Raw genomic sequence first — 57671 nt, 5'->3', positions numbered from 1 at the left:
CAGTGACAACGGTCACGCTTATGGCCGAATTTCCTACTTGGAAGGTGTTAAACGTTCAAGTAATATTGCGTTTGTTAATCTGGGCTATAACATGCTTGGCGGTGAACGTTTGCGTCATTACATAGACCAATTCGGTTTTGGTAAAAAGACGGGCATTGATCTGCCGAGTGAATCAGCTTCACCAATCAAGCCGCTGGTTTATAAATCGGAAATTGCCACAGCCGCCTATGGTCATGGTCTTGTACAGGTAACGCCAATCCAGCAGGTAGCAGCTATTTCGGCCATTGCCAACGGTGGGAAACTCATGGAGCCGCACTTGGTGAAGGAGATTATCAATCCAAATGACGGTTCATCCGAAGTGATCAAGCCTAAAGTCGTTCGTCAGGTCATTTCCAAGGAATCTTCCAAACTGGTGAGCGGGTACCTGGAGCAGGTTGTTGCAGATCAGACGATTGGTACAGGACGTAATGCTTACATTGAAGGGTATCGTGTGGCTGGTAAAACCGGTACGGCCAGAAAAGTCGTCAACGGGGATTACAGTAAATCCAAAGACGTCGTTTCGTTTATCGGTTTTGCACCCGTAAATAATCCTAAAATTGCGATCCTGGTAGTGATTGACCAGCCGGACGGTGCCAATATTGGCGGAGGGACAGCCGCCGCACCGGTATTCAAAAAGATTGCCAGTCAAGCTCTTCAATATATGGGAGTCCCGAAAGATACGGTGAAGACCACTGACAAAAAGTCTAAAACAACTCCAGTCGTTCAAGCCAAAGCTCCTGATCTGTCAGGTAAGACAGCGAAACAGGCCAGAAGCCAGCTTTTGAACGCAGGGATTGCCTATGAAACGCTCGGTCAGGGTGAAAGTGTTATTCGTCAGTACCCTGTAGCGGGTGCGTCCATGAATCCGGGTCAGCGAATCTATCTGCTGACCGAAGAGAGTAGCAAGATGAAAATCCCTGATCTGACAGGTGAATCTCTCCGGGATGCACTTGAAGTTCTTTCTCTTATGAAAGTGGGCGTAACCGTTAAAGGCGAAGGGTATGTCGTGAAGCAAACGGAGCAGGTGTCAGGTGAACAGAGAACGGTTCAGCTTAGCTTGCAGACAGCCAAAGCGGCGGTAACCGGTATAGCAGATGAAGCTCCTGAGTCTTCTGATCCAACGTCAGAAGATAAGGCTAACAACCAAGTGGAATCTGATGAAGCGGTGAACACGGAAGGAGCGGGCAAAACAAGTACGACAACTACACCTTCAAATGAGACCGAATCGTCTGCCGAGACATCGGATGAGGCTTCGCTTCCATAGGGATCACTGACAGCTTGTTCTAACCCCCGGTTGTCCTGAATATTCATGAATGGAACACAATCATGATTTTGGGACGAGTGGGGGGATCTTTTCGTGAAGGGATCAAGCGTAAGTCTGCGGCGCAGACTGCTGTGGAGTTTAATGATTTTAGTGTTGTTATTTTCTGCCCTGGTGATCAGGCTTGCTTATGTACAACTTGGGGAAGGCCCGGAATTGTCGGCGAAAGCGGAAGAATCCTGGCGGCGCAACATCCCTTATTCAGCCAAACGGGGAGAAATTCTGGATCGGAATGGAACTTCTCTGGCCTATAACGTGACAACTCCGACCATTATGGCGATTCCTGCTCAGGTGAAAGAAGCGGAAACAACAGCAAGAGCGCTTGCTCCTTTGCTGGGGATGACCGAAGAGAAAGTGCTGGCAACCATCAAGAAGAGAGAATTAATTGTCCGACTACAACCCGGTGGCCGCAAAATTACGATGGAGAAGGCTCAGCACATCCGTGATTTGAAGCTTCCGGGTATCGTTGTTGCCGAGGATAATAAACGCTTTTATCCTTATGACGATCTGGCGGCTCATATTCTTGGATTTACGGGCATTGATAATCAGGGGCTGACGGGCGTCGAAAAAAAATATGATGACAAGCTGAACGGTTTGAATGGCAGTGTGTCCTACTTGTCCGATGCGGCCGGAAGGCTTATGCCGGGCTCATCTGAGAAGTATGTGGAACCGAAGGATGGTCTGAACCTGAAACTGACTATTGATAAATCGATACAGTCCATCATGGAACGAGAGCTGGATCAGGCCATGGTCAAATTCCAGGCCAACTCGGCGCTTGCCATTGCCATGAATCCCAAAACGGGCGAAATTCTTGGCATGGCCAGCAGACCGGGCTATGAACCGGCGGATTATCAGCAATATCCTTCCGAAGTATACAACCGGAACTTACCGATCTGGATGACTTACGAACCGGGTTCAACGTTTAAGATCATTACGCTCGCAGCGGCACTGGAAGAGAAAAAGGTCAATCTGACCCAGGATCAGTTCTATGATCCCGGATTTGTTGAAGTCGGGGGCGCTCGCTTGCGCTGCTGGAAAAAGGGCGGCCATGGAAGTCAGACCTTCCTGCAGGTCGTGGAAAACTCCTGCAACCCCGGGTTTGTTGCTTTAGGGCAGAAGCTTGGCAAAGAATCGTTATTTTCTTACATTAAAGACTTTGGATTCGGCACGAAAACAGGCATTGACCTGAGTGGTGAGGCCAGCGGTATTCTGTTCAAACTGTCACGTGTAGGTCCTGTAGAACTTGCAACCACTGCTTTTGGTCAAGGGGTTTCCGTTACACCGATTCAACAAGTAGCTGCTGTGTCAGCAGCCATTAATGGTGGCAAACTATACAAGCCCTATGTTACTAAGGCATGGGTTCATCCGGTAACGGGAGAAGTGATGGAAGAAGCCAAGCCGGAACTGGTTCGACAAGTGATCTCGGAAGCTACGTCCAAGCAAGTGCGTGAAGCTCTGGAAAGTGTAGTTGCCAAAGGAACGGGACGTCCCGCGTTCATCGATGGATATCGGGTTGGCGGCAAAACGGGTACAGCCCAGAAGGTCATTAATGGACGTTATTCTTCTACCGAGCATATCGTATCTTTTATCGGTTTTGCTCCAGCTGACGATCCACAGATTGTTGTGTATACTGCGGTGGATAATCCGAAAGGGATTCAGTTTGGTGGCGTGGTTGCGGCTCCGATTGTGCAGAACATCCTTGAGGATTCGTTGCATTACATGAATGTTCCTGTTCGTAAGGATCAGGTAGCCAAAGAATACAAGTATGGAGAGACCAAAATCGTGACGGTTCCCGATCTGACAGGAGCTACGGTCGAAGACTTGTATGAGGATCTGAATATGAATTTTATGCTGGCCAAATCCGGCAGTGGCAAATATGTTATTAACCAGGCGCCAAAGCCAGGAGCACGGGTGGATCAGGGATCTACCATACGGATCTATATGAGCGATGTGCTGAATGATATTCATGATCATACCAAGGAGGAAGGACAAGAGCCCTGACGGGCTCTTGATCCCCACACCGCAACAAAATTCACTAACTTGCGTTTCATTAATGGGCTGTATTGACGATAGTATGAATACAGACAGATATCGAAGTCGAAGTAAACTTGGAAAAGTGAGGTTATTCATGTGCTTTTAAAACAACTTTTATCAACGCTGACAACCGCCCGTGTTATTGGCGAACCAAATACAGAATGCCAAAACCTACAGACAGATTCTCGCCAGGTACAACCGGGAGATCTGTTTATCTGTCTTCCGGGACATACGGTCGACGGACATGATTTTGCGGAGAAGGCCGTAAACGCTGGAGCTGTTGCTCTGGTAGTGGAACGTGAGCTGGATCTGCCTGTTCCGCAACTGTTGGTCAAAGACAGCCGTTTTGCAATGGCTGTATTGGCAAATTCCTTTTTTGACTCGCCAAGCCGCAAGATGAATATGATTGGTGTAACGGGAACCAACGGGAAAACAACGACAACCTACTTGATTGAAAAAATCATGAGTGATTTTGGTCAGAAAACGGGTTTGATCGGGACCATTCAAATGCGTTATGACGGTCGCACATACCCAATGTCAGGGACAACGCCGGAAGCGCTCGACTTGCAGCGCAGTCTGCATGATATGGTTCAAGCAGGTACGAACTGCTGTGTTATGGAAGTATCCTCCCACGCTCTGGAGCAAGGTCGTGTTAAGGGAACGGAATTCCGGACTGCCGTGTTTACCAATCTGACGCAGGATCATCTGGATTACCATCATTCCATGGAAGAATATCGTGCAGCCAAAGGATTGTTCTTTGCAAGGCTGGGTAACGGTTATACGGAGGATGCTTCGAAGCGCAAATTTGCTGTGATCAACGCAGATGATCCTGCAGCAGCATATTTTATATCTGTTACAGCGGCCGAAGTGATTACATACGGCATGGAAGACCATGCAGATGTTCGCGCATCCCAAATATCCATTACATCTCAAGGTACTTCTTTCCATGTGGACACCTTCCGTGGCAGCACGGATATTCGTCTACGGATGGTCGGCAAATTCAATGTGTACAACGCAATGGCTGCCATTGCTGCTGCTTTGGTTGAGAATGTTCCGTTGGAAGAGATCAAACGCAGCCTGGAGACGGTGCCTGGTGTAGATGGACGTGTAGAGGCTGTGGATGAAGGACAGCCGTTTGCTGTTATTGTTGATTATGCACACACTCCGGATGGCCTGGAGAACGTACTGCGGACAGTGAAAGAATTTGCTGAGGGACGTGTAATCTGTGTATTTGGGTGCGGTGGTGACCGAGATCGTACGAAACGCCCGTTAATGGGCAAAATTGCAGCGAAATATAGCGACATTGTATTGGTTACTTCCGATAATCCGCGTACAGAAGATCCTGATTTGATTCTTAAAGACATTGAACAGGGACTGATTGAAGATGGCATTCAAGCGGATCGTTATACCATGATTGTGGATCGGCGCCAGGCGATTCATGAAGCTATTGAAATGGCAAGCCCTGCCGATGTAGTATTGATTGCGGGCAAGGGCCACGAGACATATCAAATCATCGGTACAACCAAAACGGACTTTGACGACCGGATCATAGCGAAAGAAGCGATAAGGGGCAAATCCAATTGATAAAAAAAACATTGGCACAAATCGCCGAGATGTGTGGAGGAACACTAACTGACGTTGCCGCTTATGGAGATGTGTCTGTTGAAGGTGTATTTACAGATTCACGTAAGCCCACCCAGGGAAGTCTCTTTATCCCGCTGGTTGGCGAAAGGTTTGACGGACATGAATTTGTGCAAACCTGTGTAGAGAAGGGTGCTGCCGGGACCCTATGGCAAAGGGACCATGGGACTGAACCACGAGGTGCTGTCATTGTGGTAGAGGATACCCTTGTTGCATTGCAGGAGCTCGCTTCATCCTATTTGCGGGAAAGCGATGCATCAGTCGTGGGTATTACGGGCAGCAATGGCAAAACAACAACGAAAGACATTGTGGATGCCATTCTGTCTACCACGTTCAAAGTGCACAAAACCCAAGGCAACTTTAATAACCATATTGGCCTGCCACTCACCGTACTAAGCATGGAGCCCGATACCGAAATTGTGATTCTTGAAATGGGCATGAGCGGCCGGGGGGAGATCGAAGAATTGTCTGTGATCGCCCAGCCGGATGTCGCGATCATCACGAACATTGGGGAGTCTCATCTGCTTCAACTGGGGTCCCGATTGGAGATTGCCCGTGCCAAGGCTGAAATCGCTGCTGGCATGAAACCAGGCAGTTTACTGATCTACAACGGAGACGAGCCTTTGCTCGCGCAAGTATTGGCAGAGCCGGCCACAAAGCAGCCTGAAGGCCTTCGGCGTTATACTTTTGGCTTGCAGGCAGATAACGATGATTATCCTACGGGACTCATGAATGTGCAAAACGGGGTTGCTTTTACGACCAAGCAGTTGGGAGAAGCTGCTCTTACATTGCCATTGCTGGGGACTCATAATGTGGTTAACTGTCTTGCTGCGCTAGCGGTTGCACGTCATTATGGAGTGGAATCCGAGCAAATTGCAGCAGGGCTGTCCGGATTGAAATTGACAGGCATGCGCATTGAAGTTCTTCAGGGTGTGAGTGGTCTGACCCTGCTCAACGATGCATACAATGCAAGCCCGACCTCCATGAAGGCCGCAGTGAATGTTCTAGAAAGCCTTAAAGGATATCGTAATAAAGTAGCTGTACTTGGCGATATGCTCGAACTGGGACCTCAGGAGCAAGAGCTTCATCGTGGCATCGGGGAGTACATTACACCTGACAAAATGGATATGGTGCTGGCATATGGCCCTTTGTCATCAAGTATTGCTGAAGGGGCGAGACAGAACATGCCTGCGGAAGCCGTACATGCGTTTGAGAGCAAAGAAGAATTGACCCGTTTTCTGCTGGAGAGGCTCCATCCCAGAGACGTTGTCTTGTTCAAGGCCTCACGGGGCATGAAGCTGGAGGACGTGGTCGAAGCGCTAAAAATAGCTCCATTACAGAATTGAGTAGACTAGAGGGGTGAACCCATGGATTTTCAGGTATTACTGTTAACAATCGGTGTTTCATTTATTTTGGCGGTGATTGCCGCACCGCTCTTGATTCCGTTGCTGCGTCGAATGAAATTCGGGCAGCAGGTTCGGGAAGATGGTCCACAGAGCCATTTGAAAAAAAGCGGTACACCCACAATGGGCGGAGTAGTCATTTTACTCGCGTTCGCATTGGCCTTTTTGAAATTTTCAGCGGTCAAAAATACGGACTTCTACGTCCTGCTCGTAGCTACACTTGGCTTCGGTCTGATTGGCTTCCTGGATGATTACATCAAGATTGTATTCAAACGTTCGTTGGGACTTACAGCCAGACAAAAGTTGTTCGGTCAGTTATTGTTCAGTGCGGTGATGTGTTACTTGCTGATCCAAAATGGACATAGTACGGCTATATCGGTTCCAGGTACATCTTTATCCTTCGACTGGACGGGATGGTTCTACTATCCATTCGTTGTGTTCATGATGCTTGCCATTACGAATGCAGTCAACTTCACGGACGGTCTGGATGGCTTGCTGTCCGGGGTGAGCGCCATTGCATTTGGCGCATTTGCCATTGTGGCCATGCAAGCAACATCCATGCCAGCAGCAGTATGTGCAGCAGCAATGATCGGTGCGGTGCTTGGTTTCCTCGTATACAATGCACACCCTGCCAAAGTATTTATGGGAGATACAGGGTCCCTGGGAATTGGCGGTGCGATTGGTGCAGTCGCTATTGTGACGAAGACAGAACTTCTTTTTGTTATTATTGGCGGCATTTTCGTTATCGAGATTCTGTCCGTTATTATTCAAGTGGTATCATTTAAAACACGTGGCAAACGCATATTCAAAATGAGCCCGATTCATCACCACTTTGAACTGAGCGGCTGGTCGGAATGGCGAGTTGTCATTACTTTTTGGGCGGTAGGAGCCATATTGGCCGCTCTTGGACTTTATCTCAACAAGGGGTTGTAAACAATGAACCATCCTGAATCATATCGTGGACAAAAAGTGGTTGTACTTGGACTCGCGAAGAGTGGTGTGCAGGTTGCCAAAGTATTGGATCGTGCCGGCGCCAAGGTTACAGTTAATGATAAAAAAGAGAGAGAACAGTGTCCCGAAGCATCCGAATTGGAGGCTTTGGGAATTTCTGTTGTGTGCGGAGGTCATCCCGACGACTTGATTCAAAGTGATGTGAAGCTTGTGGTCAAAAATCCGGGCATTCCGTATCAGGCACCTCCTGTGCAGCAGGCGCTTGCATTAGGCATCGAAGTAGTGACCGAAGTGGAGGTAGCTTATCATCTATGCGCTGCCCCTATGATCGGAATTACGGGTTCCAATGGGAAAACGACTACAACAACGTGGGTAGGCAACATGTTGGAGGTTGCCGGTTTGAAACCTATTGTTGCCGGTAATATTGGAACGCCATTGAGTGAGGCAGCAGAGCAGGCTTCTGCGGATAACTGGATGGTGGTGGAGCTTAGCAGTTTCCAACTCAAAGGAACAGCCGATTTCCGGCCGCGTATTGCCAGTTTGTTAAACGTAGCGGAGACTCATTTGGACTATCATGGAGACATGGATGATTATGTGACTTCCAAAGCCAAATTATTTTCCAACCAGCAGCCGGAGGATGTAGCTATCCTGAACTGGGATGATCCGGTATGCCGCGGACTGGTTCCTTATATCAAAGCAAAACTGCTCCCATTCTCGCTGACAGAGAAGCTTGAAGCAGGGGTATATGCTGATCCTCCATACGTGGACGGGGAAGAGGATGATGTGAAGCGCCAGGTGATCTATGCAGACGGTCAGGGCAACCATCACGTCATTATTGATGTGGAAGACATCGGAATCCCGGGACGATTCAATGTGGGAAATGCATTGGCAGCAGTAGCTATTGCTGTGTCCGCTGGAGCCGATCCATCTGTGCTTGCTGCGCCTCTGGCTGACTTCAAGGGGGTTGAACACCGTCTTGAGTTTGTACTTGAACATAACGGAGCCAACTATTACAACAATTCCAAAGCGACCAACTCCAAGGCAACCGTAATGGCGCTGAACTCATTCAAGGAACCGGTCGTGCTCATTGCCGGAGGACTGGATCGTGGTTCAGACATGATGGAATTGCTGCCACTGTTCCAGGAGCGTGTAAAAGCTGTAGTTGCTCTTGGTGAGACACGCACCAAAATTGCCAAGGTCGCAGAACTGGCGGGATTAAAGCAAATTAAGGTCGTCGATAATGAGGAGGACGCTGCCCAAACGTTAACCGCTGCCGTGCAGGAAGCTTCGCAGCTTGCAGCTCCGGGTGATGTCGTCTTGTTGTCACCGGCATGTGCAAGTTGGGACATGTTTGCTTCCTATGAAGAGCGAGGACGCATTTTTAAAGAGGCGGCGCATAACTTGTAAGTAGGGGGGTGGAAAAGCCCCTACTTCCATGCAAGGGGTGGCCTCCTGATGAAACAGTCGCGACCGGCGCCGGATATCTGGCTCCTGATTTGTATTCTGGCATTGCTTGCCATCGGCATTATTATGGTCTATAGTGCGGGCTCGGTGCTGGCTTTCCATGACTATGGTGATTCATTTTATTTTGTCAAAAGACAGCTGTTGTTCGCCGGACTTGGGCTTGCTGCCATGTTTGTTACCGCAAATGTGGACTACCGGGTCTGGAGAAAATATGCCAAACCTATACTGATTGCCTGTTTTATCATGCTGATTGCGGTGCTGATTCCCGGCATCGGAGTAGTTCGTGGGGGGGCGCGAAGTTGGTTGGGCATTGGCTCGTTCGGCATACAGCCTTCGGAATTCATGAAATTGGGCATGATCCTGTTTCTTGCTCACTGGTTAAGCAAAGAACCTGGTAAAATCAAAACGTTCACCACGGGGCTTTTGCCACCGCTTGGATTGATTGGTTTGGCCTTTGGTATTATTATGCTTCAGCCCGACTTGGGGACAGGCACCGTAATGCTGGGTGCATCCATGCTTATTATTTTTACAGCAGGAGCACGGATGAAACATCTCTTGCTGCTCGCCCTTGGCGGGGTAGCAGGGTTTGCCGCGTTGATTGCAGCAGCTCCTTACCGATTGCAGCGAATAACGGCTTTTTTGGACCCGTGGTCTGATCCACTTGGTGCCGGATATCAGATTATTCAATCGTTATATGCGATCGGCCCCGGAGGACTTGCGGGCTTGGGGCTGGGGATGAGCCGACAAAAATACAGCTACGTTCCCGAGCCGCAAACGGATTTTATTTTCTCCATTTTGGCAGAAGAGCTTGGCTTCATTGGTGGAATGATTGTATTATTGCTGTTCCTGGTACTGGTTTGGAGAGGGATGCGCGTAGCGATGACAGTACCGGATGCTTTTGGAAGTCTGCTGGGTGTCGGGATTGTGGGTATGGTGGCTGTACAGGTCATCATTAACATTGGTGTCGTTATTGGGCTTATGCCCGTTACGGGGATCACCCTTCCCCTTATTAGTTATGGCGGATCCTCTCTGACATTGATGTTGACAGCGCTAGGTATATTATTAAACTTATCCCGTTATGCGAGGTGAATCTACGATGCGAGTCGTTCTAAGCGGCGGCGGTACAGGTGGTCATATCTACCCGGCCGTTGCTATAGCAAGACAATGTGAGGCGGAGAATCCCGACTCGACATTTCTATATATTGGTGGTACCCGGGGGTTGGAAAGCAAACTGGTGCCACAGGAAAATATTCCGTTTCAATCGATTGATATTACAGGTTTTCGCCGGAAGTTATCCATAGACAACCTGAAGACGGTCATGAGATTTCTTCAAGGTGTTCGCAAATCCAAAAAAATGCTCAAGGAATTCAAACCCGATGTCGTTATAGGTACCGGTGGTTATGTGTGTGGACCTGTCGTGTATGCGGCAGCCAAACTCGGTATTCCAAGTGTCATTCATGAGCAGAATGCCATTCCCGGATTAACGAACAAGTTCCTGACCCGGTATGTGGATACGGTAGCTGTTAGTTTTGAGGGATCGGAAAAAGCATTTTCTGGAGCTAAACGGGTCGTGTATACCGGGAATCCAAGAGCTACCACGGTTGCTCAGGCCAGCCGTGATCGTGGCTTTGCGACGCTGGGTGTACCGATGAACAGCAGAGTTGTTCTTGTGGTTGGCGGCAGCCGTGGTGCGAAAGCTATTAACAAGGCCATGGTGGACATGGCACCGATGCTGGAACAGCTTGATGATGTGCATGTGGTTTACGTCACAGGCGATTCGTATTTTGATGAAACACGTGAAGCCATTCGCAGTTCACTTGGCACCATGCCGAATCATCTGCATGTGCTGCCCTACGTACACAATATGCCAGAGGTTCTTGCTTGTACGTCACTGATTGTGAATCGTGCAGGGGCTTCATTCCTTGCCGAGATTACATCTCTTGGCATTCCGTCCATCCTGATTCCTTCACCGAACGTGACGAATAATCATCAGGAGGCGAATGCCCGCACGCTTGAGGGTGGCGGTGCATCACTCACCATGCTGGAGAAGGATCTCACAGGGCAGGCGTTATATGAAGCGGTTGCTGGAATTATGAAAGATGAACCGGCACGCAGAAGGATGGCTGAAGCCTCCCGAAAACTGGGTAAACCTGATGCAGCCGAAGTGCTTGTGAGCGAGATTCGGCGTCTTGCTGCAGGGCGGTAAAGTGCGTTTTGGGCGTTTGTCACACACGCGGCGGGACTGACATAAGATACCGTATAAATTGTGACAATCGTTCCATGGGAGCGCAGCACGGTCTGCAGAAACGAAAACAGCAGCCTGCTCATCGGTTTTGAAGTAAAGGAGGATATAAATATGCAGCAGTGGATATCGCTATTATCCCAGAACAATGTCGGCAAAGTTCTTGAAAACGAGCCGCTAGCCAAATACACCACATGGAAGATCGGCGGTCCTGCAGATGCGCTGATTATACCGGAAAACAAGGAGCAAATGGTCAATCTCATCCAATTGCTGCACGAGCATCAGATTCCATGGATGCAGCTTGGACGGGGTTCCAACATGCTGGTGTCTGACAAGGGGATACGCGGAGTTGTCGTGAAACCGGGAGAAGGCTTTGATTATGCCGAGTTTCATGAGGAAGGCGTAACGGCCGGAGCGGCACATTCCATTGTCAAACTCAGTGTGGTTGCTGCCAAAAAAGAGTGGACCGGTTTGGAATTCGGCAGCGGCATCCCCGGAACGGTCGGCGGAGCCGTATACATGAACGCTGGTGCCCATGGATCGGATGTGTCACGGATATTTCAATCCGCTGAGATTGTCTTGGAGACAGGAGAATTGGTACGTTACAGCAAGGAGGACATGGAATTTGCGTATCGCCACTCTGTTCTGCACGAGCGGAGAGGCATCGTGCTGGAGGCTACGTTTGCACTCCAGCAAGGGGAACGCAAGGTCATTTCGGAAACGATGGCGGCTTACAAAGATCGCAGGCGACGTACACAGCCACTACAGATGGCGTGTGCAGGTAGCGTATTCCGAAATCCACCCGGTGATCATGCTGCCCGACTGATAGAAGCAGCTGGGCTTAAAGGTATGACTCAGGGAGGCGCACAGGTATCCACCATGCATGCCAATTTCATTGTCAATACAGGGCAGGCGACAGCAGAGGACGTTATCACCCTAATGCAGCAGATACAGAGCACTATATCATCTCAAAACGGTATAAACCTGATACCGGAAGTCTTTGTAGTGGGTGAGCGGTAAACCCCGGAGGTGATACATTGGACAAATTGGTGATTGAAGGCGGGAAACCCCTCTCAGGATCCATACGCATCCATGGAGCAAAAAATGCCGCTTTACCGATCATGGCCGCAAGTTTGTTGGCAGATGGAGAAGTTACGCTGCACAACGTACCACACTTGTTGGACATTGAAGTGATGCTGTATATCCTGGAACGGCTTGGATGCACGTGTCGGCATGAACAAGGAACAGTGACGATAGATACGTCGTCCATTCGGTCATATGATGTGCCTGAGGATCTGATGAAACAGATGCGTTCTTCCATTTTTTTGATGGGTCCATTGCTGGCTAAGTTTGGGCAAGTATCCGTGTACCAGCCAGGTGGCTGTGCCATAGGAGAACGTAAAATTGATCTTCACCTCCGGGGCCTGGAAGTGCTCGGAGCTTCAATCGAAGAGCAGGATCAGCAGATCATCTGTCGCGGGCGCAAGCTGGTGGGGACAGACATTCATCTGGACTTCCCCAGTGTAGGTGCCACTGAGAATATTATGATGGCAGCTGTCACGGCTGAGGGTACAACAACGATATATAATGCAGCGAGAGAACCTGAAATACAGGATCTGCAACATTTTCTGAATGCTATGGGTGCACGAATTATTGGTGCCGGTACGGATACGATTACGATTAACGGGGTGGAGAAACTCAAACCTTGTTCTTACGAGATTATACCTGATCGAATCGTTGCAGGAACGGTGATGATTGCAGCCGCAGCAACAAGAGGGAATGTAACGCTTACACACTGTAATCCGGCCCATCTTACTTCACTTATACATGTGTTGAAGCGTACTGGTGTTCAAATCACAGTCTGCAATGATATAATGACGGTGAGCTGTATGAGTCGTCCAAAATCAGTAGACCGCATTGTGACTTCTCCGTATCCTTCATTTCCCACAGATCTGCAGTCACAAATCATGGTGCTGCTCAGTCTGGCGGACGGGTTCAGTGTGATGAAGGAGACGGTATTTGAGGGCCGGTTTAAACATGTGGATGAGTTGAATGTCATGGGTGCCGATATTTCGGTGGACCTGAATGCAGCGTTTATCCGTGGTGTTCCCCGATTGTACGGGGCTACAGTGGAAGCAACCGATCTGCGTGCAGGTGCAGCCTTAGTCATTGCTGGCCTTGCTGCTCAGGGCAAGACGGTTGTGGAGCAAGTGCATCATATTGACAGAGGGTACGATCGCATCGAGAAGCTTTTTCAGAGTCTTGGAGCTTCCGTGGAGCGACAGTCCCCCGTTTCGAAACAGCTGGATTTTGCCAATTAACGTCCTTTGAGTCCCCTTCTTAAAGGGAAGGGGGCCAGAGGCTTTGTGGAGCGCGACCTATGCCTAAAAGCCAAATTCCGGTTCTGAAGAAGAATCGGCCCAAACGAAACACAAGCCGTAAAATTGTTTTTATTCTCTTACTACTCTTTATTGTATTACTTGCTGTACTTTTTTTTCGTTCTTCGATGAGCCGGATTTCGGCAATTGAGATTACGGGTAATGTATATACTACGACTTCGGAATTGCTAGAGAAGAGCGGCCTGAAAGAAGGCGAACAGTTTTTTGGGACAAGCTCAGCTGATGTGATTGGGCGGCTGAAAACGATCAAGGCGGTATCGTCTGTAACGGTGGATAAACAATTCCCCGGCATTATTCATATCAAGGTCCAGGAATATCCAACGGTAGCGTATGAACTCGCTTCAGACGGTACGCTAAAAGCCATACTGGCAAGCGGGACGAGCCTTACGGTTCCTGCCACGATCGGAGTTGCCGTAGAGAAACCGATTTTGACCCAGTGGAAAGCAAATGATCCGCTTAAGACCAAACTGAGTGAAACATTGGCGAAGATCCCGAATGAACTGACGACGGATATTTCGGAGATTATTCCGAATCCTACGCCTTCATTTCCGGATCAGATCCGGATGTATACCAAGTCACAGTTTGAAGTCATTACAACCGTCTCTCTATTATCCGATAAGGTTGAATATCTTAATCAAGTCATTGAGACTGAGCGGCCAGGGAAGATTACGATGCTGGAGGCCGATACGTACGTGCCTTTCGTTCCGGACAACCCAGAAGAAGATGCTGAGCCAGGAGCTACACCCTGATTTTTACCCTCATTGGTTAAACTGTATTGCAAAACCAGGCGGGAGCGGGGTTTAGCCCCTGTGCACCACTGAAAGTTATTCTTTCTGAGATGAAGAAAAAATGATACACTTGAACTTATGGCACCTGAGTTGCCTCCTTCTTTTTTCTTCAAGGTTTTATGTCTCGCAACCAGATCTTGGCACCCAAAAAAATTGTAGAAAAAAGAGGGAAAGCCTAAAGTGTGTTGAATATGTTTTAAGAGTATTTAAACCCGAACGTATTTTACTATTGGAGTCAGGAGGTGCCACAGACTTGAGCAACAATGACATCATTGTTAGTTTGGACATCGGTACATCCAAAATTCGCGCTATTATTGGGGAAATGAATAATGGAACCTTTAATATTATTGGAGTTGGATCTGCCGACTCGGAGGGAATTCGCAAAGGTGTAATCGTAGATATCGATCAAACGGTGCAATCGATCCGCAATGCAGTGGATCATGCAGAACGTATGGTTGGTATTCAAATATCCGAAGTATATGTTGGAATCTCAGGAAATCATATCGGACTGATGAGCAGTCACGGCGTCGTGGCAGTGTCTAACGAGGATCGTGAAATCGGAGAAGAAGACATGGAGCGGGTGTTGAAAGCAGCCGAAGTGATTGCGGTTCCGCCGGAACGGGAAATTATTGATGTTGTAGCCAAGCAGTATGTTGTAGATGGCTTGGAGGGCATACAGGACCCCCGTGGGATGATTGGAGTTCGTTTGGAAGTTGAGGCAACGATCATTACGGGTGCAAAAACCGCGATACATAATCTTTTGCGCTGCGTGGAAAAAGCGGGTCTGAAAGTAAGTGATCTGGTACTCATGTCACTTGGAGCAGGCCAGCTCGCATTGTCGAAGGATGAAAAAACGATGGGTTCCGTGCTTGTTGACATTGGAGCAGGGGCGACAACCATTGCCATCTTCGAAGAAGACAGTCTCGTTGCAACTTCAACGCTGCCAATCGGCGGAGAGTTCGTCACCAATGACATCGCTTATGGTCTTCGCACTTTGACAGATCAAGCCGAAAAGGTGAAATTGAAATATGGCTGCGCATGGCTGGATGATGCTGCTGCAGACGTCATGTTCAAAGTAACCCGGATTGGCAGCAATGTTGACAAGGAGTTTTCTCAAGAGGATCTGGCGGCTATTATCGAACCAAGGGTTCAGGAAATATTCCAGATGATTTCTCAAGAAGTGAAACGTCTTGGTTACAATGAGCTTCCTGGAGGTTATATACTAACTGGAGGTACGGTCTCAATGCCGGGTGTTTTGCAGGTAGCTCAGCATGAGCTTGCTGCTTCGGTACGCGTTGCTGTGCCGGATTATATTGGTGTGCGTGACCCGGGATACACAAGCGGAGTCGGTATTTTGCACAGTGTAATCCGCAGTTTACGTATTCGTCCCTCGACCAACAGCAGCGGTGGAAGTAACAACAATAATAATAACAACAAAAAACCGACCAACCGCCCTAAGCCGAATACGGCTCAGGAATCGGAGCAAAAACCGGGTCTGTTCGAACGGCTGAAAAATATGTTCAGCGAATTTATATAACAGGTTGAATCCATTTCATACATTTCTTGAAGCCGTCTGAATGCGCTTGTTCTAAAATAAACGCTTTCGTTCGTAGATATATGAAATTGATTCGGTTCAATCAACAATTGGACGGGCCATCCATGCACATTGAGGGGGAGATGGAATAATATGTTGGAATTTGATTTCGAGATGGAGAGCTTGGCTCAAATTAAAGTCATCGGTGTAGGCGGCGGCGGAAGCAATGCGGTTAACCGAATGATTGAAAATGGTGTACAAGGTGTAGAATTCATTACGGCAAATACGGATGCGCAGGCATTGCACTTGGCGAAATCCGAACATAAATTGCAGATTGGCGATAAGTTGACACGGGGCCTCGGTGCCGGTGCCAACCCTGAAGTGGGTAAAAAAGCCGCCGAAGAATCCCGTGATCTGATGATGAACACCTTGAAGGGTGCCGACATGGTTTTTGTAACTGCCGGAATGGGCGGGGGGACAGGAACAGGGGCGGCTCCAGTCATCGCTGAGATCGCCAAAGAATGTGGTGCTCTTACAGTAGGTGTAGTGACCCGACCATTTACGTTTGAAGGACCGAAACGTTCTAGACATGCCGAGCAAGGCATTGAAGCGCTTAAGGAAAAAGTAGATACGTTGATTGTGATTCCGAATGATCGTTTGCTTGAAATTGTTGACAAAAAAACACCGATGCTTGAAGCGTTCCTTCAAGTGGACAACGTTCTCCGTCAAGCCGTTCAGGGTATTTCTGACCTAATCAAAGTCCCGGGCTTGATCAACCTTGACTTCGCAGACGTCAAAACGATTATGACAGAACGTGGATCGGCCCTGATGGGGATCGGTGAAGCGACTGGGGAAAACCGTGCCGCTGAAGCTGCACGCAAGGCTATCATGAGCCCATTGCTTGAAACTTCGATTGAAGGTGCACGTGGTGTCATCATGAACATTACGGGCGGAATCAATCTTTCCCTGTATGAAGTAAATGAAGCAGCAGAGATTGTCACTGCGGCTTCCGATCCGGAAGTGAACATGATCTTTGGTGCGATTATTGACGAAAACCTGAAAGAGGAGATCAAAGTTACGGTGATCGCAACGGGATTTGAAGACAAACCTGTTTCCCCACCACCAGGACGTAAACCAGCTCCAGCAAGTGAGCCTGCGGATAACCGTTCACCAAATCTGCGTCCATTCGGAAATCAGCCGAGCAATGATCAGCTGGATATTCCGACATTTTTGCGCAATCGTTCCCGTAACAATAACAACGATTAATACTTCAATAGATCTCAATGAAGACCCGATGCTCCTTATGGAGCAATCGGGTCTTTTTTTATTTTGCTTATCATCATATCATACCGTAACTGAACAAATTCTGAACAACAGGCCTGAGTAATTCCGACAAAAAAAGTTGAAACGGTCCCCCCATGATTAGACAGACTTTGAAAAGTGCGCTCCGTATACTTGTGAATATGCTCATGAATATCGGGATAACGTTATTTCGATATGTTGCGCGCAGGCAGGTGAAGAGTGTGGTTGTTTATGTGGATCTTATTTTTTTGACGAACCTGTGTATTGACGGTGCACTCATCGGGTTGACGGCCTGGATGCGCAAAACGAAGCTGGTTTGGTGGAGATGGTTACTGTCAGCGATCGTGGGTGCATTGTATGTTGTCATGATGTTTGTGCCGGAGTTTGATTTTATGTTCACCTTTTTGATCAAGTTTGGATTGTCTCTGGTGATGCTGGTTATTGCATTTGGGTTTAAAGGTCTTCAGGCATTTATGAGGACTTTGGGTACCTTCTATGTGATCAATTTTGTCGCCGCAGGGGGAATTTTGGGTGTGCATTACATGCTCCAGAGCTCTGGGGAACTGTTCAACGGCATTTGGTTTACGGCATCGGGTGGAATGTCATTTGATCTGAAAATCGCTTTCTGGTTCACGTTTATCGTATTTTTTGCCATGCTTTTTTTATTCAAAACCGTGCAGAGCTCGAAACAAAAAACAGACCGAATGACAACGTACTTGGGTAAAGTGGAGGTTTGCATCGAAGAGGTCAACATTTCTTGTACAGGCCTTCTGGATACAGGAAATCAATTAACGGATCCCCTTTCGCGCATGCCTGTCATGGTAATGGAGGTATCGTTGTGGCAAGACATGCTGCCTGCCGCATGGAAGGGCAGGTTGAAGGATGAGGCGCCGGACAACCTTATCATGGAGCTGGATCAGGAGGATTTTCACTGGCAGGATCGTTTAAGGCTTGTGCCCTATCGAGGCATCAACAACAAAGGAACTGCGTTTATGCTGGCGATTAAGCCGGACCGGGTGAAGGTTACGATGGATGAGATGTGTTATGAGACAACAAAGGTACTAATAGGGTTGGACGGGGGCGTACTGTCATCCGATGGAAAATACCAGGCCGTGATTCACCCTGAGCTTGTGCAAGACGCTGCTTCTGCGCAGTCTACGGCTATCTCTGCGGGAGCAACAGAAAAGCCGCTGAATGTGGTATAGGAGGAACGTACATGCTTGTAAAATGGAAACTGGTGGCACAGCTGCAGTACTATCGTTTATTATTTCTGCTTGGTTTGAAAAGTGAAGAGATCTATTATATCGGAGGCAGTGAGGCGCTGCCGCCCCCATTAACACGTGAAGAAGAAGAATTTTTGTTGCAAAAGCTGTCTTCAGGGGATTCGGCGATTCGTGCCATGCTCATTGAACGTAACCTGCGACTCGTGGTATACATTGCACGTAAATTTGAAAATACCGGAATTAATATCGAAGACCTGGTCTCCATTGGAGCCATCGGACTGATCAAAGCCGTTAACACCTTTGACCCGGAAAAGAAAATTAAGCTGGCAACTTATGCTTCGCGTTGTATTGAAAATGAAATATTGATGTATCTGAGACGCAACAGCAAAATTCGTACAGAAGTTTCTTTTGATGAACCACTCAACATTGATTGGGATGGAAATGAACTATTACTATCGGATGTACTTGGTACAGAGAACGATACAATCTATCGGAATATTGAAGAACAGGTAGACCGGAAGCTTTTGCATAAAGCGTTGGAAAAATTAACCGAGCGGGAGCGAATGATTATGGAGCTTCGCTTTGGCTTGACGGATGGGGAAGAAAAGACGCAAAAGGATGTCGCCGATCTGCTTGGAATCTCCCAATCCTATATCTCTCGTCTCGAAAAAAGAATCATTAAAAGACTCCGCAAGGAGTTCAATAAGATGGTCTGAACAAGAGCATTTTCCATAATGGGTATTAATGGCAAGGATGCCAAGTGCGAATAAAAAAGCCTGCCCCGGAGATAATGTACATTAATGTTTCTCCTTGGGAGGTAAATCACGATGACCCGAAACAAAGTCGAGATTTGTGGCGTGGACACCGCAAAATTGCCTGTCCTCACCAACACAGAAATGCGGGAATTGTTTCATTCCCTTCAGCAACACCATGATCGCTCAGCAAGAGAGAAATTAGTGAATGGCAACCTGCGTCTTGTACTCAGTGTCATTCAGCGCTTTAACAATCGGGGGGAGTTTGTCGATGATCTGTTCCAGGTTGGATGTATCGGCCTGATGAAAGCCATTGATAATTTTGATTTATCCCAGAATGTCAAATTTTCAACCTACGCGGTGCCGATGATTATCGGTGAAATCCGTCGATACCTGCGCGATAATAACCCGATTCGGGTATCTCGCTCTTTGCGGGACATTGCTTATAAAGCACTTCAGGTGCGTGACAGCCTGACGAATAAAAATTCCCGTGAACCGACGATATTCGAAATTTCCGAGGTACTGAATGTGCCGAAGGAAGATGTGGTTTTTGCATTGGATGCCATTCAGGACCCGGTTTCGCTCTTTGAACCGATCTATCATGATGGCGGAGATCCGATTTATGTAATGGATCAGATCAGTGATGACAAAAACAAGGATGTGTCGTGGATTGAGGAGATTGCTTTGCGTGAAGCGATGCATCGTCTTGGTCAGCGGGAAAAAATGATTCTGTCGATGCGGTTTTTCGAAGGGAAAACTCAGATGGAAGTGGCTGATGAAATTGGCATTTCCCAGGCTCAGGTATCCCGTCTGGAGAAATCAGCGATACAACAAATGCAGAAACATGTGAAGTCGTAGCATGATGTAAACCAAGAGGACGACCAAAGGGAGAGAAATATTCCTTGGTCGTCTTTTGTTTTTTCGATTCGAGATGAGGGGGATTGTTCTTTGCCTTTGAAAAACAGGACATTTTTCGCGTCTTGAACATATATTGTATAGAAGCGTAGAACGGGCAGAAGCGGATGAAGGCAGGGGGGCGGAACCGAGTGAAAGTAAACACAGGTGAATCGGCAGCACGAGGTATGAAAATTTCAGATTTTCAGACGAAAGATGTGATTAACATTACAGACGGCAAGCGTCTGGGACAGATCAGTGATTTGGAGCTGGATCTGAAGCAGGGGCGGATTGAAGCGATTGTTGTACCAGGCTACAGTCGTTTTATGGGGCTGTTTGGAGGGGGAACGGATCTGATCATTCCCTGGCGGAACATTGTGAAGATCGGCTCGGATGTGATATTGGTTAAAATGGATGAAATCAAGGAGAGTACCTATGATGAACGAGATCGTGAAGCGCGTATGTATGATGAACAACATAACAGTCGCGCAGACCGTGTGGAACGTATTGAGCGGTTAGACCGCAGTCAGCGCCGGACGATATAACCGAGACAGAACAGGGTTCATTTGGTACACTGGAAGTTGTGAGGTGAGATAATGGAGCCATTTATGTTGGATCAGGAAATAAGCGAACGGTCAGGTAACCAGAATTCCAATTTGGGTCCTGACCCATTGTTATTATATGTGGAGCCATGGAGACAACGGTTTGAGCACATGAAAGCCGGTTTCACGACAAGGCAGGGAGGGGTTGGAAGCACGCCTTATGCCAGTCTCAACTGTGCCTATCACGTGGGTGATGATCCGGCAGATGTATTTAAAAATCGTAAACTTGTGGCTGAAAAGCTGGGTTTTTCCTTGGAATCATGGACTTGTGGTGAACAGGTGCATGGCAAACATGTCGCTGTAATTGCAACGGAAGACAGAGGAAGAGGATTGTTGGATCGACAGTCTGCTTTGCAGGATACGGATGGATTGGTCACGAACGTCCCGGGTGTACTGCTGACTTCTTTTTATGCAGATTGTGTACCCCTATATTTCTATGATCCCGTACAACAAGCGGTGGGGCTTGCTCATGCCGGATGGAAAGGTACGGTTGCTGGTATAGCGGAGTCGATGGTCGAAACGTTGGAGCGGGAATATGGAAGCCGCAGACAGGATATCCATGCTGCAATTGGTCCCTCAATTGGGGATTGCTGTTATGAAGTGGATGAGGCGGTTATGCAGCATGTGCGGGTTTGGCTGGATCATTCCTCGGGTAATGATGAATACAAGAACTCTGCATCAAATCAAGTATATCGGCCAGCCGGAAATGGCAAAACGATGTTAAACTTGAAAGAATGCAATCGACACATTATGATGAAAGCAGGAATATTGCCGGATCATATCGAATGTACAACTTGGTGTACAAGCTGCAATCCCGGGCTGTTTTTCTCATATCGTAAAGAAAATGGCATAACCGGGAGAATGGCGAGCTGGATTGGGCTGGAAGAGAGGTGACCCTCTGTGTCTTTGGAGGAGCGTATACAACAGGTAAATCAGAAGATCGAAGCCGCATGTCAGCGCAGTGGACGTCAACGTGAGGATGTAAATGTGATTGCGGTCACGAAATATGTCTCACTTGAAACGACGGGATCTGTGCTGGACTGCGGTCTTGAGCATATTGGAGAAAATCGCTGGCAGGATGCACAGGCCAAATGGGAAGCATTCGGTGGGCAGGGTATCTGGCATTTTATCGGTCATTTACAGACGAATAAGGTGAAGGACGTCATCGGTAAATTTCGTTACATTCATTCACTGGATCGTTTGTCACTGGCGAAGGAATTGGATAAAAAGGCCGCTTCTCTTGGCATACAGGTGCAAACGCTTATGCAGGTAAATATTTCAGGTGAAGAGAGCAAATATGGCTTGCAGCCTGAACAGGTGAGTTCTTTTTTAAATGAAATCCGTTCGTTCAACAACCTGAAGGTTATCGGCTTGATGACCATGGCACCTCATGAGGAAAATCCGGAGCTAACCCGTCCCGTATTTCGCGGTCTGCGTGAGCTTAGAGACCATTTGAATGGACAAGCGTTGACAGCAGAGCCATTGACTGAGCTGTCGATGGGCATGTCCAATGATTTTGAAGTGGCGATTGAAGAAGGGGCAACCTGGGTTCGACTGGGATCGATTCTCGTAGGAAAAGAGGAGGGTTCACGATGGGCGTAATGAATAAATTTATGAATTTCCTCGGGCTTCAGGAAGAGGAAGAGATTGTGGAACGTGAGCGGCTCGCGGCACAAGAGGAAAATGAATCTGACCAGCAGGAAGCTGAAACCTCAAGTCTCGATAAACGTAGAAACCAAAGGGGGAATAATGTGGTGAGCATTCATTCCCAGAAAAATGTTAAAGTTGTCCTTTATGAACCGCGTTCGTATGACGAAGCTCAGGAGATTGCTGACCATCTGCGCTCCCATCGTACGGTTGTGGTTAACCTGCAGCGGGTGCGTCAGGATCAGGCACTGCGCGTTATTGATTTCTTGAGTGGCACAGTGTATGCACTGGGCGGCGGTATTTCAAAAATTGGCGGTAACATTTTTCTCTGTACGCCAGATACGGTTGAAATTCAGGGAGCAATTACGGAAATACTGGCTGACAGCGAGCAAGATTATAACAGAATGAGGTGAGCCGCTTTTGCAACAGATTGAAGTTGTGTTGTATACGCTATACCAGATTTATTTTTACATGGTCATTGTCTACATATTGATGTCATGGCTTCCCAACGCACGGGAGAGCTTCATCGGTGAATGGCTGGGCAAGTTAGTGGAACCTTATCTGAGTCCTTTCCGTCGATTTATTCCGCCTTTGTTCGGTATGTTGGATATTTCCCCGATTGTGGCGTTGATTGTTCTTCAACTCGCGCTTAATGGGCTGATCTCCATACTCCGGTATTTGGTATATTAGGGTAGGGTGAACATAGATGAGCGGTGAAATTTACGAGCATTTTAGTCACGACGAGCGGGATTTCGTGGATAAAGCCTCAGACTGGATTGAACGTGCGGGCAAGCTTCATGACATGAAGCTAACTGACTTTCTTGATCCGAGACAGGTCTTTATTTTACAAACACTTGTGAACCGTCGAGATGATGTACAGATCCGTCTAGATGGCGGTTATGAAGCCGCTGAACGCAAACGTGCGCTGATTGCACCGGATTATCGATATCTGGATGATGAAGATATGGGTATGCAGGTGATGAGCATTACATCTGACGATCAGAAGATCAAGGAGCTGGAGCATGGGGACTATATGGGTGCCCTGCTCGGGCTTGGCATGAAACGTGGCAAGATCGGTGATATTCAAGTGCTGGAGGACGGGTGCCATACTGTGGTGGCGTCGGAAACCGGCGCTTTTTTATCGCTTCAACTGAATCAGGTGCATCGGGTACATGTATTTACGGAGCTACTGGAATTGGACCAAATGAAATGGTCCGATAGCAAACTGGAGATCATGGACATCACAGTCGCTTCCCTTCGTCTGGATGGAATCTGTGCAGATGTGTATCGGCTTAGTCGCAGTAAGGTGTTGGTTCCGATTAAGGCTGGTCGTTGTCGTGTGAACTGGAAAGTGGAGGAAGATCCGTCCAAATCGCTGAAAGCCGGGGATGTGGTATCCATTCAGGGTTTTGGTCGATTCAAGGTACTGGAACAGGATGGGTTGACCAAAAAGGGACGCTGCCGCGTGAAAATCGGCAAATTTGCCTAAGTGTGTTGCAGGAAAACCTGCTTTCTTGTCGAAATGTTTAAGATAAAGGTGCAAAAAACATTCGGTGTTTCCGATATACATTGAAGTGTTAAGGTTGATATGACTGCCAAGGATCAGAGTCTGATCCTGCATTCCGTATTAGTTGCCAGGATTGGGCATCACACATACGGCCCCTTGGGTGGAACCCATATGCTGCAAACCTTCTCGGTACGGGAAGGAACTTTTACAGGAGGTGGACAGCATGCCATTAACGCCGCTGGACATACACAACAAGGAATTTTCCCGACGCTTACGCGGGTATGACGAGGATGAAGTCAATGAATTCCTGGATCAAGTCATCAAAGATTACGAAGGCGTCATTCGCGAGAACAAAGAGCTGAGCAATCAGCTGCTGTCCGTTCAGGAGAAGCTTGATCATTTTGCAACGATTGAAGAGACGCTCAGCAAAACCATTATTATCGCGCAGGAAGCTGCCGATGATGTGAAGAGCAATGCCAAAAAAGAGGCACAGTTGATCGTGAAGGAAGCGGAGAAAAATGCGGACCGGATCGTAAATGAGTCTTTGTCTAAATCACGTAAAATTGCTTTGGAAGTGGAAGAACTGAAAAAGCAGGCATCCATCTATCGTGCCCGTTTCCGTACACTTGTGGAAGCGCAGCTTGAACTGTTGTCGCAGGACGGCTGGGAAGCGCTGGAGAGCCGGGAGCAGGAAGTCCGTGATCGTGAGCGGGAAATGAAAGAAATTTATTAGTTTATCCGCCCGGTTGACTTTTGCCTGTAAAGAGGCTATAACTATATTCATAATGAATAGTGATTCCATGACGGGTTCAGTACGTTATGATCTCATCCCTCAGAGAGTTGGCGATCTGGTGCAAGCCAATGGATGAGTTATAGCCGAATATCTCCCCGGAGAAGTGACGCTGAAGCGGTGAACAAATTGCCGTGTGTAAGCGAAACCGTAAGCCAAACGTTATATTGGCACCCTGCGGTAGTTTAGCGGGGCATAAGTGCTGTTGATGACAGAACATACCCAGCTTGTATTGGATGTGGTTTGTGATGAACAGAATTAGGGTGGTAACGCGAGCACAGCCTCGTCCCTTTCCAGGGATGAGGCTTTTTTGTGTCCAAAAAGAAGCGAACGTGCATGAGGCCCGAAGGGTCCTCAAGGAGAGAGCCACCCCCGCCGGAGGAGCGAAGCGTCCGGCAGCGGGTTTTCCCCAAGGCGAACGCCCATGAGGCCCGAAGGTGCCTCAAGGAGAGAGCCACCCCGCTGGAGGAGCGAAGCGTCCGGCAACCGGGGTTTCGCCAAGGCGAGCGTCCATGAGGCCCGAAGGTGCCTCAAGGAGAGAGCCACCCCCGCCGGAGGAGCGAAGCGTCCGGCAACCGGGGTTTCGCCAGGGCGAGCGTCCATGAGGCCCGAAGGGTCCTCAAGGAGAGAGCCGCTCGCCGGAGGAGCGAAGCGTCCGGCAACTCCCTTCTCGCAGTGAGGCCATGCGGCGTTCCCGAAGGGGACAGTCGCAAAAGGGCCGACTCCAACATACACACAGCCTCACCGAAGCCGCCGCAGTTCCCGCCAAAGACAACACATTCCGGGTGTCCAGAGGGCGGAGCGCCTATGGGGTCCCCCTTGGCAAGGGGGATTTAGGGGGATTGAAACGCTTTTTGTGGACGGTCCACAATTTAACACAGCTGAAAGGAAGAGATGATCATCATGCAACGAGTAGACGTCAAAGAAAAAGCACGTGCCAGAGAACTACGCGTGTTAAACAAATGGAAAACCGAGAATACATTCAAAAGATCCATCGAAAACCGGGAAGGCAAGCCGAACTTCGTATTTTACGAGGGACCGCCTACAGCCAACGGTAAACCGCATATCGGTCACGTACTGGGACGGGTAATCAAGGATTTCGTGGGACGGTATAACACGATGAAGGGATACCGCGTCGTTCGAAAAGCAGGATGGGATACACACGGTCTGCCTGTAGAGCTGGGTGTTCAGAAAAAGCTGGGCATCTCCCACAAGTGGGAAATCGAAGATTACGGTGTGGAGAAATTCATTAACGAATGTAAAGCGAGCGTGTTCGAATACGAACAGCAATGGCGCGATCTGACAGAAGGTATCGGCTACTGGACAGATATGGATAACCCATACATCACACTCGACAACAACTACATCGAAAGTGTGTGGAATATCCTGGCAACAATTCATGAAAAAGGCCTGCTGTATCGGGGTCACCGTGTGAGTCCTTACTGTCCGTCTTGTCAGACTACACTCAGTTCCCATGAAGTTGCACAAGGGTACAAAGACGTCAAAGACCTCAGTGCTACAGCCAAATTCAAGCTGGATGACAGCGGCGAATTTGTGCTTGCCTGGACGACGACGCCTTGGACATTGCCTTCACATGTTGCGCTTGCCGTGAATCCGGATATGGACTACTCCCGCGTTCGTCAGGACAACGAAGTGTATATCATGGCGACCAATCTGGTTGAGAAAGTTATGAAAGACGCCAAAGGTGAGTATGAAATCATCGGTGCCCTGAAAGGTTCTGACCTGGTTGGCAAAACGTATGATCCTCCGTTCAACTACGTGCAGGCTGAGAAAGCAAACATCATCCTGGGCGCAGGCTTTGTAACCGATGCAAGCGGGACAGGGATTGTACACATGGCACCTGCACATGGTGAGGATGACTATCGTGTATGTCGTGAGAATGGCATCAGCTTTGTGAACATGGTGGACCTGGAAGGCAAGTTTGTCCCACAGGTAACTGATTTTGCCGGACGTTTTGTGAAGGATTGCGATATTGATATCGTCAGATACCTGTCGGAAAAAGGACGTTTGTTCAGCAAAGAAAAATATGAGCACAGCTATCCGTTCTGCTGGCGTTGTGATACACCACTTCTGTACTATGCAATGGACAGCTGGTTTATCCAAACAACAGCAATCAAGGATCAGCTGATCGCCAATAACAGTGAGGTAGAATGGTATCCAGGTCACGTTCGTGACGGGCGTTTCGGAAAGTTCCTTGAAGATCTCGTGGACTGGAATATCAGCCGTGACCGTTATTGGGGAACGCCACTGAACATCTGGGTATGTGAAGAGACGGGCGAACAATTCGCTCCTCATAGTATCGCTGAGCTGCGTGCTCGTGCGATTGGCGACGTGCCTGAGAATCTGGAGCTGCATAAACCATATGTAGATGATGTCAGAGTCATGAGCTCTTGTGGCAACTATGAAATGAAACGTACACCGGAAGTGATCGATGTCTGGTTCGACAGCGGCTCCATGCCGTTTGCCCAACAGCACTATCCATTTGAAAATAAAGAAACATTTGAACAGCAATATCCGGCTGACATGATCTGTGAAGGGATTGACCAGACACGTGGCTGGTTCTACAGCTTGCTGGCGGTATCTACGCTTCTCACAGGCAAAGCGCCTTATAAAGCAGTGATGGCAACAGGCCACGTTCTTGATGAGAACGGCCAGAAGATGTCCAAATCGAAAGGTAACGTTATCGATCCATGGGAAGTCATTGAAGAATATGGTACAGATGCATTCCGCTGGGCATTGTTGTCTGACAGCGCACCATGGAACAGCAAACGTTTCTCCAAGGGCATTGTGGCCGAAGCAAAATCCAAAATGGTGGATACGCTGGTCAACACCCATGCATTCATGACGCTGTATGCTACCATTGATGGATTTGATCCACAGGAGCATCCGTTCAAACGGTCTGCACACAAGCTGGATCGCTGGATTCTGTCGAGACTGAACAGCCTGATCCTCGTAGTGGAAAAAGCGCTGGCGGTTAATGACTACCTGAACTCTTCCAAAGCGATTGAAGCATTTGTGGATGAGCTCAGCAACTGGTACATCCGTCGTTCCCGTGACCGTTTCTGGGGCAGCGGATTGACAGAAGACAAACTGGACGCATATCGTACACTTACCGAAGTACTGGTGACTACAGCCAAGCTGGTGGCTCCGTTCACACCGATGCTTGCAGAAGACATCTATCTGAACCTGACTACTGGCGAGAGTGTACACATGGATGACTATCCCGTTGCCAATGAATCCCTGATTGATCTGGATCTGGAGCAGGATATGGAGACAGCACGCAGAGTTGTTGAGCTTGCCCGTAACGTTCGTAACGAAACAGGAATCAAAACACGGCAGCCATTGTCCGAGTTAATCGTTTCCCTGGATAAAGGCTTCGATCTGGCGAGTTATGAAGAGATCATCAAGGATGAGATCAATGTCAAAGGTATCCGTACCGAGCATAATGATGCGGAATTCGTTGATTTTACATTGAAGCTGAACCTGAAAGTAGCGGGTAAAAAATACGGTAAAAATGTAGGCTTCCTGCAAAACTTTTTCAAGGGAATGTCTGCGGATGAGACACGTAAAGTGGTGACAGAAGGCGTCCTGAACGTCGTATCTCCGGAAGGCGAAGAGCTGCAAGTGACGGATGAAGAACTGCTGGTAGAGAAACAAGCCAAATCCGGTTTTGCATCGGCATCTGGTTATGGTCTGACAGTGGCTCTCAATACTGAAATCACGAAAGAGCTTGAACAGGAAGGCTGGGTCCGTGAAGTCATTCGTGCAGTACAAGACACGCGGAAGAAGCTCGATCTCCCGATTGAGAAAAGAGTACGTTTAACCTTGGATGTGGACCCGTCTCTCCAAGAAGCGATTCAATCCTTTGATGACGTGCTGCGTGATAATGTTCTCGTAACCGAAGTAACCTTCGGTACGAACGAATCAATGGAGCGCATTGAAGCTGGAGGTAAAACTTTCGGCGTATACATCGAGGGATAATAGAGTATTTCATACGTAAAGCGTTCCTTTGGGAATGAGCAGTTGTCCCAGACTTAACGGAGACAGAGTAACTCCATTTCAAATAGGACAGAATATAGAGACAGATATGCCAACGAGCCTCAGATGCAGGAGATGAATCCTGTATCTTGGCTCGTTTGGTTTTTCTGCAAATGGGCAATGATTTCTATTGTGTAGACACTCTATATACATCAAAGGAACTGAGTAAATTTATGAACGAACAAGATACCCAATCGCCATCTAGTCCAGAATCCACGCATTCCAAGAATGCGGAGGACAAGATTGAAGAACTTCACAAGCTCACTAACCGGATCGCCAATGAACTCGAACGTTCACGAATCGCACAGTATACAGAATTGTTGAACCGGCCGTGGAAGCTGATCGGACTTAATTTGTTGTCTGGTGCAGCAAGGGGCGTGGGGATTGCCATCGGTTTCACTTTTTTTGCAGCAACGATCATTTACGTGTTACAAGTGCTTGGCGCGCTTAATCTGCCCATTGTGGGTGATTACATCGCAGATATTGTGCGGATTGTGCAACGACAACTGGAGTTGAACACGTATTAGTTGCCCCGTGCGCTTAATACGAATCGTCTGGTTCCATATCCGGTTCTAACAGACCATCGCCTTCACGGTTCTCCAGGTACTGTCGATATTGCCGATTGCGTACGATGGACACATCGTGACCATAAATGTCGGTTGCGACAAAGCTCTCATACGCTTCAACGCACCCTTCCACTTCATCTGTGGCTTCAATCGCCATGACGTCATAACTGTCGATGTCCCGTCCCTCTGCCATGGCCGGCGTGTTGGAGGTGCCCCAGCTTTCAACGATCTGCCATGCATCTTCGCCGTCGAAGCCGTTCTGGTCATCACGTTCATCCAGGCTAGTGCGGCCAAAGGCTGGAGCGAGAAATTCTTCCTCGATTGGGCGATTTTCGGAGACAACGGTTTCCGGTTGATGTTTTTTGCAGTATTTGGTGTATGGAACAGCTTGCATGCGCTCATAGGGGATAGGCTGTTGACATACGGCACAAGCCCCATAATGGCCTTCTTCAATGGAATGCAGGGCAGAATCAATGCGCTCCAGTTGAAATTCATCATGCTCCAGCAGTGAAATATCCTTTTCGCGTTCATACATCTCGGTAGCTACATCACCGGGATGGTTGTCAATCGGTGATAATTCACCTGTCTGGAGCTTCATGGAGTCACCAAGACCATAATGTTCGTTTTGCTCCAGTCTATGTTCAATATCACGCTTTTCGGTTATCAGTTGGGAACGTAACAATTGCAGTTGTTTGGCAGTGAAATGTGACATCGTTTTCCCCTTTCTGTTCCTTGTGAACTCCGGTTTTTGAGTCTGTTGTAGGATGTACCATTTCGTGCACAATTACAGAAGGAAAATGTTATCGTTTTTGCCATCCATGCAGCGACTAACGCGTCGTGGACGATTTCCAAACAGCTGTGCTACAATGAACAAGTCTGGCGTTAGGCCTGGTATCGTTTGGAAAAGACAAGAACGGAGTGACAAACAAACGTGGTGTATTATATCCTCGCTTTTATCGTATTTTTAGTGGATCAGGGAACGAAGTTCCTCATAGCAACCCGGATGGAACTTAGAGATGAAATTCCGGTGATTGGCAATTTCTTTGTCATCACATCACATCGCAACTCAGGTGCAGCTTTTGGTATTTTGCAGGATCAACGCTGGTTCTTTATTGTGGTTACCCTGGTTGTCGTGGTGGCTTTGGTGTGGTATTTGCAAAAAGTAAAAGATACTCCGCACAAATTGCTGCCTGTGGCGCTTAGTTTGGTACTTGGCGGAGCGATTGGTAACTTTCTGGATCGGGCTTTGACCGGAGAAGTTGTCGATTTTATTCAGCTTAATTTTGGAAGCTACACGTTTCCCATTTTCAACATAGCCGACTCGGCCATCTGTATCGGAGTGGTACTGATCATTGTGGAAACGTTGCTTGAAGGACGGCGCGAAAAAGCAGCCGCAAAGATCGAAGGGAATGAACATCATGAGTAAAACGCAAAATGAAGATCAGACTAACGGAGACATGTCAACACATGACGATGAGCTCCTGCTGAATGACAATGACCGTATGGAATGGACGGTTGCTGCAGAACATAAGAAAGAACGAATTGACAAATATATTACAGAATCCATGGATAACGTATCGCGCTCCCAAGTTCAATTGTGGATTGGAGACGGATTCGTAACGGTAAACGGGGCTAAAGTCAAAGCCAACGCCAAATTATCCGAAGGTGATCTGATAGAGCTCCAAATTCCTGAGCCGGCAACTGTGGAGATCATTGCTGAAGATATTCCGCTTGACGTGGTATATGAAGATAGCGATTTGATCGTTATTAACAAACAGCGCGGCCTTGTTGTACATCCTGCACCAGGGCATACGTCTGGAACACTCGTTAATGCTCTGATGTATCATTGCAAGGATCTCTCAGGCATTAACGGCGAGTTGCGTCCCGGCATTGTGCATCGGATTGATAAGGACACATCCGGCCTGATCATGGCTGCAAAAAATGACCGAGCCCATGCCTCGCTGGCAGCCCAACTCAAAGAACATAGTGTGAATAGACGATACATTGCACTCGTTCATGGACATCTTAGTCATGATCAGGGTACCATTGATGCGCCAATTGGACGAGACACCAATGATCGCAAAATGTACACTGTTACCGAACGTAACAGTAAACATGCCGTCACGCATTTTACCGTCTCGGAGCGTATTAATGACTATACCCTGTTGGAGTTGAAACTGGAGACAGGACGTACGCACCAAATTCGTGTTCACATGAAGTTCATTGGTCATCCGCTTGTTGGAGATCCGACGTATGGACGTAACAAAGGGATCAAAATGCAGGGGCAGGCTCTGCATGCCGCGATTCTTGGCTTTGTTCATCCGACCACCGGAGAATATCTTGAATTTACAGCTCCGCTTCCGCAGGATATGGAAGATGTGCTTGCCTCATTACGCAGCCGCTGACAGCTCGTGAAAGTACAAATGTTCGGAACATTTGTCCATGGTTTTGAACGCGCAAATGCTTCATATTTAAGTGTAGAAATTTGCGTCAAATGAGGAGATGAACAAAACCATGAGTATTGATAAATATCAGGAAACGTACATTCAGACTAATTTTGCCGACCGTATTGGCGGCTCCAACTATGGTAAAGACACGAACATCTATAAATTCGAGAAAATCAAACGTGCCAAAGCTTCGGCTAAAAAAGATTTTCCTAATGTAGAATTGATTGACCTCGGCGTAGGTGAGCCGGATGAGATGGCAGATGCAGGTATCGTCGCTGAATTGGCGGAGCAAGCCTCCAAACCCGAAAACCGTGGTTATGCGGATAACGGTATTCCTGAATTCAAGGAAGCAGCAGCGGCTTATCTGAAAAATGTATTTAATGTTGAAGGTATTGATCCATCAACTGAAATCGTGCATTCCATCGGTTCTAAGCCAGCTTTGGCTATGATGCCTTCTTGCTTCATTAATCCAGGTGATGTAACGATCATGACGGTGCCTGGGTACCCGGTTATGGGTACACACACCAAATATCTGGGTGGCGAAGTATTCAACATCCAATTGACCAAGGAGAACAACTTCCTGCCTGACCTTAGGGCCATTCCGGAGGATATCGCGAAACGTGCGAAGCTGCTCTATCTGAACTATCCAAATAACCCAACGGGTGCGAGCGCAACGGTTGAGTTCTTTACAGAAGTGATTGAATGGGCGAAAAAATACAGCGTTGTTGTTGTCCATGATGCTCCATACGCTGCACTGACATATGACGGCAAAAAACCGTTCAGCTTCCTTTCCGTACCTGGTGCGAAGGATGTTGGCGTGGAACTGCACTCCCTTTCCAAGTCGTACAACATGACCGGCTGGAGAATTGGTTTTGTAGCAGGGAATCCGCTTGTTGTTAAAGCATTCAGTGACGTGAAAGACAACAATGACTCCGGTCAGTTCATTGCAATCCAGAAGGCTGCTGCCTATGGTTTGAACCACCCGGAAATCACTGAAAAAATTGCAGAGAAATATTCCCGTCGTCACGATATGCTGGTAGCAGCATTAAATGAGCTTGGCTTCCAAGCGGAGAAACCTAAAGGTTCTTTCTTCCTTTACGTAGAAGCACCAAAAGGGGTAGTAGGTGGACGCAGATTTGAATCCGGAGAAGACTTCTCGCAATTTCTGATCCGTGAGAAACTGATCTCATCGGTACCTTGGGACGATGCGGGTAACTTTGTTCGTTTCTCCGTTACCTTTGAAGCTAAAGGAGAAGAAGAAGAGAAACGTGTTATCGCTGAAATTAAACGCCGCCTGAGCGACGTTCAATTCGAATTTTAATACAATTCACATAACCATAATGATGTAGTGAAAAAGAGACCGTTTCCGGTCTCTTTTTTATGCTCTAAATATAAAATTCTTCTTGTAATCCCTTTACAAAATTATACAAGCAACATATGATTAGATCTTTACGTTATTTAAATAGACAGAAGTTGCTTTTGAAGGGAGTTATGGGAATTGTTATCATCACGTACCGATACGGTGTCATCCCCTGCTGCAGGAATGAGTAATACCATCACAGGTTTATTCAAACTATTGAGGCCAAAACAGTGGACCAAAAATGGGCTATTGTTTGCTGCGCTGCTTTTTTCTTTTGAGGAAATTCGGACTGAAACCATTCTATCGACTTTACTAGGTTTTATTTTATTTAGCCTGGTTGCGGGCTGCGTATATATTTTGAATGATTACGTGGATCGTGACAGGGATCGTCAGCATCCGGTGAAGAGGTTCCGGCCACTTGCCTCCGGACAGGTCAACCCAACACATGCCTTGTTGTTTGGAATTGTACTGCTGCTCCTTTCCGTAAGTACAGCCTTTGTGCTGAATTCGCTATTCGGTGTTCTGTGTATCGTTTACTTTCTATTGAATGTGTCCTATTCATTTGTACTGAAACATCTCGTTATTTTGGATATGATGACCATTGCGGCTGGATTTGTGCTTCGTGCGATTGCAGGGGGTGTACTGATCCATGTGCCATTTACGCCCTGGTTTCTCATTTGTACGATGCTGCTTTCCCTGTTCCTGGCAATTGGCAAACGGAGGAATGAACTTACTCTGCTTGAGGGTAACACGGGTTCACACCGTAAAGTATTGGACAACTATTCGATAACGTTATTGGATCAGTTCAATACGATCGTCACGACTGCCACCATTATCAGTTATTCACTCTTTACCTTCACATCTGATCGCACCATTCATCTGATGTGGACCATTCCTTTAGTCATATATGGCATGTTCCGTTATCTGTATCTGATTCATATGAAGAACCAGGGCGGTTCGCCTGATCGGGTTCTGTTTGAGGACAAGCCCATCTTAATCACGGTTATTTTGTATGTCATAAGTGTTATTTCGATTTTTGCTATTTTCGAATAAAAGCTAGAAATCTGGAAGGTAGAGGGGGATCAGGGTGAGAAGCACGAAAGTCGCCATTTTCGATATTGATAAAACAATTATACGCAGAGATTCCATGTTTCAGTTTGTGCATTACGGCGTTCGTCGATACCCGTGGCAGGCATGGAGATTACCTGTAATTGCATTTCATACGGCGCTGTTCAAGGCAGGTCTGATGACCGTTGAACGTGTCAAACGTTCCTATTTCAAAAGCATTGAGCGCATGACCGAAAAAGATCTGGAGCATTTTTTTGACACTCGACTGCGTACTGCCATTTTTACCGAGGCAAGTGTTGAGATGCAGCACCGAAAGGAAGCGGGATACCATGTGTTACTCGTAACTGCATCCCCGCATGCCTATATGAAATATTTTAAAAACTTTCCCTGGGTGGATCATGTCATTGGTACCGATTTGGTTCGTCACTCGAATGGCTATACCTGTAGGATTGAAGGCAGCAATTGCAAAGGCGATGAAAAGGTTCGCCGAATTCAGGCCTATCTGGATGAGAAAAAGATGGTGATTGATTATGAACAGTCCTGCGCCTACTCCGACTCCTTATCCGATCTTCCAGTCATGCAGCTAGTAAGTCAGCGGTACTTTATTAACAAACGAGTACCAGAGATGGAGGCATTAACGTGGGGGAAATAAAAGGGAGTCACACAGGCAAACTGTTGATGCTGGTCTCCGCTTTTCTTACAGCGACAGGCCAATTGTTCTGGAAATGGGGTCTGACCGAGTGGATCTATCTGGGCATCGGCTTTCTGTGTTATGGACTGGGTGCGATTTTGATGATTAAGGCTTTTGCTTTGGAAAAGCTGTCTGTGGCCTATCCTTTAATGTGTGCCAGCTATGTGTTTGCGCTGATCTATGGGTACTTTTTGCTAGGAGAAGAAATTACGGTGCAGAAGCTGGCCGCTGTTGTGCTGCTTGGAATCGGGGTGACGTTGACCAGTGTTGATCGATAGCTGGATGATTGTTGTACTGATCGCAATGACCCTGTGTGGGGCGGTGGGGGGAGCGGGGTTGAAAGCCTACGCCACCAGCCGCAAAAAGCTGCATGTTCTAATGGGCCTTGGATTCTACGGTACAGGTGCGCTGCTGAACATTGTTTTGTTGAAATTTCTTCCGTTAACGGTTGTACTGCCTGCCAATGCGCTAACGTATGTGTGGACACTCATAATTGCGAGCTTTGCCTTTAAGGAAACAGTGGGTCCTTTACGCTGGGTGGGTGTCGCTTGTATTATGGGCGGGTTGTGTTTATTGGTTTTCTAGAATTTTGAAACTGGATGTGAATGTATGAAATTTTTGGACTACATATTTTATAATCGCAAAACGAATTGGACAGCATTCTGCCTTTTTGCAGGGTTTGCTCTTTTCTACGGATTGATGAACGGCTCCTACGTAACGTACGTTGCAGAGCATATTGAGCTTCTTGGGTCATACACGCCATTTAGTACTACGCAGTTTCCACTTAATATATTTAACTTTGATCCTTCCATGTATTATGGAGATAACAGTTCTTCGGTTATTCATCCATTGATTTCGTTTCTGGCGGTTACGCTTGGAGCGGGTGCTCAACTGCTAGGTGGGAATTGGTTTTTTCTAATCCTGCAATCACTTGTGAATGCAGTCTCGGTTGTGCTGGTATTTCTGTTTTTGAATCAAAAAGATAAACAAATCACCATACCGTTGCTTTTCGCTTTAATGTTCGGTTTCAGCTCGTATCTAATGTTTACCGCGTTGATTCCGGATTCTTATTCGTATGTACAGTTTGTTATCCTGCTCTCTGTACTATATATGCAATACAGCCGTGAGCGGAAAGATGTCCGTTATATACCGAATGCGCTCTTGGCATCCATTAACTTCGGACTGACGTCGACCAACATTGTGCCGTTTGCAGCCGCCATGTTTTTCAACTTGCGCACATGGCGTAACAAGTCTGGGTGGAAAAAGTATATCGGGATTATGGCACTGGCCGTTGCCTTCATTGTGGTATTGACAGGGATTCAGTACATCGCGTTTGGTGGACGAAGTTGGGTTAGCAATTGGCTGCTTGGTATTCAAAATGGAGGCACAAGCTATGCCACTCCATTCCAGTTTGCAGTTCATTGGAAGGCTCTAAGCTTGCTAACGATTAATCCGATATTGTCTCCCAAAGTGCATTTGCTTGATCCGGGCATGGTAGCGTTTGTAACGGATCTGTCCCGTTCCAACCCAATTTATGTTCAGCTCACGGGTATTTTTATCCTGTTGCTGGCACTCACTGGGTTTATCAAGGGCATCCGTGAACGGGAAGTATGGACTCTTGTTCCATACATTCTGTTTGCATTTGTACTTCATATCGTTGTTGGTTTCGGGCTGGCGGTATTTCAATATGATATGTACCTGTATGCAGGACACTATCTCTTTGCGTTTTTCCTCCTCGGTGGGGGCTTCGTGATCGGTCTTCGTCAGGGGTTGGGTAAAAAAGTGCTAATAGGCTTGATCATGCTGTGTGTACTCGTTACCGCCGGAAACAACATCTATCGTCATGTAGAAACGCTGACAACAATCAAGCAATCCTATGAACAGTTGGAACAGGAACGTACAGTGAAATAATCAGAAATTTTAATAAACCTATACAACAAGACAAGGCCATTGGATCTACAGTCCGATGGCCTTGTCTTGTTTAGTGTGATTCCTTCAATATGTGCAGGGTGGTTTAAAACAAAAGATCCTCTGCGTTCATGATGCAGAGAATCGCTTGAACGGGTTAAGCAATAATTTTGGTCTTCTTGGCATTCTCGGCTGAACGTTGGGTGAGACGGCTTAGTGGACGTTTCAAAGCGAGGGCAACGATGAGACTCAGCGCGATGAACATGCATAACCACAGAATATCCTTGAGGGCAGTAGACCACAAGATGCCGCCGACCGACTCACGCAGCAAACTGATCGCATACGTGAAGGGCATGAACGGATTCAATGCCTGGAAAAAAGGTGATGTCATGCTGATCGGAAACGTACCACCGGAGCTGGAGAACTGGAACACCATGAAGATGATCGCGATCCCTTTTCCGATATTCCCAAAAACGGATAGCAGGGTGTACGTTATAGTGACAAATACGGCACTCACCAGCATGGCAAACAGGACAAACCACAGTTTATCTGCGACATAGGTACCGAGGATTAAGATGTCCCCCAGGGTTACACATACCGCTTGCAGCAATCCAATGGTCAGAAAAGTAGCAAGACGTCCGAGATACAACTCGTATCCCCGGAATTTCCCTTCCGGGTTCTCAGCTTCGGCGCGAAGCAGGGAGATCAACAGCGTTGAACCGACCCACAATGACAGCACGCCATAAAATGGTGACATTGCCGATCCATAATTCGGAATCGGGTAAAGCTGCTGTTCCTTGATTTGCACGGGACTTGCCAGGAAAGCACTCTCTTCTTCGATGTCGCCGCGCAAAAGCTTGGCAAGTTCGGCAAACTGGTTATTGCCTTCAACCTCCCTGAGTTTGTCCGCAGCCTTACTGATGGCACTCTCCAACGCGGGCAGGTCATCACGTACAAGCGCGGCCACACGATGGACTCCTTTTTCGACCTCCGGCAGCTGGTTCTGCACAAAGTTGGATGCTTTGCCTATCTGTTTCTCGGCATTAGGCAGATCATTACGAACAAAATCAGCCGCTTCGTTCAGTTTGGTCCCCAGCTTGGGCAGATCATTGCGGATTAATGAAGACACTGCGTTTAAAGCTTGGATAAAGCCTTCACTTTTGTTCGCGAGTGTCTCTGATATTTCGTGGATCTTAGATTGGATTTGCGGCAGCTCGCTCTGGATCTTCGTCAACTCGGTCTGCCCAAACGTAATCCCTTCTTTGGCTGATGCAAGAATGTCCGCAATATCCGGAATTCGATCCCTTGCTCCCTGTAATGTATCTGCTGAAGTGGAGAGAATAGATCTCAGCTTATCCACACCAGCTGCAAGTGCTGGCGAGATTTCGCTCTCGTAGGTGTTCAGGATATTGCCAATACCGCTGCTAATGTCCTTGGAGAGAGCATTTAACTGAGCGATGACGTCTGCCGGCGGAGTTGTATTGCGACGCATCGCATCACTGATGATCCCCGCCAGGCGGATTTGCAGCTGAAGTTTATCTGAAATGGTGTTCAGTTGTGTAATTTTATCGCTCAGTGGATGGCTTGGGAGCCAATTGTCGATTTTGCTGAGTAGTTCCGCCATACTGTCAACGAGTTTCACGGCAATCGCCAGGCGGGCAGCGATGCGGTCCAGATCCTCTGCTGTCGGCAGTTTACTAAGGTCCGAATTTTGCAATTGCCCAAATACGTCTGCCGCAGCGTTTGCGATTTGCTGCACCAGCAGCAGGTTTTGCCGGATCGCCGGGCCGATAGCCTGAAACGCTTCTTCACTTGAATCCACAAACTGGTTTAAGCCCTTGGTCAGTTCAATCCCGTTGCCCGCAATTTGGGATACGTTGTCCAGATCTTGCTCTGCGGCCGTTACGATTGACAGAGCCTTGTCGGTTTTATCCAGGGCCGTTTGGATGACGCCTGATACCTGACCAAAGTTTGCATCCACTTCCCGAATACGTTCAACGGCTTTTTGAATATCGGGAATCCGTCCCTGAATAGCAAGCACTTCGGAAGCTGCATCATTAATCTGTGGCCAGTACTCCTGCACTTTGAGCACATACTGTGCGGCTTCATTGATTTCGGGCAGTCTTTTTTCGATTTCAACGATCTTTTGAGCATCTTCTACAATACCGGGCATGGCTTTCTCAACTTCCAGTACCTTTTGACCTGCGGCTTGTATAGCCGGAAGGTTTCTCTCCAGGGTAAAAATGCCATTTTCCATTTTGCGCAAGGTTGGAAGCTGGGCATTGATTTCAACTCCGGCTTCCTTCAACTTGGTTAAAACAGCCTCACTGACGGCTTCAGTGAAATTTTCATTAATTTGTGTTGTTATTGCAGATACACCGGAACCTGTGATTTTTGGAGCAATGGCATTAACCTTCTCATTAACGGTATAGATTACCTCCGGGCGCTCCAGTTTACCATCAACGATACCTGTAATTTTGGATGAAAAGTCCCCGGGGATGAGAAGGCTTGCATAATACTCACCTGTTTGCACACCACGATCAGCTTCAGCTTGGCCGACAAAAGTCCATCCCAATTTCTCGTTCTGCTTCAGGCTGGATACCAATTCGTCTCCGATATTGACGTCGGTTCCTGCAACAGTCGCACCCTTGTCCTCGGTTGTCACCGCAATTTTGATCCCTTGGGTGTTACTGTACGGGTCCCATACGGATTTCACGTTGACCCAGTCATACACTCCGGGAAGTAAAATAATAGCCACAATTAGAAATATACCTGTGGGAACTTTCAAAATATGCAACCAGTCTGTCTTGTAAACATGCCAAATGTGACGCATAACTTCCTCCTAAATGTAAATAAATGTAGGTCTTATCTTATTTCTATGTCGCATATTTGTAAATCCTTATGTATATCGGCTTTATAGCAGCATCAAATGAATGGTTTCATGTTTATAAACTTTACCCATTTTACTGGGTACTAATGCAGAGCCTTCATGTATTCCGTGTTTCTGGACGTTGAACTTTAAATTAGAAGGTATCGACATATTAAACTGCCATCAAAACTAAAGGCAGTCATGAGGGAATGCATTGCATATTCCAAGAGGGCAGAGCCCTGTATCAATGTTTAATACAGTCAGAGGATTATTTTGGCCGTAAGGTTTTCCGCAATTGCCTATGGATAAATATGCAGAAACATTGTATAATTATGAATAACGAATGAAATGTGATGTGTTTGGATGTTTTTCAGCCGAACTGCTGATTCTAAGGGGAATACAGTAGAGGAATTTCGCCTGTGATGTTGAGGTGTTGACAGAGGGTTGTCTTTCTGTCATAATTCATGAAGACAAACGGACATATTGAGTATAGAACCCTGTGAGGTCCTTCAATATGAACGACATGAATAGCACCTTTAAATCAGTCCCGTGAGACTGGCAAGGTAACGTGAACGATACATCGTTTTTTTGCTGCGGCAAATGAAGCGATGCATCCCGAGAGTATACTTTCTTCAGAGCGGTCTGAAGTTCGGAGACTCCTTGCCAATAAACACGGCAAGGAGTCTTTTTTGTTCTCCTCGTCACGGGGCCATGATCTGAAAGGGAAATCCTGAGGAGGCTGAACGCATGAGCACAGAAACACATGTCATTATGGATGAAACCGCGATCCGCCGCGCATTAACACGGATTGCCCATGAGATTTTGGAAAAAAACAAAGGCATTGAGGGCTGTGTACTGATCGGTATTCGAACACGGGGTGTATACCTCGCAGAACGGATCGCCGCCAAGATTGAAGAAATCGAAGGTACGCCAATCCCTTGGGGAGAGCTCGATGTGACCCCTTATCGCGATGATCGCTTGGATGAGAATAAAGCGAATCGCAAGGAACTGTTGACGATGACACCTGAATCACTTTCGATTCATAATAAAAAAGTGATTTTGTTCGATGATGTGCTTTATACCGGACGGACGATTCGCGCAGCGATGGATGCCCTGATGGACTGTGGAAGACCACAGAATATTCAGCTGGCGGTTCTCGCAGACCGCGGACACCGGGAACTTCCGATTCGACCTGATTTTATCGGCAAGAATGTGCCGACTTCCAAATCAGAGGAGATCGAGGTTGCACTCATAGAAACGGACGGACAGGACGAGGTCAAAATCATTCAGAACCGGGGGGAACAAGCATGATGATTACACAATCAGCATTGAAGGACCGGAGCCTGCTTGGCCTTAAGGAACTTAGTCGTGATGAGATTGAATCCATTCTGAACAGAGCAGCATACTGGGAAGCGCAGAAGGAGAAACTGGTCCCGATACTGGAATCCCACTTCGTAGCCAACATGTTCTTCGAGAACAGCACACGCACTCGCTTCTCATTTGAGATGGCAGAGAAACGTCTGGGTGCACAAGTACTAAACTTCACGGCGGCTGCATCCAGCGTGGAGAAGGGTGAATCCATCTATGATACGGTACGCACACTGGAGTCCATGGGCATTGATGCAGGGGTAATCCGGTTGAAACCGTCGGGTGTTCTGCAGCAACTGGCTCAGAAAGTGAATGTTCCACTGGTGAACGCCGGAGACGGGAATAACGAACACCCTACACAGGCGCTGCTGGATCTCTACACGATGCGGAAGGCATTCGGTGAGCTGAAAGGCTTGCGTGTGTCGATCATCGGAGACATTCTGCACAGCCGGGTAGCCCGCTCCAATCTGTGGGCTCTGCAAAAGTTTGGTGCGGATGTGCGCTTCTGCGCACCACAAACGATGCAGGCACCGGAGCTTGCAGAACACGCACCTTATGTAGGGCTGGAAGAAGCACTCGATGCGGATGTAGTCATGATGCTCCGAGTTCAACTGGAACGTCATAAACACGGCCTGATTACTTCGGCTGAGGATTATCGCGAACACTACGGATTGACGGAAGAACGGGCGTCACGCCTGAAACCAAGCACAATTATCATGCACCCTGCTCCTGTGAATCGCAATGTCGAGGTAGATGACGCGGTAGTGGAGAGCGCAGCATCGCGGATCTTCCCGCAGATGGCAAACGGTGTTCCCATCCGAATGGCGGTCATGGAACGCGCGATGAAACGGTAACAGGGTCTGGCTGTGGGTCATAGGCTGACGGGGTGGAAGTTCTTATAGAGCAATGAGAGAGTACACGATAAAGAAAATCATCCGGCTTGCCTGGCAAGTCGGACAGAACCGAAGCGGAGGGCAATTATGCTACAGATTATAAAGAACGCGAACGTCTTGAATCAACAAGGGGAACTTGAACGGAAAACGATCATTATAGATGAAGGGAAAATTCAAAAGATCGCTGGAGTGGAAGACGAAGCGGTACTGGAAGCAGAGCAATCAGCGCATAGCGTAACCGACGCTTCAGGCAAACTGGTTATTCCCGGGTTGATTGATATGCACGTGCATCTGCGTGAACCTGGATTCGAGCATAAAGAGACGATCGAGACGGGTGCCCGTTCGGCAGCACAAGGCGGTTTTACAACGATCGCCTGCATGCCGAACACAAGACCGGTAACAGACAACGCGGATGTTGTGAAGCTGGTTTTGGATAAAGCCAAAGAAGCCGATCTGGTTAAAGTGCTGCCTTATGCAGCGATTACGAAGAACGAGCTTGGACGTGAACTTACGGATTTCGCCGCATTGAAAGAAGCAGGCGCAATTGGATTCACGGATGATGGCGTGGGCGTACAAAACGCTCAGATGATGAAAGATGCCATGAGCCTCGCAGCAAGCATGGATATGCCAGTTATCGCTCACTGTGAAGATGATTCATTGGTAGTCGGCGGATATGTGACGGAAGGCGAGTTTTCGAAGTGTCACGGTATCAAAGGTATTCCAAATGAATCCGAAGCCATCCACGTAGGCCGGGATATCCTGCTTGCAGAAGCAACGGGAGTTCACTACCATGTCTGCCACGTAAGTACGGAGCAATCGGTTCGCCTGATTCGCTTGGCAAAGTCCATCGGTATTAAAGTAACTGCAGAGGTATGTCCGCACCATCTGGTATTGTCGGATGAGGATATCCCAGGCATGGATGCCAACTGGAAGATGAACCCGCCTCTTCGCTCACCACGCGACGTGCAAGCTTGTATCGAAGGTTTGTTGGACGGAACACTGGACATGATCGTTACGGACCACGCACCGCATAGCGAAGAAGAGAAAGCAAAAGGCATGGAACTGGCACCATTCGGCATCGTCGGATTCGAAACAGCCTTCCCGCTGCTGTACACGAAGTTTGTGGAAACAGGGCTTTGGAGCTTGGAGTTCCTCGTGAAACGCATGACAGCTGATCCGGCACGGGTATTCCGACTGGATACTGGCAAGCTGGAAGAGGGAGCACCTGCGGACATCACCATGATTGACCTGAGTCAGGAACAAGCGGTTGATCCAGCAGCTTTTGCTACCAAAGGAAGAAACACGCCATTCACAGGCTGGAAGCTGAAAGGCTGGCCGGTACAAACATGGGTGGACGGCAAAAGCGTGTGGAACAACACTGTACAGCAATAAACAGGTACCATAGTAACTCATTAAATCATTAAATCATTAAATCATTAAATCATTAAACCATTAAACCATTAAACTTTAATTTTTACACCAGTAACATCTTTTCAACTAACTCGAGGCAGATCATGCCGAGAGTCCAAACATACGAAACAAAGCAAAGTCGAATGTATGGTTTTGAACTTGGGCGCTACAGTAGCTTACGAAGTGGACAGAAAAGACCCGAAGAAGCGAAGCGTTCGCCTTTATCACCGGATTACATCATTTGAAAAAATGATAAAAAAGTACTCCGGGGATAACAGCGATCGCAGGGTTTTCTGTCCACGAAGTCACCGCCAATGTAGCACGCACCCCACGTTCAACGAAATGCATTCGACCTGATAAACACAGAGGAGTGAAATGGGATGCAGGCACAGGCAAGATTATTGTTGGAAGACGGCACACTGTTCACCGGGAAAGCGTTCGGTGCTGAAGGTGAAACAACAGGTGAAGTCGTTTTTAATACGGGAATTACAGGCTATCAAGAGGTGCTTTCGGATCCTTCTTATTGCGGTCAAATCGTAACCATGACGTATCCGCTGATCGGAAACTACGGCATTACGCGTGATGACTTTGAGTCCATTCGTCCATACGTTCACGGTTTCGTTGTGCGTCGTCATGAGCCAACGCCAAGCAACTGGCGTGCGGAATACAGCGTAGACAATCTGCTCAAGGAATACGGTATCGTAGGAATCAGCGAAATTGATACACGCATGTTGACTCGCCGGATTCGTCACCACGGCACAATGAAGGGAATTCTCACAACAGGATCGAAGCCTGTGGAAGAGCTGCTGGAGATGATGGGAGATACCACCATCGCCGAACTGCGTAACCAGGTGCCATTGACTTCTACAGAACATGTCTATAACAGCCCGGGAACGGCTGAACGTATTGTACTCGTGGATTATGGGGCCAAAACAGGCATCTTGCGCGAACTTAGCAAACGGAACTGTGACGTTGTCGTTGTTCCGCACGATGTAACAGCAGACGAGATCCGTCGCCTGAATCCGGACGGAATTCAACTGTCCAACGGCCCTGGGGACCCGAAAGACGTACCTCATGCGGTGAAAATGATCAGTGAACTGCTTGGCGAATACCCGATCTTCGGTATCTGCCTGGGTCACCAGTTGTTCGCACTTGCGGCAGGAGCAGACACCGAAAAACTCAAGTTTGGACATCGCGGAGGGAATCACCCGGTGAAAGAACTGGAGAGCGGACGTTGCTTCATCACATCCCAGAACCATGGTTTTACCGTAAACGAAGAGTCTGTGAAAAACACGGACCTGGAAGTTACACATATCAACAATAACGATAAGACCATTGAAGGTCTGAAACATAAATCCTTCCCGGCATTCTCGGTTCAGTATCACCCTGAAGCAGCCCCGGGTCCGTACGACAACAGCTACCTGTTCGACCGCTTCATCGAGATGATTCGCGAGCACAAAATCACTAACCCGCAAAAGCCGCGTCAAGCCGTACTGGCAGCCGCAGTGAAAGGAGCACAATAACATGCCGATTAACAAAGATCTCAAAAAAATCCTGGTGATTGGTTCCGGACCAATCGTCATCGGTCAAGCGGCCGAGTTCGACTATGCCGGTACACAAGCATGCCAGGCACTGAAAGAAGAAGGCGTGGAAGTTGTACTCATCAACAGCAACCCGGCTACGATTATGACGGATACGAACATGGCTGATAAAGTATACATTGAGCCGATTACACTGGATTTTGTAACGCAAATCATTCGTCAGGAACGTCCTGACGGTCTGCTGCCAACCCTTGGCGGTCAAACAGGTCTGAACATGGCCGTGGAACTGGCACGCGCCGGTGTCCTTGAACGTGAGAATGTCAAATTGCTCGGAACACAGCTCACTTCCATTGAGAAAGCGGAAGACCGTGACTTGTTCCGGGATCTGATGCGTGAACTGGAACAGCCTGTACCTGAGAGTGTTATCGTGACAACACTTGAAGAATCTCTTGAGTTTGCAAATGAGATTGGTTATCCAATCATCGTCCGTCCAGCCTATACGCTTGGCGGAACAGGCGGCGGGATCTGTGCCAACGAAGAAGAACTGCGTGAGACAGTCGTAGCGGGCATTCGTTATAGCCCAATCGGCCAATGTCTGGTCGAGAAAAGCATTGCAGGCATGAAAGAAGTCGAGTATGAGGTTATGCGGGATAAAAACGATAACTGCATCGTGGTCTGCAACATGGAAAACTTTGACCCGGTAGGTGTTCATACAGGAGACAGTATCGTTGTAGCACCAAGCCAGACGCTGTCTGACCGTGAATATCAAATGCTGCGGTCAGCTTCCCTGAAAATTATCCGCGCCCTCAACATCGAAGGTGGATGTAACGTACAGTTTGCGCTTGATCCGCACAGCTTCCAATACTATGTTATCGAAGTGAACCCACGGGTAAGTCGTTCTTCGGCACTAGCTTCCAAAGCAACGGGATATCCGATTGCCAAGATGGCTGCCAAAATTGCCATGGGTTATACACTGGACGAAATCGTGAATCCGGTAACGGGCCAAACGTATGCATGCTTTGAGCCAACACTGGACTATATCGTGAGCAAAATCCCACGCTGGCCGTTCGACAAGTTTATTTCGGCGAACCGCAAACTGGGTACACAGATGAAAGCGACAGGCGAAGTTATGGCGATTGGTCGGACATTCGAAGAGTCGATTCACAAAGCCGTTCGTTCCCTGGAAATCGGTGTACACCGTCTGTATCTGAAAGATGCCGAAACACTTGATGAAGCAACGCTGAACGAGCGTCTGGTCAAAGCCGATGATGAGCGTATCTTCCTGATCGCTGAAGCCTTCCGCAGAGGGTATACCTTGCAACAGCTTCAAGATCTGACGAAAATTGACTGGTGGTTCCTGGATAAGCTCGAAGGTCTGATCGCATTCGAAGATCGCATTCGTGAGGAATCGGAACTGTCCTCCGAGACGCTATATCAAGCCAAACGCCTTGGATTCACTGACCGTGCCATTGCTGAGCTTCGTGCACAAGGTCAACCTGGAGGTACGTTAACAACTGAAGCTGAAGTAAGAACACGCCGTGAAGAAGAGAACCTTCGCCCAGTTTACAAAATGGTAGATACGTGCGCAGCTGAATTTGAAGCAACAACGCCATACTATTACTCCACGTACGAAACGGAGAATGAAGTCATCCCTTCAGACAAGAAAAAAGTCGTTGTACTAGGTTCGGGTCCAATCCGGATCGGTCAAGGGATTGAGTTTGACTACTCGACAGTACACGCCGTATGGGCTCTGCAAAAAGCAGGCTATGAAGCGGTAATCATCAATAACAACCCGGAGACGGTGTCTACGGACTTTAATACATCGGATCGCTTGTACTTTGAACCCCTGTTCTTCGAAGATGTCATGAACGTTATCGAACAGGAACAGCCTGTAGGTGTTATTGTACAGTTTGGTGGCCAAACAGCAATCAACCTGGCAGCACCTCTGCGTGCCGCTGGTGTAACGATTCTTGGAACGGATCTGGAAAACATTGATGAGGCGGAGGATCGCAAGAAGTTCGAGCGTTTGCTCTCCCGTCTGGAAATTGCACAACCAAAAGGCAAAACAGTCATCTCGGTAGATGATGCGGTTGAAACGGCTCAAAGTCTGGGCTACCCGGTACTGGTTCGTCCTTCTTATGTACTCGGCGGTCGTGCAATGGAGATTGTTTACTCCGATGCTGAATTACTGACATATATGGAGCAGGCCGTTAAAATCAATCCGGAGCATCCGGTCCTGATCGACCGCTACATGATGGGTAAAGAGGTTGAGGTTGACGCGATCTGTGATGGTGAAACGGTATTGATTCCGGGTATTATGGAGCATATCGAGCGCGCAGGGGTTCACTCCGGTGACTCCATCGCGGTGTATCCGCCACAGCACCTGTCCCAGGATCTGAAAGAGAAAATTGTAGAAATTACAATCAAGATTGCAAAAGAACTGAAGACGATCGGTTTGGTTAACATCCAGTTTGTTATTCATGATGGCCAAGTGTACATCATCGAGGTGAACCCGCGTTCATCCCGTACCGTACCTTTCCTGAGCAAAGTAACCAACATTCCGATGGCTAACCTGGCAACACAAGCCATTCTGGGCGTGAAGCTGAAAGACCTCGGTTATGTCGATGGTTTGTGGCCTGAGTCGGATCATGTGTCTGTAAAAGTTCCAGTCTTCTCCTTCGCGAAGCTGCGTCGTGTGGAACCAACGCTTGGACCTGAGATGAAATCCACAGGTGAGGTTATGGGGCGTGACCCGAACTACGCCAAAGCGTTGTTCAAAGGTCTCATCGGTGCAGGCATGAAGATTCCAGCCACCGGAGCAATCGTGGTAACGGTAGCAGACAAAGACAAAGAAGAAGCGGTTCCCCTGCTTGCAGGTTTCTACAGACTGGGATACAAAATTATGGCGACCGGAGGAACGGCAGCTGCGCTTGAAGCAGCGAACATTCCGGTGACGACGGTTAACAAATTAAGTGAAGGTTCGCCAAACATTCTCGATATGATTCGCAGCGGCGAAGCAAACTTTGTGTTCAATACACTGACCAAAGGTAAAACCCCACAGCGTGACGGATTCCGTATTCGTCGTGAGGCAGTAGAGAATGGCATTGTATGTATGACTTCACTGGATACGATCCGTGCCCTGTTGATCATGCTGCAAACGATCAATTTCTCCTCTGAGGCTATGCCGGCCCTTGTAAAATAAATAAGACGATTTGTCACTGATCAAGGACATCAGTCAGCCTTCGGGCTGGCGGGATGTCCTTTATATCGGGCAAAAACGGAACGATTAAGCTTGTGGAAGGAGCGCTGAATTATGAATCACCCGAATTTCAACGAAATGGCTGGCCGTCTGATGGTGGCACTCGATTATCCTGGAGCGGAGCAGGCGCAGGAGTTGGTACAGGCTCTCGAAGGTATTCCCTGTTATCTGAAGGTGGGCATGCAGCTGTTCTATGCGGCTGGCCCGAACTTCATTCGAGAGCTGAAGTCAAAGGGATACTCGGTATTCCTTGATGTGAAGATGCATGATATTCCAAACACGGTACGTGGAGGTGCTGAAAGCATAACCCGTCTGGGTGTGGATATGTTCAATGTGCATGCAGCAGGAGGTACAAGCATGATGCGTGCTGCCCGTGAAGGTGCAGAGGCCGCTCTGGCTGCTGATCCTTCCCTATGCAGACCTGAGATCATTGCAGTTACCCAGCTGACCAGTACCAGTCAGGAAACGATGAATGCCGAGATCGGCATCCAGGGAAGCGTTGAGGCAGCCGTTGTCCGTTATGCAGGACTGGCCCGTGAGGCAGGACTCAATGGCGTTGTGGCTTCCCCGCTGGAAGTACCCGCAATCCGCGCAGCCTGTGGCAGTGATTTTCACACGGTCACACCGGGCATTCGCCCAGCAGGAAGTGGCCTGGGAGATCAGACTCGTGTCCTGACGCCGGGTGAAGCCATTGCTAGAGGCAGCCATTACATTGTCGTAGGCAGACCAATTACGGGCGCTCCCCATCCGCGTGAAGCGGCAGAAACCATTTTGAAGGAGATGTTGAACGCATGATCGAACTTACTGAGATTCCTAACCATATTGCTTCCCAACTGTTGAAAATTAAAGCGGTGGCGCTGCGTCCGCAGCAGCCATTTACCTGGACATCCGGCATCAAATCACCAATCTACTGCGATAACCGCTTAACAATGTCTTATCCCGAGATTCGCAACGACATCGCTGAAGCCTTTGCTGCGATTATTCGTGATCAATATCCCGACGCAGAAGTCATCGCAGGTACAGCAACCGCAGGTATCCCGCATGCTGCATGGGTGGCGCAGAAGCTGAATCTGCCCATGGCTTACATTCGTGATAAAGCGAAAGGACACGGTAAGGAAAACCTGATTGAAGGTCTGATTACTGAGGGTCAGAAAGTAGTTGTCATTGAAGATCTGATCTCCACAGGTGGAAGCTCGATCAAAGCAGCAGAAGCTGTACGCGTAGCAGGTGCAACACCGCTCGCCGTACTTGCCATCTTCAGCTACCAGCTGGATAAAGGGGTTAAAGCATTCGAAGAAGCTGGAATTCCGCTGCAAACTCTGTCCAATTACACCGCTTTGATGGATGTGGCTTTAGCTGAGGGGACCATTCAGGAGAGTGATTTTGAACTGCTCAAATCCTGGCGTGAAGATCCTTCTTCATTTGGTAAATAATATCATTCACAGCGGATTGAACAGTTTGCTTGTGAACGGTATCAAAATTGTAACGATTGCCGTCATAGCGGCAAATTCATGGAATATGCAAGAGGCATCCCGTTCGTTGGGGTGCTTTTTTCGTTTGTTCATCAAAATATTAACTTTTTCACTGGAACGTTGTAAAAAGCTTGTAACTTTTAGTTGTGATCCGTCGTTTATAATGCAGTGTAGTATGGAATAGATTTCTATTTTTAGTGCCTTGATGAAGTGAAAGGGAAATGAAGAAAGGATGAGCGTGATTGCTGGCATGAAGAAATTATTTTCCAAAATCAGACCTGCCAAGAGCCAGTCAGGCGAGGACAGTGCAGTCGGGCAAACGGAGCAGCAAGATTCAGTCGGGCAGGATGCCACGACATACATAAGTGAAACGCAGCACCCATCCATTGACTCGCACGACATAACCAGTGAAACCAGCCTGGATGAGATCGCCGTTGCAGCTGCTGAACCGGAGGCGAAGCCCAACTCCTCTCAAAAGGATCTATTGCCTCCATATGACGGACCTGTGCTGGAGGTTCGCAATGTTCATCGCAGTTTTCAAACAGGAAGCCGCATTATTCATGTACTCAAAGGCATTGATATGGAAGTGAATCCGCAGCAGCTGGTGATGTTGAAAGGGCGATCAGGCTCAGGGAAAACAACGCTGCTCAATATGCTGGGTGGGCTGGATCAACCATCAAGTGGAGATATTCTGTTCTCCGGCCAGCCTCTTCAGGATTGGGGAGACCGGCGGCGGACCGCTTTGCGGCGTAAGGAAATCGGTTTTATTTTTCAGGCGTATGCGCTGATGCCCCTGTTGTCAGCCTGGGAAAATGTAGAGCTGTCCTTGCGGATGGCGGACGTGCCGCGTTCGGAATGGAAGGACCGGGTAGGTCATTGTCTGGATCTGGTTGGACTAACCAAACGGGTCAAGCACCGTCCATTCGAGATGTCCGGGGGAGAGCAGCAGCGGGTGGCCATCGCCAAGGCAATAGCCCACAGACCGAGATTATTGCTCGCAGATGAGCCGACAGCGGAACTCGATTCCAAAATGGGAGCACAGGTGATGGCAGTATTTCGCAATATTATTGAAGTTGAACAAGTGACCATCTGTATGACTACACACGATCCTACGATTTTGGAGGTTGCGGACCATGTTTATGAAATGGCGGACGGCAGATTTATCAAGTAAAGGGGCCGCTCCGAAGAGGGGGAAACGCGCAGCGCTTATTGTGCTTAGTGCGATAGTGGCTGCAACGATGTCCGGCTGTTCTTTGCTGCCGGCAGAAACAGAGGAAGAAGTACTTCCGCCAATTACACCGCCAACGATCTCCAAGAAGCCGGAATATGAAGTTCGGACAGAGACGTTGGAGAAGAAAGTAAGCGGAAGCGGCAAGATGATGAGCCAGCGGGAAGAAAAGGTATATTTTACGCTGGACGGCATGCATATCAAAGAGTTGAATGTTAAACCGGGAGATAAAGTGAAAAAAGGTCAACTTCTCGCTGTTCTTGATGTAGAGAGTGTGGAGAAGGAAATCCGGGCCAAAAACCTGCAGATTCGCAAATCGGAAGTTCAAATGAAGGAAACACTTCGCAAACGGGATGAGATGGACCCGGTGGAGTTCGAAGAGTCCACGATTGCCTTTGAAGAGCTTCGTCAGGAACTTGCCGATCTGGAGGAACAATTGGGTAAAGCCACATTGACCGCTCCGTTTGGGGGAACGATCATTGCCGTGCAGGTGGAGAAGGGTGCAGCCGTTAAAGCTTATGACCCGATTGCGACCATAGCGGACACTTCCAATCTGGTTGTGGCGGCTACATTTGCCAAGGAAGATCTGGAGAAGTTCTCAGCAGGCATGAAGGCGGATGTGGACATTAATGGTGCAGGCAAAGTAGCTGGTAAAGTTAAAGTTATGCCTGTAGCTCAAGCATCGGAAGGTGGCAGCGGCAGCGGCGAAGGTACGGGAGAAGGCGGAACACCTCCAGCGAAAGAAAGCCTGGATAAATATGTTATCGTCTCGCTGGCGAAGATGCCCAAGGGTGTTGAACGCGGCACACCGCTGACGGTGTCGATTGTCACCCAGCGTACAGAGAACGCGATTGTTATTCCGGTATCTGCTCTGCGCTCCATCGGTTCAAGAACGTACGTGCAAGTGGTGGAGAGTGATGGAAGCAAACGTGAAGTGGACGTGGAAGTCGGGCAGCAGACGTCTACGGATGTGGAGATTCTGAAAGGTCTGACTGTCGGACAGAAAGTAGTGGGCCGCTAATGGGGCTGCCATTGCTTCGACTGTTGTTCCGCAAAATGTGGAACACTCGCTGGATGACGTTCAGCACACTGATCGGACTGATTGTGGCGGTAGCGTTCACCGTCAGTATTCCGATGTATGCCGATGGTGCGCTGAAGCGGGTCGTGGCCCAGACGCTGCAGGATAACAGTGAGGGACTGCCAGCCGGCTCGTTGCTGATGAGTTACCAGGCACCTGGTGGTGTGAAGACAGACACACGTGGTCTGGAAGAAGTGGATCGATATATTCGCGAGGATGTGCCGCGCGATATTGGTTTTCCTTTTCATACGTATGTGAACACCCGTTCCATCCGCAGTACGGAGGTGAACCCGGAAGATCCAACCAAAGTGGATGCCAGCCGGGTCCGCAGTATGAGTCTCGGCACGATGACAGGCCTGGATGCACAGGTTAATTATTCTTCGGGTGTGAAGCCGGGCAACCAGGTCAAGGACGATATCATTGAAGCGGTCATGCTGGAAGAGGGAATGTATCGCAACGATCTGCATATCGGAGATGTTCTGGAATATCCGGTATACAGCGGTCTTGATATTACGTTGCGTGTGAAGATTACAGGTTCATTTAAAGCGGATGATCCAAGCAGCCCATACTGGGTGCAGGGATTTGACGGCATGATGAATGGGCTTTATGTGGATGAATCGGTATTTAATGATGTTTTGCTGAAGGAAAAAGGGATTCCGCTTCAAAATTCCCGTTGGTATTATGCATTTGATCTGAAAGAAATTCAAACGAGCCAGCTTCCGGGGCTGACCTCTGTACTGGAAAGACTCGATATCGATCTGTATCAGCGATTGAAGGATACAAAAGTGGATATTACCTTTGGAGATCTGCTGAAGCAATTCCGCAGTCAGAGTCTGCAATTGCAGACCATGCTGTTCACGCTGGCAGCACCGATGATTGCGATGGTCTTTTATTTTATCGCCATGAATGCCAGACAGTCATTGCAGAAGCAGGAAAGTGACATCGCAGTCCTGCGCAGTCGCGGAGCTTCTGCCCGGCAGATCTTCTCTCTCTATCTGCTTGAAGGCATATTTTTGGGAGCGATTGCGCTCGTTATAGGACCTTTTCTCGGATGGTTTATGGCCAAAAGTATCGGTTCAGCCAGCGGATTCCTGGCGTTCGTTGATCGGAAATCTATTCCGATCGGGATATCGAAAGAAGCGATCCTGCTTGGCCTGATCGCCGTATTGGTGGCCATCATAGCCTCGCTCATTCCGGCAATAACCTATGCGCGGGCGACCATTGTATCAGCCAAGCGTCGGCAGGCCCGCACGGATCGTGCGCCGGTATGGCAGCGCTGGTTCCTGGATATTGCGTTGCTGGGGCTGGCGGGATATGGATATTATCTGTTCTATGAACGGCAAATGTTGACCTTCCAGACCGGAATGACGACAGATCAGCTTCAGGTACAGCCGTTTCTGTTCTTTGTACCGGCACTGGCCATCTTTGCGCTGGGGCTTTTCTTCCTGCGGTTGTTCCCGTGGATTCTGAAGCTCATTCAGCTGATCGGGCGCAAGTTTCTCCCAGTTCCACTGTATCTGACACTGACACAGCTTTCGCGTTCGTCATCTTCTTATTATCCTTTGATGATTCTGCTTGTTTTGACACTCGGACTTGGTGTGTATAACTCGGCAGCGGCTCGAACCATTGATCTGAACTCGACCGAGCGCACATTATACCGATATGGTACGGATGTTATTATGCAGACGGTGTGGGAAGGTACACCTGAGGTTAAGCCAACTGGTTCCGGACAAAGCGGGGGCTCAGGTGGTGGGCAGCAAGGTGGAGGTAATGGTAGTGGTGGCTCTGGAGGCGGAGGGAATGGCGGCGGAGGTGGATCAGGTGGTGGCGGTGGTTCTTCTCAACCCACCAAGATGATCTATTCCGAGCCACCTTTTGAAGTGTTCCGCAGCCTGAATGGTGTCGAACATGCAGCAAGAGTGCTGCAGACGAAAGGCAATATTATTGTCTCTGGCAAATCAGGTGGACAGGGAATGCTGGTGGGGATCGACAATGTGGACTTTGCCCAAGTGGCGTGGTTCCGCAACGATCTGTTCCCAGCACATCCTTATAAGTACCTTGACTTGCTTGGGAAATATGAAGGGGCCGTATTGATCTCTTCCAAATTTGCAGACAAATTCAAGCTCAAAACCGGAGACCTTGTCTCCATTGGTGTACAGGGTCAGGCGATTGAATTTGTGGTCTTTGGCATTATACCTTACTGGCCTGCTCAGTACCCGGATCAAATGCCGTTTTTCATTGCCAATCTGGACTATATCTATGATCAGGTGCCTCTGATTCCATATGAGGTCTGGCTGAAGATGGAGCCGGATGCCAAAGTCGCTCCTTTGATGGAGAAACTTGCAGCAGAAGGTATTGAGTTATCGTCTGTACGCGATGTGCGGACAGAACTGGTATCCCAGGGCAAGCATCCGTCAAGGGGTGGCGTGTTCGGCATACTGAGTCTTGGATTCCTGGTGTCAGTGATTATTTCTCTAATTGGATACATTCTGTACTGGTTCTTTAATCTATCCGGGCGTGTAGTGCAGTTTGGTGTATTGCGGGCAATGGGGTTATCACGGGCGCAATTGAGCGGCATGCTGCTGCTGGAGCAGGTGTTTACGGCGGGTCTTTCGATCATCCTGGGTATTGGCATTGGTCAAGTATCCAGCCGTCTGTTCCTGCCCTTCCTGCAAACCACGGATAATGTGTCCGCACAGGTACCTCCGTTTCGGATTGTATTTGAAGAGAAAGACATGTTGCAACTGTACGGCGTGACCGTGGTCATGCTGGTCATTGGCGCAACGATGCTGCTGTGGCAAATCCGCAGGCTGCGTGTTCACCAGGCAGTCAAAATGGGAGAGGAGAGGTAAACGTGATCCAATGCGAAGGACTTGTCAAAATTTTTAAATCCAGCGATGTGGAAGTCGTTGCCCTTCAAGGTCTCAATCTGACTGTCAATCAAGGTGAAATGATGGCCATCATCGGTAATAGTGGCAGTGGTAAATCCACATTGCTCAACATTTTGGGTGGACTGGATCGTCCAACAGCCGGTACAGCCGTTGTCGGAGATTGGGATTTGCTGAAAATGACGGATGCCCAATTGGTTGAGTACAAACGTCATACGGTAGGGTTTATATGGCAAAATAACGGCCGTAACCTGCTGCCATACCTCACAGCACTGGAAAACGTGGAAACGCCCATGATTCTTGGAGGCAAGCGAGATCGTGCCTATGCCATGCAGCTGCTGGAGTGGGTTGGACTGAAGGATCGGATGCACAACAAGCTGCATCAGCTGTCCGGGGGAGAGCAGCAGCGGGTGGCGATTGCCATCTCGCTATCGAATCGTCCCAAGCTGCTGCTTGCGGATGAGCCGACAGGTTCGGTGGACTCGGAGACTTGTGATACCATCATGGGTATTTTTCGCAAAATGAACAAGGAGCTCGGGGTCACGATTGTGATTGTTACTCATGATCTAACCCTGGCTGGCAAGGTGGACCGGATCGTGGCGATCCGGGACGGCTTGACCAGCACCGAGTTCGTGAAGCGCAATCCGAATCTGGATGACGAACATGACTTGTCGGAGGCGGGAGCCCAGGACATTCATGAAGCCTTTGTCATCATTGACCGGGCGGGCCGGCTTCAGGTGCCCAAGGAGTATCTGGAGGCGCTGTCCATTGATAATCGTGCCACATTGGAATTTGACGGTGAACGTATTGTCATTACACCGCCAAGATAATTTTAGAGGGGGAATTGGGAGATGAAGAACAGGTTTTGGGGAAAACGGGTGCTGGCCGTGCTGGCTACAGCCAGTCTGGCATTGCCGCTGCTTGCGGGTTGTACAGCGAGTGAGTCCAAGGATAACGAGCAGCGTGTATTGCGTGTAGCAACGATGTGGGGGGGCCAGGATGACAGCTATTTCCGGCAGCAGTTTACCGATGCTTTTGAATTGACACATCCGAATATAACGATTGAAGTTGTTCCTGCCGTAGATCAGGGCAGTATGTATGGATATGGTAACCAGGAAGAGCAGAAGGACGTTCCGGATACCATGGAAAGCTTGAAGAAGATTATGACAGGGGATAACCCGGTAGACGTCATCGTGGCGGATACGTCGACAATCAAGTCGTTAATTCAGGAAAACATGGTGAAACAACTGGACCCACTGATCCAGGAAGACAAGTTTGATACTTCGGATATTGTGCCAAGTGTTCTCGAAGGAATCAAGGATTTGGGAGATCAGAGCATCTACGCTTTGACACCAACGTTCTCCTCTTCAGCATTGTTCTACAACAAGAGCATGTTTGAGAAAGCAGGCGTAGAGCCTCCAACGGATAATATGACGTGGGACGATATTTTCAACCTGGGTACCCGTCTGACCAAGGGTGAAGGTAAAGACCATGTGTTTGGCTTCTCTTTCAGTACCTACCAAGGTGGCTCTCCATACTATACGATGTCACAGTATTATAACTCTCTGCAGCTGAAAGTTTTTGATGACAAAGCAGAGAAAATGACTGTAGATTCTCCTCAATGGGAGAAAGTATGGAGTACCATTAGCAAACTTGCCATAGATAAGGTCATCCCTAAAGGAGATGAGCCACAGGATCAGGATGATGGCGGACGTTATAATCCGCTTCAGGGTGATCTGTTCCTGAGTGGCAAAGCAGCTATGGTGATTGGAGATTACAGCTACATTAATCAATTGATTGATGCCAACAAAAATGCGGATAAAATGAAAGACTTTACGAAGGTAGAATGGGATGTTGTCACACCTCCGGTTCATCCGGAAGCCCCCGAAATCGGTGGCAATATTTATCTGAGCAACCTTATGGCCATTAGTAGTTCAGCCCAGAACCCGGATGATGCATGGGAATTGATCAAGTATATGAACAGTGAAGACTGGGCCAAGATCAAAGCGCGCAGCAGTTATGAGATGGTTTCTCGGAAGAGCTTCATTAAACCAAAGGATGGTTTGGATTACAACATCCAGGCATTCTATACACTGAAGCCGGTTCCTCCGACCAATACCAATATGGATAAAATGTATCAAAAAATGCCGAGCCTGTACCAAGTGAGTGATAAGGGAATGGAGTACTTCAATCAAGTACTTGCGAATAAAAAGACCCCAAAAGAAGCACTTGGCGAGTGGGCTGCAAAGGGTAACGAAATGCTGGAGAAATTGAAGAAGGACCCTAAAGCCACGTTTCAATGAGCGTTGAAGGCCTTGTAATATAATTACAGATGTTGCCGCTGGAGATTTATTTCTTTGGCGGCTATTTTTATGGAATTGGGGTATTCTACAAAAGCAGGGATAAATGATGACTCCAGGAAAGGACGAATGGAATGCACTGGGTATATTTCAGCAAATTGTATGCAACCAAATTTCAGGCAGGATGTCTTGCGAAGCGGATGGAGCAGGATGGGTGGATTTATGGTCATAATGAACCGGCGGAAGTGGAAGTGTATCGATCACGCAAAGGAAGATATGGTGTACGTTTTATTCCCTGACATTACCCCTTGACTTATAGATGGGGTATGGTGTATATTAATTAAGTCGCTGTTTTAATATTTTTACTGGCGCGGGGTGGAGCAGCCCGGTAGCTCGTCGGGCTCATAACCCGAAGGCCGCAGGTTCAAATCCTGCCCCCGCAATTTAGTTCTACAGGATGATTCACAGCCATCATCTGAACGTTATACATTTTTGTTCAGGGCCCTTAGCTCAGTTGGTTAGAGCGGTCGGCTCATAACCGATTGGTCACAGGTTCGAGTCCTGTAGGGCCCATTCTCTCAAAACCCTTGCGCAGCAAGGGTTTTTTTCTATTGTTACAAACTAAATTTCACTAAGCCTTAAACAAGCCTGTACATGTTCGGAAATGATGAGCATAATCATTCCTTGCTGTTTTTAGTAAGGATTTTTTGTTGTATTCCCATTTTAGCACAAA

The 57671-nt window shown here is 48.2% G+C and carries 48 protein-coding genes, 2 tRNA genes and 1 other annotated feature (1 of these 51 running past the window's edge); of the genes, 48 read left to right on the top strand and 2 right to left on the bottom strand.

All coding sequences use genetic code 11. From position 1 onward, the window contains the following. The 25 genes from ACFTRD_RS19525 to ACFTRD_RS19405 all read left to right on the top strand — a co-directional run. On the top strand, positions 1-1303 hold the 3' portion of the coding sequence (locus tag ACFTRD_RS19525; RefSeq protein ID WP_379382826.1) for a penicillin-binding transpeptidase domain-containing protein. The gene continues 1028 nt to the left of window position 1, outside the view; the window shows 1303 of its 2331 coding nt (coding positions 1029-2331); its start codon lies off the left edge, out of view; its stop codon occupies positions 1301-1303. Positions 1304-1396: 93 nt separating this feature from the next. Further along, entirely contained in the window at positions 1397-3361 is a 1965-nt protein-coding gene (locus ACFTRD_RS19520; RefSeq protein WP_379382824.1) for a stage V sporulation protein D, read from the top strand. 129 nt (positions 3362-3490) lie between these two features. Beyond that, positions 3491-4978 (top strand): UDP-N-acetylmuramoyl-L-alanyl-D-glutamate--2,6-diaminopimelate ligase, encoded by a 1488-nt coding sequence (locus ACFTRD_RS19515; protein WP_379382822.1) that lies wholly within the window; start codon positions 3491-3493, stop codon positions 4976-4978. After that, positions 4978-6381 (top strand): UDP-N-acetylmuramoyl-tripeptide--D-alanyl-D-alanine ligase, encoded by a 1404-nt coding sequence (locus ACFTRD_RS19510; protein ID WP_379383132.1) that lies wholly within the window; start codon positions 4978-4980, stop codon positions 6379-6381. Before ACFTRD_RS19515 ends, ACFTRD_RS19510 begins: the two co-directional genes overlap by 1 nt. Before the next feature lie 21 nt (positions 6382-6402). Continuing rightward, entirely contained in the window at positions 6403-7371 is a 969-nt protein-coding gene (gene mraY / locus ACFTRD_RS19505; protein ID WP_379382820.1) for a phospho-N-acetylmuramoyl-pentapeptide-transferase, read from the top strand. Between the two features lie 3 nt (positions 7372-7374). Continuing rightward, positions 7375-8796 carry a UDP-N-acetylmuramoyl-L-alanine--D-glutamate ligase gene (gene murD / locus ACFTRD_RS19500; RefSeq protein WP_379382818.1) on the top strand — a complete coding sequence of 474 codons (1422 nt, stop codon included), beginning with the start codon at positions 7375-7377 and terminating at the stop codon, positions 8794-8796. A 48-nt stretch (positions 8797-8844) separates the two neighbouring features. Next, entirely contained in the window at positions 8845-9942 is a 1098-nt protein-coding gene (gene spoVE, locus ACFTRD_RS19495; protein ID WP_379382816.1) for a stage V sporulation protein E, read from the top strand. Positions 9943-9949: 7 nt separating this feature from the next. Next, positions 9950-11059, top strand: coding sequence for an undecaprenyldiphospho-muramoylpentapeptide beta-N-acetylglucosaminyltransferase (gene murG, locus ACFTRD_RS19490; RefSeq protein WP_379382814.1), 1110 nt, complete (start codon positions 9950-9952; stop codon positions 11057-11059). A gap of 150 nt (positions 11060-11209) precedes the next feature. After that, positions 11210-12115 carry a UDP-N-acetylmuramate dehydrogenase gene (gene murB, locus ACFTRD_RS19485; RefSeq protein WP_379382812.1) on the top strand — a complete coding sequence of 302 codons (906 nt, stop codon included), beginning with the start codon at positions 11210-11212 and terminating at the stop codon, positions 12113-12115. A 17-nt stretch (positions 12116-12132) separates the two neighbouring features. Continuing rightward, a complete protein-coding gene (gene murA, locus ACFTRD_RS19480; protein ID WP_192268945.1) occupies positions 12133-13416 on the top strand; it encodes a UDP-N-acetylglucosamine 1-carboxyvinyltransferase in 1284 nt (427 codons plus the stop codon). Positions 13417-13475: 59 nt separating this feature from the next. Next, the gene (locus ACFTRD_RS19475; RefSeq protein ID WP_379382810.1) at positions 13476-14243 is read left to right on the top strand and encodes a cell division protein FtsQ/DivIB; all 768 of its coding nucleotides are present in this window, start codon (positions 13476-13478) and stop codon (positions 14241-14243) included. Between the two features lie 292 nt (positions 14244-14535). Next, positions 14536-15819 carry a cell division protein FtsA gene (ftsA, locus tag ACFTRD_RS19470; RefSeq protein ID WP_379382808.1) on the top strand — a complete coding sequence of 428 codons (1284 nt, stop codon included), beginning with the start codon at positions 14536-14538 and terminating at the stop codon, positions 15817-15819. A 150-nt stretch (positions 15820-15969) separates the two neighbouring features. Then, on the top strand, positions 15970-17082 hold the full coding sequence (gene ftsZ / locus ACFTRD_RS19465; RefSeq protein ID WP_379382806.1) for a cell division protein FtsZ: 1113 nt from the start codon (positions 15970-15972) through the stop codon (positions 17080-17082). 257 nt (positions 17083-17339) lie between these two features. Further along, complete coding sequence (gene spoIIGA / locus ACFTRD_RS19460; RefSeq protein ID WP_379383131.1) at positions 17340-18323, top strand: sigma-E processing peptidase SpoIIGA; 984 nt, start codon at positions 17340-17342, stop codon at positions 18321-18323. Positions 18324-18334: 11 nt separating this feature from the next. Beyond that, positions 18335-19057, top strand: a complete 723-nt coding sequence (gene sigE / locus ACFTRD_RS19455; RefSeq protein ID WP_017687308.1) for an RNA polymerase sporulation sigma factor SigE — start codon at positions 18335-18337, stop codon at positions 19055-19057. Positions 19058-19168: 111 nt separating this feature from the next. Then, positions 19169-19951, top strand: a complete 783-nt coding sequence (sigG, locus tag ACFTRD_RS19450) for an RNA polymerase sporulation sigma factor SigG (protein WP_024628410.1) — start codon at positions 19169-19171, stop codon at positions 19949-19951. Between the two features lie 224 nt (positions 19952-20175). Continuing rightward, positions 20176-20532, top strand: coding sequence for a YlmC/YmxH family sporulation protein (locus ACFTRD_RS19445; RefSeq protein ID WP_379383130.1), 357 nt, complete (start codon positions 20176-20178; stop codon positions 20530-20532). A gap of 51 nt (positions 20533-20583) precedes the next feature. After that, positions 20584-21483 (top strand): peptidoglycan editing factor PgeF, encoded by a 900-nt coding sequence (gene pgeF / locus ACFTRD_RS19440; RefSeq protein ID WP_379382803.1) that lies wholly within the window; start codon positions 20584-20586, stop codon positions 21481-21483. Positions 21484-21489: 6 nt separating this feature from the next. Continuing rightward, entirely contained in the window at positions 21490-22191 is a 702-nt protein-coding gene (locus ACFTRD_RS19435; protein ID WP_379382801.1) for a YggS family pyridoxal phosphate-dependent enzyme, read from the top strand. Then, complete coding sequence (locus tag ACFTRD_RS19430; protein ID WP_062326391.1) at positions 22182-22649, top strand: cell division protein SepF; 468 nt, start codon at positions 22182-22184, stop codon at positions 22647-22649. The genes ACFTRD_RS19435 and ACFTRD_RS19430 overlap by 10 nt, the downstream gene beginning before the upstream one ends. A 7-nt stretch (positions 22650-22656) precedes the next feature. Beyond that, complete coding sequence (locus ACFTRD_RS19425) at positions 22657-22926, top strand: YggT family protein (RefSeq protein ID WP_192268932.1); 270 nt, start codon at positions 22657-22659, stop codon at positions 22924-22926. Positions 22927-22942: 16 nt separating this feature from the next. Then, positions 22943-23725: a YlmH family RNA-binding protein gene (locus ACFTRD_RS19420; RefSeq protein WP_379382799.1), complete on the top strand. Its 783-nt coding sequence runs from the start codon at positions 22943-22945 to the stop codon at positions 23723-23725. Positions 23726-23966: 241 nt separating this feature from the next. Then, positions 23967-24476, top strand: coding sequence for a DivIVA domain-containing protein (locus ACFTRD_RS19415; RefSeq protein ID WP_192268928.1), 510 nt, complete (start codon positions 23967-23969; stop codon positions 24474-24476). Between the two features lie 58 nt (positions 24477-24534). Next, positions 24535-24827 (top strand) — a binding site (T-box leader). Positions 24828-25436: 609 nt separating this feature from the next. After that, complete coding sequence (gene ileS / locus ACFTRD_RS19410) at positions 25437-28535, top strand: isoleucine--tRNA ligase (protein ID WP_379382796.1); 3099 nt, start codon at positions 25437-25439, stop codon at positions 28533-28535. A 230-nt stretch (positions 28536-28765) separates the two neighbouring features. Further along, positions 28766-29119, top strand: a complete 354-nt coding sequence (locus ACFTRD_RS19405) for a DUF5665 domain-containing protein (RefSeq protein WP_379382794.1) — start codon at positions 28766-28768, stop codon at positions 29117-29119. A gap of 13 nt (positions 29120-29132) precedes the next feature. Here the strand turns inward: ACFTRD_RS19405 and ACFTRD_RS19400 are convergent, their stop codons facing one another. Next, complete coding sequence (locus tag ACFTRD_RS19400) at positions 29133-29870, bottom strand: TraR/DksA C4-type zinc finger protein (protein WP_379382792.1); 738 nt, start codon at positions 29868-29870, stop codon at positions 29133-29135. A 219-nt stretch (positions 29871-30089) separates the two neighbouring features. On the opposite strand from ACFTRD_RS19400, the gene lspA reads away from it, so the two are divergent. The 8 genes from lspA to ACFTRD_RS19360 all read left to right on the top strand — a co-directional run bounded on the left by lspA (position 30090) and on the right by ACFTRD_RS19360 (position 36635). Beyond that, positions 30090-30584 (top strand): signal peptidase II, encoded by a 495-nt coding sequence (gene lspA, locus ACFTRD_RS19395; RefSeq protein ID WP_053784185.1) that lies wholly within the window; start codon positions 30090-30092, stop codon positions 30582-30584. Next, positions 30577-31563, top strand: coding sequence for an RluA family pseudouridine synthase (locus ACFTRD_RS19390; protein ID WP_379382789.1), 987 nt, complete (start codon positions 30577-30579; stop codon positions 31561-31563). The genes lspA and ACFTRD_RS19390 overlap by 8 nt, the downstream gene beginning before the upstream one ends. 109 nt (positions 31564-31672) lie before the next feature. After that, entirely contained in the window at positions 31673-32926 is a 1254-nt protein-coding gene (locus ACFTRD_RS19385; RefSeq protein ID WP_379382787.1) for an LL-diaminopimelate aminotransferase, read from the top strand. A gap of 222 nt (positions 32927-33148) precedes the next feature. After that, entirely contained in the window at positions 33149-34018 is an 870-nt protein-coding gene (locus ACFTRD_RS19380; RefSeq protein ID WP_379383128.1) for a decaprenyl-phosphate phosphoribosyltransferase, read from the top strand. Between the two features lie 34 nt (positions 34019-34052). After that, the gene (locus tag ACFTRD_RS19375) at positions 34053-34685 is read left to right on the top strand and encodes an HAD family hydrolase (protein ID WP_379382785.1); all 633 of its coding nucleotides are present in this window, start codon (positions 34053-34055) and stop codon (positions 34683-34685) included. Positions 34686-34711: 26 nt separating this feature from the next. Further along, positions 34712-35002 (top strand): EamA family transporter, encoded by a 291-nt coding sequence (locus ACFTRD_RS19370; protein WP_090810048.1) that lies wholly within the window; start codon positions 34712-34714, stop codon positions 35000-35002. Beyond that, positions 34989-35309: a DMT family transporter gene (locus ACFTRD_RS19365; protein WP_379382783.1), complete on the top strand. Its 321-nt coding sequence runs from the start codon at positions 34989-34991 to the stop codon at positions 35307-35309. The genes ACFTRD_RS19370 and ACFTRD_RS19365 overlap by 14 nt, the downstream gene beginning before the upstream one ends. A 24-nt stretch (positions 35310-35333) precedes the next feature. Further along, a complete protein-coding gene (locus ACFTRD_RS19360) occupies positions 35334-36635 on the top strand; it encodes a DUF6080 domain-containing protein (RefSeq protein ID WP_379382781.1) in 1302 nt (433 codons plus the stop codon). Between the two features lie 154 nt (positions 36636-36789). Here ACFTRD_RS19360 and ACFTRD_RS19355 read toward each other — a convergent pair whose 3' ends face one another. Further along, on the bottom strand, positions 36790-39465 hold the full coding sequence (locus ACFTRD_RS19355) for a YhgE/Pip family protein (RefSeq protein WP_379382779.1): 2676 nt from the start codon (positions 39463-39465) through the stop codon (positions 36790-36792). Positions 39466-40248: 783 nt separating this feature from the next. Between ACFTRD_RS19355 and pyrR the strand changes: the two genes are divergently transcribed. From pyrR to ACFTRD_RS19280, 15 genes are all read left to right on the top strand, one after another. Then, on the top strand, positions 40249-40812 hold the full coding sequence (gene pyrR / locus ACFTRD_RS19350) for a bifunctional pyr operon transcriptional regulator/uracil phosphoribosyltransferase PyrR (protein ID WP_053784191.1): 564 nt from the start codon (positions 40249-40251) through the stop codon (positions 40810-40812). After that, positions 40809-41723 (top strand): aspartate carbamoyltransferase catalytic subunit, encoded by a 915-nt coding sequence (locus tag ACFTRD_RS19345; RefSeq protein ID WP_379382777.1) that lies wholly within the window; start codon positions 40809-40811, stop codon positions 41721-41723. Before pyrR ends, ACFTRD_RS19345 begins: the two co-directional genes overlap by 4 nt. A gap of 126 nt (positions 41724-41849) precedes the next feature. Then, a complete protein-coding gene (locus tag ACFTRD_RS19340; protein WP_379382775.1) occupies positions 41850-43154 on the top strand; it encodes a dihydroorotase in 1305 nt (434 codons plus the stop codon). Positions 43155-43552: 398 nt separating this feature from the next. Next, positions 43553-44695: a glutamine-hydrolyzing carbamoyl-phosphate synthase small subunit gene (carA, locus tag ACFTRD_RS19335; protein ID WP_192134156.1), complete on the top strand. Its 1143-nt coding sequence runs from the start codon at positions 43553-43555 to the stop codon at positions 44693-44695. A gap of 1 nt (position 44696) precedes the next feature. Then, the gene (gene carB / locus ACFTRD_RS19330) at positions 44697-47915 is read left to right on the top strand and encodes a carbamoyl-phosphate synthase large subunit (RefSeq protein WP_379382773.1); all 3219 of its coding nucleotides are present in this window, start codon (positions 44697-44699) and stop codon (positions 47913-47915) included. A 111-nt stretch (positions 47916-48026) separates the two neighbouring features. Beyond that, positions 48027-48767 (top strand): orotidine-5'-phosphate decarboxylase, encoded by a 741-nt coding sequence (pyrF, locus tag ACFTRD_RS19325; protein WP_379382771.1) that lies wholly within the window; start codon positions 48027-48029, stop codon positions 48765-48767. Then, complete coding sequence (gene pyrE, locus ACFTRD_RS19320; RefSeq protein ID WP_379382769.1) at positions 48764-49405, top strand: orotate phosphoribosyltransferase; 642 nt, start codon at positions 48764-48766, stop codon at positions 49403-49405. The genes pyrF and pyrE overlap by 4 nt, the downstream gene beginning before the upstream one ends. 271 nt (positions 49406-49676) lie before the next feature. Continuing rightward, entirely contained in the window at positions 49677-50615 is a 939-nt protein-coding gene (locus ACFTRD_RS19315; protein ID WP_379382767.1) for an ABC transporter ATP-binding protein, read from the top strand. Next, the gene (locus tag ACFTRD_RS19310; RefSeq protein ID WP_379382765.1) at positions 50578-51693 is read left to right on the top strand and encodes an efflux RND transporter periplasmic adaptor subunit; all 1116 of its coding nucleotides are present in this window, start codon (positions 50578-50580) and stop codon (positions 51691-51693) included. The genes ACFTRD_RS19315 and ACFTRD_RS19310 overlap by 38 nt, the downstream gene beginning before the upstream one ends. Beyond that, positions 51693-54602 carry an ABC transporter permease gene (locus ACFTRD_RS19305; RefSeq protein ID WP_379382763.1) on the top strand — a complete coding sequence of 970 codons (2910 nt, stop codon included), beginning with the start codon at positions 51693-51695 and terminating at the stop codon, positions 54600-54602. The genes ACFTRD_RS19310 and ACFTRD_RS19305 overlap by 1 nt, the downstream gene beginning before the upstream one ends. A 2-nt stretch (positions 54603-54604) precedes the next feature. Then, positions 54605-55468 (top strand): ABC transporter ATP-binding protein, encoded by an 864-nt coding sequence (locus tag ACFTRD_RS19300; protein ID WP_379382761.1) that lies wholly within the window; start codon positions 54605-54607, stop codon positions 55466-55468. 21 nt (positions 55469-55489) lie between these two features. Further along, positions 55490-56941: an ABC transporter substrate-binding protein gene (locus ACFTRD_RS19295; RefSeq protein WP_379382759.1), complete on the top strand. Its 1452-nt coding sequence runs from the start codon at positions 55490-55492 to the stop codon at positions 56939-56941. Between the two features lie 131 nt (positions 56942-57072). After that, positions 57073-57237: a hypothetical protein gene (locus tag ACFTRD_RS19290; RefSeq protein WP_017687342.1), complete on the top strand. Its 165-nt coding sequence runs from the start codon at positions 57073-57075 to the stop codon at positions 57235-57237. Between the two features lie 70 nt (positions 57238-57307). Then, positions 57308-57381 (top strand) — tRNA-Met (locus ACFTRD_RS19285). Between the two features lie 56 nt (positions 57382-57437). Then, positions 57438-57511, top strand: a tRNA-Ile gene (locus tag ACFTRD_RS19280). Positions 57512-57671: the final 160 nt, after the last annotated feature.

It is taken from the genome of Paenibacillus sp. NPDC056933 (genome assembly GCF_042674385.1).
Lineage (GTDB): Bacteria > Bacillota > Bacilli > Paenibacillales > Paenibacillaceae > Paenibacillus.
This window is presented reverse-complemented; position numbering and strand designations above follow the sequence as displayed.

Coding starts and splice junctions, on each gene's coding strand:
- mraY (WP_379382820.1), top strand. CDS start 6,403: ATGGATTTTCAGGTATTACTGTTAACAATCGGTGTTTCATTTATTTTG.
- murD (WP_379382818.1), top strand. CDS start 7,375: ATGAACCATCCTGAATCATATCGTGGACAAAAAGTGGTTGTACTTGGA.
- spoVE (WP_379382816.1), top strand. CDS start 8,845: ATGAAACAGTCGCGACCGGCGCCGGATATCTGGCTCCTGATTTGTATT.
- murG (WP_379382814.1), top strand. CDS start 9,950: ATGCGAGTCGTTCTAAGCGGCGGCGGTACAGGTGGTCATATCTACCCG.
- murB (WP_379382812.1), top strand. CDS start 11,210: ATGCAGCAGTGGATATCGCTATTATCCCAGAACAATGTCGGCAAAGTT.
- ACFTRD_RS19475 (WP_379382810.1), top strand. CDS start 13,476: ATGCCTAAAAGCCAAATTCCGGTTCTGAAGAAGAATCGGCCCAAACGA.
- ftsZ (WP_379382806.1), top strand. CDS start 15,970: ATGTTGGAATTTGATTTCGAGATGGAGAGCTTGGCTCAAATTAAAGTC.
- sigE (WP_017687308.1), top strand. CDS start 18,335: ATGCTTGTAAAATGGAAACTGGTGGCACAGCTGCAGTACTATCGTTTA.
- sigG (WP_024628410.1), top strand. CDS start 19,169: ATGACCCGAAACAAAGTCGAGATTTGTGGCGTGGACACCGCAAAATTG.
- ACFTRD_RS19445 (WP_379383130.1), top strand. CDS start 20,176: ATGAAAATTTCAGATTTTCAGACGAAAGATGTGATTAACATTACAGAC.
- pgeF (WP_379382803.1), top strand. CDS start 20,584: ATGGAGCCATTTATGTTGGATCAGGAAATAAGCGAACGGTCAGGTAAC.
- ACFTRD_RS19430 (WP_062326391.1), top strand. CDS start 22,182: ATGGGCGTAATGAATAAATTTATGAATTTCCTCGGGCTTCAGGAAGAG.
- ACFTRD_RS19420 (WP_379382799.1), top strand. CDS start 22,943: ATGAGCGGTGAAATTTACGAGCATTTTAGTCACGACGAGCGGGATTTC.
- ACFTRD_RS19415 (WP_192268928.1), top strand. CDS start 23,967: ATGCCATTAACGCCGCTGGACATACACAACAAGGAATTTTCCCGACGC.
- ileS (WP_379382796.1), top strand. CDS start 25,437: ATGCAACGAGTAGACGTCAAAGAAAAAGCACGTGCCAGAGAACTACGC.
- ACFTRD_RS19405 (WP_379382794.1), top strand. CDS start 28,766: ATGAACGAACAAGATACCCAATCGCCATCTAGTCCAGAATCCACGCAT.
- ACFTRD_RS19400 (WP_379382792.1), bottom strand. CDS start 29,870: ATGTCACATTTCACTGCCAAACAACTGCAATTGTTACGTTCCCAACTG.
- ACFTRD_RS19390 (WP_379382789.1), top strand. CDS start 30,577: ATGAGTAAAACGCAAAATGAAGATCAGACTAACGGAGACATGTCAACA.
- ACFTRD_RS19385 (WP_379382787.1), top strand. CDS start 31,673: ATGAGTATTGATAAATATCAGGAAACGTACATTCAGACTAATTTTGCC.
- ACFTRD_RS19380 (WP_379383128.1), top strand. CDS start 33,149: ATGAGTAATACCATCACAGGTTTATTCAAACTATTGAGGCCAAAACAG.
- ACFTRD_RS19370 (WP_090810048.1), top strand. CDS start 34,712: ATGCTGGTCTCCGCTTTTCTTACAGCGACAGGCCAATTGTTCTGGAAA.
- ACFTRD_RS19360 (WP_379382781.1), top strand. CDS start 35,334: ATGAAATTTTTGGACTACATATTTTATAATCGCAAAACGAATTGGACA.
- ACFTRD_RS19355 (WP_379382779.1), bottom strand. CDS start 39,465: ATGCGTCACATTTGGCATGTTTACAAGACAGACTGGTTGCATATTTTG.
- pyrR (WP_053784191.1), top strand. CDS start 40,249: ATGAGCACAGAAACACATGTCATTATGGATGAAACCGCGATCCGCCGC.
- ACFTRD_RS19345 (WP_379382777.1), top strand. CDS start 40,809: ATGATGATTACACAATCAGCATTGAAGGACCGGAGCCTGCTTGGCCTT.
- ACFTRD_RS19340 (WP_379382775.1), top strand. CDS start 41,850: ATGCTACAGATTATAAAGAACGCGAACGTCTTGAATCAACAAGGGGAA.
- carA (WP_192134156.1), top strand. CDS start 43,553: ATGCAGGCACAGGCAAGATTATTGTTGGAAGACGGCACACTGTTCACC.
- carB (WP_379382773.1), top strand. CDS start 44,697: ATGCCGATTAACAAAGATCTCAAAAAAATCCTGGTGATTGGTTCCGGA.
- pyrF (WP_379382771.1), top strand. CDS start 48,027: ATGAATCACCCGAATTTCAACGAAATGGCTGGCCGTCTGATGGTGGCA.
- pyrE (WP_379382769.1), top strand. CDS start 48,764: ATGATCGAACTTACTGAGATTCCTAACCATATTGCTTCCCAACTGTTG.
- ACFTRD_RS19315 (WP_379382767.1), top strand. CDS start 49,677: ATGAGCGTGATTGCTGGCATGAAGAAATTATTTTCCAAAATCAGACCT.
- ACFTRD_RS19310 (WP_379382765.1), top strand. CDS start 50,578: ATGTTTATGAAATGGCGGACGGCAGATTTATCAAGTAAAGGGGCCGCT.
- ACFTRD_RS19305 (WP_379382763.1), top strand. CDS start 51,693: ATGGGGCTGCCATTGCTTCGACTGTTGTTCCGCAAAATGTGGAACACT.
- ACFTRD_RS19295 (WP_379382759.1), top strand. CDS start 55,490: ATGAAGAACAGGTTTTGGGGAAAACGGGTGCTGGCCGTGCTGGCTACA.
- ACFTRD_RS19290 (WP_017687342.1), top strand. CDS start 57,073: ATGCACTGGGTATATTTCAGCAAATTGTATGCAACCAAATTTCAGGCA.